This window comes from Rhodococcus sp. ACT016, from assembly GCF_050477185.1.
Classification (GTDB): Bacteria; Actinomycetota; Actinomycetes; order Mycobacteriales; family Mycobacteriaceae; genus Prescottella.
On sequence record NZ_JBEAET010000001.1, the window covers coordinates 3761725 to 3819395 of the forward strand.

General features: G+C 69.4%; 17 protein-coding genes and 2 pseudogenes (2 of these 19 only partly in view). 3 read left to right on the forward strand and 16 right to left on the reverse strand.

Going from position 1 to position 57671, the window contains the following annotated elements; translation table 11 throughout:
* The 5 genes from ACQ5DX_RS17415 to ACQ5DX_RS17435 form a co-directional block, all read right to left on the reverse strand.
* A protein-coding gene (locus tag ACQ5DX_RS17415) for a non-ribosomal peptide synthase/polyketide synthase (protein ID WP_430333760.1) crosses the window boundary here: on the reverse strand, positions 1–12106 show its 5' portion. The gene continues 3254 nt to the left of window position 1, outside the view; 12106 of the gene's 15360 nt are visible here — the first part of the coding sequence; the start codon lies at positions 12104–12106; the stop codon falls past the left edge of the window.
* A 105-nt stretch (positions 12107–12211) separates the two neighbouring features.
* Positions 12212–22918, reverse strand: a complete 10707-nt coding sequence (locus ACQ5DX_RS17420; RefSeq protein WP_430333761.1) for an amino acid adenylation domain-containing protein — start codon at positions 22916–22918, stop codon at positions 12212–12214.
* A 90-nt stretch (positions 22919–23008) separates the two neighbouring features.
* Positions 23009–43828: a non-ribosomal peptide synthase/polyketide synthase gene (locus tag ACQ5DX_RS17425; RefSeq protein WP_430333762.1), complete on the reverse strand. Its 20820-nt coding sequence runs from the start codon at positions 43826–43828 to the stop codon at positions 23009–23011.
* A 331-nt stretch (positions 43829–44159) separates the two neighbouring features.
* Complete coding sequence (locus ACQ5DX_RS17430; RefSeq protein WP_430335720.1) at positions 44160–44576, reverse strand: PPOX class F420-dependent oxidoreductase; 417 nt, start codon at positions 44574–44576, stop codon at positions 44160–44162.
* A gap of 63 nt (positions 44577–44639) precedes the next feature.
* Positions 44640–45395, reverse strand: coding sequence for a FadR/GntR family transcriptional regulator (locus tag ACQ5DX_RS17435; RefSeq protein WP_430333763.1), 756 nt, complete (start codon positions 45393–45395; stop codon positions 44640–44642).
* A 196-nt stretch (positions 45396–45591) separates the two neighbouring features.
* On the opposite strand from ACQ5DX_RS17435, the gene ACQ5DX_RS17440 reads away from it, so the two are divergent.
* Complete coding sequence (locus ACQ5DX_RS17440) at positions 45592–45969, forward strand: GNAT family N-acetyltransferase (RefSeq protein WP_430333764.1); 378 nt, start codon at positions 45592–45594, stop codon at positions 45967–45969.
* Positions 45970–45989: 20 nt separating this feature from the next.
* On the opposite strand, the gene ACQ5DX_RS17445 is transcribed toward ACQ5DX_RS17440, so the two are convergent.
* Both ACQ5DX_RS17445 and ACQ5DX_RS17450 read right to left on the reverse strand, forming a co-directional pair.
* Positions 45990–46736, reverse strand: coding sequence for a hypothetical protein (locus tag ACQ5DX_RS17445; RefSeq protein ID WP_430335818.1), 747 nt, complete (start codon positions 46734–46736; stop codon positions 45990–45992).
* 103 nt (positions 46737–46839) lie between these two features.
* Positions 46840–47409 (reverse strand): annotated as a pseudogene (locus ACQ5DX_RS17450) (MFS transporter); the annotation flags it as partial.
* Between the two features lie 12 nt (positions 47410–47421).
* Here ACQ5DX_RS17450 and ACQ5DX_RS17455 point away from each other — a divergent pair.
* Positions 47422–47688, forward strand: a pseudogene (locus ACQ5DX_RS17455) (TetR-like C-terminal domain-containing protein); the annotation flags it as partial.
* Positions 47689–47738: 50 nt separating this feature from the next.
* Here the strand turns inward: ACQ5DX_RS17455 and ACQ5DX_RS17460 are convergent.
* Complete coding sequence (locus tag ACQ5DX_RS17460; RefSeq protein WP_430333765.1) at positions 47739–48254, reverse strand: Lrp/AsnC family transcriptional regulator; 516 nt, start codon at positions 48252–48254, stop codon at positions 47739–47741.
* 155 nt (positions 48255–48409) lie between these two features.
* Between ACQ5DX_RS17460 and ACQ5DX_RS17465 the strand changes: the two genes are divergently transcribed.
* A complete protein-coding gene (locus tag ACQ5DX_RS17465) occupies positions 48410–51883 on the forward strand; it encodes an indolepyruvate ferredoxin oxidoreductase family protein (RefSeq protein ID WP_430333766.1) in 3474 nt (1157 codons plus the stop codon).
* A gap of 204 nt (positions 51884–52087) precedes the next feature.
* Here ACQ5DX_RS17465 and ACQ5DX_RS17470 read toward each other — a convergent pair whose 3' ends face one another.
* The 8 genes in view from ACQ5DX_RS17470 to ACQ5DX_RS17505 are tightly spaced (each overlapping or abutting the next) and all read right to left on the reverse strand, a layout consistent with a single transcriptional unit that may run on beyond the window.
* Positions 52088–52588 carry an amidohydrolase family protein gene (locus ACQ5DX_RS17470; protein ID WP_430333767.1) on the reverse strand — a complete coding sequence of 167 codons (501 nt, stop codon included), beginning with the start codon at positions 52586–52588 and terminating at the stop codon, positions 52088–52090.
* Entirely contained in the window at positions 52470–53666 is a 1197-nt protein-coding gene (locus ACQ5DX_RS17475) for an acetyl-CoA C-acetyltransferase (protein ID WP_430333768.1), read from the reverse strand. The genes ACQ5DX_RS17470 and ACQ5DX_RS17475 overlap by 119 nt, the downstream gene beginning before the upstream one ends.
* Positions 53659–54312, reverse strand: coding sequence for a CoA transferase subunit B (locus ACQ5DX_RS17480; protein WP_430333769.1), 654 nt, complete (start codon positions 54310–54312; stop codon positions 53659–53661). Before ACQ5DX_RS17480 ends, ACQ5DX_RS17475 begins: the two co-directional genes overlap by 8 nt.
* Positions 54309–55055 carry a CoA transferase subunit A gene (locus ACQ5DX_RS17485; protein WP_430333770.1) on the reverse strand — a complete coding sequence of 249 codons (747 nt, stop codon included), beginning with the start codon at positions 55053–55055 and terminating at the stop codon, positions 54309–54311. Before ACQ5DX_RS17485 ends, ACQ5DX_RS17480 begins: the two co-directional genes overlap by 4 nt.
* Positions 55056–55913: an HpcH/HpaI aldolase/citrate lyase family protein gene (locus ACQ5DX_RS17490; RefSeq protein ID WP_430333771.1), complete on the reverse strand. Its 858-nt coding sequence runs from the start codon at positions 55911–55913 to the stop codon at positions 55056–55058.
* On the reverse strand, positions 55910–56383 hold the full coding sequence (locus ACQ5DX_RS17495) for a MaoC family dehydratase (RefSeq protein WP_430333772.1): 474 nt from the start codon (positions 56381–56383) through the stop codon (positions 55910–55912). The genes ACQ5DX_RS17490 and ACQ5DX_RS17495 overlap by 4 nt, the downstream gene beginning before the upstream one ends.
* The gene (locus tag ACQ5DX_RS17500) at positions 56380–57549 is read right to left on the reverse strand and encodes an acyl-CoA dehydrogenase family protein (RefSeq protein ID WP_430333773.1); all 1170 of its coding nucleotides are present in this window, start codon (positions 57547–57549) and stop codon (positions 56380–56382) included. Before ACQ5DX_RS17500 ends, ACQ5DX_RS17495 begins: the two co-directional genes overlap by 4 nt.
* On the reverse strand, positions 57546–57671 hold the 3' portion of the coding sequence (locus tag ACQ5DX_RS17505) for an acetyl/propionyl/methylcrotonyl-CoA carboxylase subunit alpha (RefSeq protein WP_430333774.1). 1908 nt of this gene lie beyond the right edge of the window; the window shows 126 of its 2034 coding nt (coding positions 1909–2034); its start codon lies beyond the right edge, outside the window — the gene reads right to left on this strand; its stop codon occupies positions 57546–57548. The genes ACQ5DX_RS17500 and ACQ5DX_RS17505 overlap by 4 nt, the downstream gene beginning before the upstream one ends.

Sequence of the window (57671 nt, forward strand, 5' to 3'; positions counted from 1 at the left end):
CGGCACCCGACGCCACCGGCGGGCGGGGGCGGTCGGTCGGCAGGTCCAGCTGCTCCGGCAGCCCGGCGAGTTCGGCCCGCCAGAACGCGACCTGCCGCGAGATCGGCGACTCGGGATCGTCCTCGCTACCGAGGACGTCCCGCTGCCACAGCGCGTAGTCGGCGTACTGCACCGCGAGCGGCGCCCAGTCGGGTTCCCTGCCGTCGGTGCGCGACACGTACGCGGTCACCACGTCCCGCGTCAGTGGTCCGAGCGACCAGCCGTCGGCGCTGATGTGGTGGACGACGAACACGAGCACGTGTTCGCTCGCGGACAGCTCGAACAGGCGAACCCGCAGCGGTACCTCGGTGGCCACGTCGAATCCGACGGAGATCAGCTCGGCCACGGCCTGCATCGTGTCGGTGTCACCGAGCGCGACCGGGTCCAGGTCGAGGACCACCTGGTCCGGGGTGAGGATCTGCTGGTGGGCGATTCCGTCCTGAGAGGGGAAGATCGTCCGCAGCGCCTCGTGTCGACCGACGACGTCCCGGACCGCGGCCTGCAGCGCGCCCAGGTCCAGTTCCCCGGACAGTCGCACGGCGACGGGAATGTTGTTCACCGCGGACGCGGTGTCGAACTGGTTGAGGAACCACATCCGTTGCTGCGCCAGCGACAGAGGGATCCGTCGCGGGCGGGGTCGCGCCACCAGTGCGCGACGCGGGCGGCCGCGAACCGCCGAGTCGACCGCGGCCGCGAGCCCCTCCACCGTCGACGCCTCGAACACGACCCGGACCGGGACCCGGGCGCCGAGCGCCTCCCCCAGCCGCGACACCAACTGGGTTGCGACCAGCGAGTTGCCACCCAGATCGAAGAAGTCGTCGTCCAGTCCCACCGGGTCGGCGCCGAGAAGATCGGCGAAAACATCCGCGACCAGCCGCTCGGTCTCCGAGATCGGGGCGCGGAACTCCTTGGCGTCGAACGTCGGGGCGGGCAGCGCCTGGCGATCGATCTTGCCGTTGACGTTCAGCGGCAGTGCTTCGAGTTCGACGAACGCCGAGGGAACCATGTACGACGGAAGCGACTGCGCGAGAGCCGATTCGACGTTGTTCAGGTCGAGCACCGACGAACCGGACGCGACGACGTAGGCCACGAGCCGGTCGCCGACCTTCGCGTCGTTCCAGACCGCGACGGCGGCCTCCGCGATCGCATCGGACGCGCGTAGCGCGGCCTCGATCTCCCCGAGCTCGATACGGAACCCACGCACCTTGACCTGGAAGTCGGCGCGGCCGACGTAGTCGAGGGTGCCGTCGGTCCGCCACGCGACGACGTCACCCGTGCGGTACATCCCTTCGCCGGCGCCGCCGAAGGGGTTGGCGACGAAGCGATCCGCGGTGAGCGCCGGGCGGCCGATGTATCCGCGGGCCAGCTGGGCACCGGCGAGGTACAGCTCGCCGGGCACACCGAGCGGAACCGGCCGCAGCCTGTCGTCGAGCACCAGCAGGCGGGTGTTCCACTCCGGGCCGCCGATCGGAACCGCCGCACCGTCGGCCTCGTGGACCCGCTGCGCGGTCACGGACACGGCCGCCTCGGTGGGTCCGTACAGGTTGAACAGTGCCGCGGTCGATGCGGACGCGAACCGCGCTGCGGTGTCGACCGGCAGCACCTCGCCGATCGCGAGGACGCGGCGCAGCGACTCCGGGAGCCGGTCGCCGGACTCGACGAGCAGCGCCTGCAGCATCGACGGCACCACGTGCAGCGTCGTCACCTGCTCGCGGCGCATGAGCGCGTTCAGGTAGCCGGGGTCGCGGTGACCGTCCGCGTCGGCGACGACGAGGCGTCCGCCGGAGGTCGGGGCCGACCAGAACTCCCACACCGACAGGTCGAACGTCGCGGCCGTCTTGAGGAGCACGGCATCCGTCGCGTCGAGCCCGTACTCCGCACGCTTCCATTCGAGCTGGTTGACGATCGCGCCGTGCGTGACGGCGACGCCCTTCGGCCGCCCGGTCGAGCCGGACGTGAAGATCACGTACGCGGTGTTCGTTGCCCGCAGTGGTGCGATGCGCTCCGCCGCGGTGATCGGACCCGTCGCGAGGTGTGCGCCCACGGCGGAGTCGACGTGCACCACGGGTACGGCTCCGGCGTCGAATCCGTCGCGAACGGTCGACAGGACACAGACGGGCTCGGCCGTGTCGAGGATGTAGGCGATGCGGTCCGCGGGGTGATCCGGGTCGATCGGCACGTACGCGCCGCCGGCCTTCGTGACCGCGAACATGCCCACGATCAGGTCGATCGAGCGTCGCATCGCCAGTGCCACACGGGATTCCGGTCCGACACCGATCTCGATCAGGCGACGGGCGAGCTGGTTGACCCGCGCGTCGAACGCCGCGTAGGTGAGCCACTCGTCCCGGGCGACGACGGCCGGGGCCTCCGGACGCCGAGCGACCTGGGCGTCGAAGAGGTCGACGAGGGTGGCGGTCGCATCGACGGTGTGGGCGGTGTCGTTCCACCGTTCGAGCACGGTGGTGCGCTCGTCGGCGGCGATCATCTCGAGGTCGCCGACCGGGGTCGACGCGTCCGCCGCGACGGCACGCAGGATCCGCGCGTACATCTGCGCGAAGCGCTGTGCGGTGTCCTCGGTGAAGAGGTCGGTGGCGTACGTGAACTGCACGGCGAAGTCCGCCGGGTTCCCGTCGGCGTCGGTGTTGTCGACGATCGTCACGTGCAGGTCGAACTTCGCCAGTTCGGTCTCGACGTCGACCGGTTCCACCGCGAGTCCGGGAAGCTCGAGGGTCCCGATCCGCATGTTCTGGAAGGAGAATCCGACCTGGAACAGTGGATGCCGGGACGCCGAGCGGACCGGATTGAGTACCTCGACGAGCCGCTCGAACGGCAGGTCGTCGTGCGCGTAGGCGTCGAGGTCGGTGCTGCGCACCCGCGCCAACAGGTCCGTGAAGGACTCCGCCGGATCCACCTGCACCCGCAGGGCGAGGGTGTTTACGAACATGCCGACCAGATCGTCGAGCGCGGCCTCGCCACGACCGGCGATCGGCGTGCCGACGACGATGTCCTGCGAACGGGACAGCCGCGCGAGCAGCACCGCCAGCGCGGCATGCATCACCATGAACGAGCTGGCGCCGTGGGTCCGACCGAGTTCGACCAGACTCCGGTGCGTGCCGGCGTCCACGTCGGCGCCGACGTTGGCGCCCGCGTACGACTGCTGCGCCGGTCGCGCATGGTCGGTCGGCAGGTCCAGTTGGTCGGGAATGCCGGCCAGCTGCGCGCGCCAGTAGTCGATCTGCTTGGCGATCATCGAAGCGGGATCACCCTCGTCACCGAGTGAGTCGTGTTGCCACAGGGCGTAATCCGCGTACTGAACGGCCAGCGGCCCCCACATCGGAGAGGTCTTGGCCGAGCGCGCGGTGTAGGCAGTCATGACGTCGCGAATGAGCGGGCCCATCGACACACCGTCGGACGAGATGTGATGCACCACGACCGCCAGTACGTACTCAGTCGGCGACAGCTCGTACAACCGGACCCGCAGCGGCGCCTCGGACGTGACGTCGAACTGTGTCGAGGCGATCGAGAGCACCCGATCGCGCACGTCGTCGACGCGCACCTGTTCCGGACCGAGATCCCAGTCCGCGAGCGCTTCCTCGACCGGCAGGACGAGCTGGTAGCCGACGCCGCCGTCCTCGGGGTACCGGGTGCGCAGCGACTCGTGCCGCGCGACCACGTCCATGACCGCGCCGCGCAACGCCTCCACGTCCAGCTCGCCCGACAGGCGCACTGCGATCGGGATGTTGTTCACCGCAGATTCGGGCTCGAGACGGTTGAGGAACCACATCCGTCGCTGCGCCAGCGACAGCGGGATCCGCTCGGGACGTGGCCGCGGGGCCAGCGCCTGGCGCGAGTCGCCGGTCACCGAACGCAGCCGTGCGGCAAGCGCTTCCACCGTCGACGCCTCGAACAGCTCACGCACCGGCACTCGGATACCGAGTGCGGCGCCCAGCCGCGACACCAGCTGGGTCGCGATCAGGGAGTTGCCACCGAGGTCGAAGAAGTCGTCGTCGAGGCCCGCCTGGTCGACGCCGAGCACGTCGCAGAACGCGCCCGCGACAAGCTTTTCCGCATCGCTCGCGGGCGCCCGGAATGCGCGGGCCTCGAAGACCGGCGCGGGAAGCGCCTGCCGGTCCAGCTTGCCCACCGCGGTCAGCGGGATCTCGTCGAGCACGATGACCGACGCCGGAACCATGTACGACGGCAACAGCGACGCGACGTGCCGTGTGATCGCGTCGGCGTCCACGGTGTCGTCGGCCAGGACGTACGAGACCAGCGCCGTCTGGCCCGACGGCATCCGGTGGCCCACCGAGGTCGCGAAGGAGACGGCCGGGTGGTCGGTCAGCGCCGAGTCGATCTCGCCGAGTTCGATCCGGAAGCCGCGGACCTTGACCTGGAAGTCGGACCGGCCGACGTACTCGATCGCCAGGTCGGTGACATCCCCCGCCGACGCGGTCCAGCGGACGACGTCGCCGGTGCGGTACATCCGCCGCCCCGCGTCGCCGAACGGGTCGGCGACGAAGCGGTCCGCCGTCAGGCCGGGACGACCGTGGTAGCCCCGCGCGAGCGCGTCGCCCGACAGATACAGCTCACCCGCGACGCCGACCGGAACGGGCTGGAGCCGGGCGTCGAGGATCATCGCGCTCACTCCGGCGACCGGTCCGCCGATCGTGATCGGCTTGCCGGCGAACAGCTCGCCGCGCGTCGAGACGATCGTGGTCTCGGTGGGGCCGTACGCGTTGAAGAAAGTGCGCTCGGGCGCCCAGTGCCCGACGAGTTCCGTGGAGGAGGCGTCACCACCGACCGACACCAGGCGCAGGTCGTCGAGCCCGGTCTGGTTCATCGATCCCAGCACGGCCGGGGTGATGATCGCGACCGTGACCCGGTGCTGCTCGAGGTAGGCGTTCAGTTCCTCACCGCCGAGGATCGACGGCGGCACCACAACGAGTTCCGCGCCCGCGGCGCCCGCGACCGCCCACTCGAAGACGGACGGATCGAAACTAGGCGAGCAGATGTGGAGCACGCGGTCCGTCGGCTGCACTGCATAGAGCTCGAGGGTCTCGTCGATCAGGCCCGACAGACCTCGGTGCGTCACGACGACGCCCTTCGGCTTGCCGGTCGATCCCGACGTGTAGATCACGTAGGCGGCATGATCGAGGCGCAACGACCGGATGCGGTCGTCGTCCGTGACCGGAGCCGTGGATCGTCCGGCGTCGGCCGCAGCGCGCTCGAGGTTCGCGAGCGTCGACCACGCGACGGCGGTCGGCAGTCCGCCGATCTGGTCCGCGTCCGCGATGCCCAGCGCCGCAGCGGAATCGGTCACCATGTGCTCGATGCGGTCTGACGGATAGGTGGGGTCGACAGGGACGAACGCCGCGCCGGCCTTGGCGACCGCCCACACGCACAGCACCATCTCCGTCGAGCGCGGGAACGACAGCGCCACGACGCTTTCCGGTCCCACGCCCCGGTCGATCAGTTCCCGCGCGAGTGCGCTCGAGCGCTCGTCGAGTTCCCGGTAGGTCAGCGTCGACTCGCCGCACGTGACGGCGGGCGCATCGGGACGGCTCTCGACCATGCGACCGAGGATGGCGGTGAGGGTCTCGACACGAGGCACCGCGCCGCCGACGACCCGTGTGAGAGTCGCAGATTCGGCGTCACTGAGCAGGGGCGCGTCCCCGACGGGCGCGGCCGGGTCGGCGACCAGGGAGCGGAGCACCCACACGAACCGGTCACCGAACGTCCGGACGCTCGCCTCGTCGAAGAGGTCGGTCGCGTAGGTGATCGCCACCGACAGCCCGGCACGACCGGAGTCTGCGTCCACCGCGTCGGCGACCGTGACCTGGAGGTCGAACTTGGCGACCGCGACGTCGATCTCCACGCCCGACACGGTCAGGTCCGGCAGTTCGAGCGACGGTGCGGCGATACCGCTCTGGAAGGCGAGCGCCACCTGGAAGAGCGGGTGCCGCGCCTGCGAGCGCTCGGGGTCGAGGATCTCGACGAGGCGCTCGAACGGCAGGTCCGTGTGCTCGAACGCGGCGAGGTCCGTCGAACGGACCTGCGTGAGCAGATCGGCGAACGACTTCCCGCCGTCGACCTCGGTGCGCAGGACGAGGGTGTTGACGAACATGCCGACCAGATCGTCGAGCGCGGCCTCGCCGCGGCCGGCGACGGGGGTGCCGATCGCGATGTCGGAGGTACCGCTCAGCCGCGCGAGCAGCACGGCCAGCGCGGCGTGCACCACCATGAACGGAGTCGCCCCATGGGCGCGCGCCACGTCGTCGACGGCGGCCCGCAGGTCGGCGCCGATGGAGAACTGGTGCGCCGCACCGCTGTTGGAGGCGATCACCGGTCGCGGCCGGTCGGACGGCAGGTCCAGCTGATCCGGCAGACCTGCCAGACGCCCGGTCCAGTACGAGACCTGCGCTGCGATCAGCGATTCCGGATCGTCCTCGCTACCGAGGACACCGCGCTGCCACAGCGCGTAGTCCGCGTACTGCACGTCGAGCGGCGACCAGGTCGGCGCCCGGCCCGCCGAGCGCGCGGCGTAGGCGACCATCACGTCACGGGTCAGGGGCCTCATCGAGACGCCGTCCGCAGCGATGTGATGGAGCACCAGGACCAGGACGTGCTCGGTCGGCGACAGCGCGAACAGCCGTGCGCGGACAGGCAACTCGGTGGTGAGGTCGAAGCCCCGCGAGGCCCATCCCTCGATCCGTCCGGCCAGTGCGTCGGCCCGGACGGGCTCGACGTCGAGTTCGACGTCCACCTCGGCCGTCGACAGGACCGACTGGTAGCCGACGCCGTCGGCGTCCGGGAAGACCGTGCGCAGCGACTCGTGCCGGGCGAGGACGTCGGCGACGGACGCCCGCAGCGCTGCGACGTCCAGTGCGCCGGAGAGTCGGATCGCGACCGGAATGTTGTTGACCGCCGATTCGGGATCGAGGCGGCCCAGGAACCACATGCGCTGCTGCGCCAGCGACAGCGGAATCCTCGCCGGGCGCTCCTGCGGAACGAGCGGCGCACGTCCGGACGGCCCGAGATTCGTGACGAAGGCAGCGAGGGCTTCGACGGTCGACGCCTCGAACAGCGCCCGCACCGGCACCTGCGCATCCAACGCCGCACCCAGACGCGACACCACCTGCGTCGCCACCAACGAGTTGCCGCCCAGCGCGAAGAAGTCGTCGTCGCGACCCACCCGCTCGACATCGAGAACGTCCGCGAACACCCCCGCGACGATCTCCTCCACCGGCGACGTCGGCGCCCGGAACTCCCGAACCTCGAACACCGGCTCCGGCAACGCCTTCCGATCCAACTTGCCCGACGCATTCAACGGGAACTCGCCGAGCACCACGAACACCGACGGCACCATGTACGACGCCAACGACGACGCCAACGACGCCTTCACCTCGCCGGTGTCCAGATCGTGATCGGCGACCACGTAGGCCACCAACTGATCGTTCCTGACCAGCACCACCGACTGCGAGATCTCCGGCACCGCGAGCAACGCAGTCTCGATCTCGCCCAGCTCGATCCGCAGACCCCGCAGCTTCACCTGGAAGTCGGTGCGCCCGATGTACTCCAGCTCGCCCGAGCCGTTCCACGTGACGAGGTCACCCGTGCGATACATCCGCTCGCCCGGACCACCGAACGGGTTGGCCACGAACCGGTCCGCCGTCAGGTCGCTGCGTCCGACGTACCCGCGCGCCAACTGCACACCCGCCAGATACAACTCACCGGGAACACCGGCGGGGACGGGATGCAGGCGTCCGTCCAGCACGAACACCTGTGTGTTCCATACCGGCGCACCGATCGGCACCGATGCCGTGTCCGCCGAGGTGACCTCGTGGAACGTCACGTCCACCGCGGCCTCGGTCGGACCGTACAGATTGTGCAGTCGCGCACCCGCAATCGCCCGCAGCCGCTCCGCCGTCTGCGCCGGCAACGCCTCACCCGACGCGAACACCAGACGAAGCGAATCCACCCGAGCCGCGGCGGGTTCGGCCACGAACACCGCCAGCATCGACGGCACGAAATGCGCCGTCGTCACCGACTGCTCCACCATCACCCGTGCCAGATACGACGGATCCCGATGCCCATCCGGCAACGCCACCACCAGACGCGCACCGACCTGCAACGGCCAGAAGAACTCCCACACCGACACATCGAACGTGAACGGCGTCTTCTGCAGCACCGTGTCATCAGCCGACAGCCCGTACTCGGCCTGCATCCACACCAGGCGATTCACGATCGCCGCATGCGACACCGCCACACCCTTCGGCCGACCCGTCGAGCCCGACGTGAAGATCACATACGCGACACTCGAACCACGCAGCGGCTGGGCCCGATCCGCATCCGAGACCGGAGCATCCGAGAACGCGGACACGTCCACCTCGTCGAGATTCACGACGGAGACAGACCTCTCCCCCGCGACCTCGAAGCCGTCCCGCGCCGTCGACAACACCAGCGCCGGCGCCGCCGTGTCCAGGATGTAGCCGTTGCGCTCGGTCGGCTGATCCGGATCGATCGGCACGTACCCACCGCCGGCCGCGACCACCGCATACATGCCCACCAGCAGATCCACCGACCGACGCATCGCCAGACCCACCAGAGAATCCGGACCCACACCCTCGGCGATCAGCATCCGCGCCGTCCGGTGCACCCGAGAAGCGAACTCCCCGTACGACAGCGACTCGCCCTCGAACACCACCGCCACCACATCCGGCGACCGCAGCACCTGCGCCTCGAACAGATCCACCAACGTCGCGTCCGGGACGGCGCGCTCGGTGTCGTTCCAGCGCCCCAGCACCGCCGCACGCTCGGGTCCGTCCAGGAGCGCGATGTCCCCGATCACGGTCGACGGGTCGGCGGTGGCGGCCTCGAGCAGGCGCACGAATCGTGCACCGAACGCGGCCATGGTCGGCTCGTCGAACAGGTCGGTCGCGTAGGTCAGCGCCACGGAGTACTCGGACGCATCGGCGTCGGGAGACTCGAGGAAGGTCACCTGCAGGTCGAACTTCGCAGTGGCGCTGTCGAACTCGACCTCGGCGAGCGTCAGATCACCGAGCGTGAATTCGGAGCTTCCGAAGTTCTGGAAGCTGAGCATCACCTGGAACAGCGGATGCCGCGCCTGCGACCGCGCCGGGTCGAGGATCTCCACCAATCGCTCGAACGGCAGATCGGCATGACCGAAGGCCGCCAGATCGGCGCCTCGGACCTGCGTGAGCAGATCGTCGAACGAGGCACCGGGTTGCACGTCGGTGCGTAGCACCAGCGTGTTCACGAACATGCCGATCACGTCGTCGAGCACCTGCTCGCCGCGGCCCGCCACCGGTGTGCCGATCGCGATGTCCGACGTTCCGCTCAGCCGCGCCAGCAGCGCCGACAGCGCCGCGTGCACCACCATGAACGGCGTGATGCCACGGTCTCGTGCGAGCCCGTCGATCGCCGCCGACAGTTCCGCCGTCAGGGGGAACCGATGCGTCGCACCATGGTTCGAGGCGACGGCCGGTCGGGGTCGATCGGCCGGAAGATCGAGTTGGTCGGGCAGCCCGGCGAGGGCCCGCTTCCAGTGGTCGACCTGCGTCGACAGCACCGACGCCGGATCGTCCTCCGCGCCGAGGACGTCCCGCTGCCACAGCGTGAAGTCCGGGTACTGCACGGCGAGTGGTTCCCACCCCGGCACCTGCCCCGCCGAGCGGGCGGCGTACGCCGTCATCACGTCACGGGTGAGGGGACCGATCGAGAAGCCGTCGGCCGCGATGTGGTGCACCACGAACACCAGGACGTGCTCCGTCGGCGAGATCGCGAACAGCCTTGCATGCATCGGAATCTCGCGGGCGAGATCGAATCCGGCGCACACCATCTCGCCGACCCGGCCGTGAACGGCGTCGGCGGAGATGTCCTCCACCGGAAGCAGTTCACCGAGCTCGCTCGCGCTCTGCACGACCTGGTAGCCGACGCCGTCGATGTCCGGGAAGACGGTCCGCAGCGACTCGTGTCGGTCGACGACGTCACCGACCGCGGACTGCAGTGCCGGGACGTCGAGCGCACCCGACAGCCGGATCGCTACCGGGATGTTGTTGACGGTCGAGTCCGGTTCGAAGCGGTTGAGGAACCACATCCGCTGCTGCGCGAGCGACAGCGGAATCCGGTCCGGCCGCGGGCCGGCCACCAGTGCCTTGCGCGCGTCTCCTCCCGCCATCGCTGCGACGTGCGCCGCGAGTGCTTCGACGGTGGAGGCTTCGAACACCGCCCGGACGGCGATCTGCGCGTCGACGGCGGCTGACAGGCGCGACACGACCTGGGTCGCGATGAGCGAGTTGCCGCCCAGTTCGAAGAAGTCGTCGTCGCGGCCGATCTGCGGGACGTCGAGGATCTCGGCGAACACCGATGCGACCAGTTCCTCGGTCGCGGTGGCGGGGGCCCGGAATTCCTTGGCCTCGAACACCGGCGCCGGCAGAGCCTGACGGTCCAGCTTGCCGACCGGCGTCAGCGGGATCTCGCCGAGCACCATGACGGTGGCGGGCACCATGTGCCGTGGCAGCGAACGGCCGACGAACTCGATCAGCGCCGCGGTGTCGATGTCGGCACCGGCGACAGGATGGACGTACGCGACGAGAACCTTGCTCCCAGTCCCGGATTCGTGCGCGACGGTGGCCGCGAAGTCGACGTCGTCGTGTGCCGCGAGCGCCGCGTCGATTTCGCCCAACTCGATGCGGAATCCTCGGATCTTCACCTGGAAGTCCGAGCGCCCCACGTACTCGATCTGCTGGTTGGCGTTCCACCGCACCACGTCGCCCGTGCGATACATGCGCTGTCCCGGTTCCCCGAAGGGGCACGCGACGAACCGCTCGGCGGTGAGGGCGAATCGCCCGTGGTAGCCGCGGGCGACACCCGGCCCCCATGCGTACAACTCGCCGGCCACGCCGACCGGGACGGGACGCAGGCGGTCGTCGAGCACGACCAGCGACATGCCCTGCGTGGCGGCGCCGATCGTGACCGGCTCGCCGGGAGTGAGCGGATCCGAGATCGCCGTCATGATCGTGGTCTCGGTGGGTCCGTAGCCGTTGAAGAAGCGGCGACCCGGCGCGGCCCAGCGGGCCACGAGATCGGAAGGGCACGCCTCGCCACCGACGACCACGTCGCAGAAGGTGTCGAGTCCCGTCGGATCGACGGACGCGAGCGCGGCCGGCGTCACGAAGCCGTGGGTGACGCGTTGTGTCGCAATGAGTTCGGCCAGGTCCTCGCCGCCGTAGACCGTGGGCGGCGCGATCACCATCGTCGAGCCGGCGCCGATCGCGAGCAGCAGTTCCAGCACCGATGCGTCGAAACTCGGGGACGCGAAGTGCAGCGTCCGCGACTGCGGCGTGATCCCGTAGCGTCGGACCTGCTCGGCACAGAAGTCGCCCAGCCCGGCCTGGGTGACGACGACGCCCTTGGGTTTGCCGGTGGAACCGGAGGTGTAGATGACGTACGCCGGATCGGCGTCCGCCAGTGCCCGGGTGCGGTCGGCGAACGTGATCGGATCGGCGGAACGGTCGGCGAGGACGCGGTCGAAGTCGTCGCCCAGGACGAGCCAATCGACGGTGTCCGGCAGCGATTCCCGCGCCTCGGCGGTCGTCAGACCCACCACGACACCGGAATCGGTCACCATGTGCGCAACCCGGTCGGCCGGGTAGTTCGGGTCGACGGGCACGAATGCGGCGCCGGACTTCGCGACGCCCCAGACCGACGACACCGATTCGATCGACCGGGGCACGGCGACGGCGACGAGGTCGCCCGGCCCGATGCCCCGCTCGATGAGGACGCGAGCGAGTCGTGAGGACCAGGCGTCGAGGTCCGCGTAGGAGCGTGAACGGTCGCCGAAGATCAGCGCGGTGGCCGACGGGTCTCGCTCCACGGCGGCCGCCAGCAGCTGCGGCAGCGTCGTCGCGCGGGAGCGACCGCGGCGGGCCGGCCGTTCCCTGCGCTCGGGCCGCGGACGCCGGGTCCGCTTGCCCTCGCTACCGCCCCGGCCGCCCACTGCCTCCGCGCTGTCCGTGCCCTGCAGCTCCCGACTCTGCTCGCTCATGCGTTCCGAACACCCCGGGTACCGCTCGTCGGCATTTCACAACGCACCACAGTGACTCTTTCCCTCACACCTACATCGCCGGGCAAACAAACCATCATTATCGCCTCACGCCGACCACGCCTCCGCGTCGGCAACGACCCGTCGGACGTCCGGCGCCGGTCCCGACGGCTCCCCGCAGGTGAGTACCAGCACCTCGAGATCCTCGAGCTCCTCCCCGTCCAGGCCCTGCGCGCGAGCCCCCGACATGAAGGCGTGGGTCACCCATTCGTCGGCCAGAACGTCGGTGGCGTTACCGTCCGGTATCTCGGTGACGACCGTCACCGCGCCCGACGTCGACGCCAGCAGCAGTTCGGTGACCGACCACACACTCGTCAGCGGTTCGGCGCAGGCGGTCCGCGACTCGTAGGTGATGCCGTAGCGTTCGCGATCCCGTTCGGCGAGAGCCACGACGTGACCGTGGGTGAGGACGAGGGCGCCGTCGGCGGCGATGACGGCGGGATCCTCGGGTGCGAGGCGCCGGATCCGTTCCGTGTAGGTGACCGGCCGGCCCGACTGCTCCTCGATGCGCGAGCGGTCGGTGTCGAGCACGATCCACTCGATGGTGTCCGAGAGCGCACCGACCTGAGCGGAGGTGGTGATGCCGACCTTCGCCGGCAGGTCCCACGATGCCGCGTCCGAGCCCGTCGCGACGGGATCCGTCAGGGTGAGTGCCGCGCCGGATTCGAGCACCGCCCACGCGGCGACCACGGCGTCGACGGACCGCGGCAGCACCACCGGAACCTGGTGGCCCGGACCGACGCCTTCCGCGATCAGGACCCGCGCCAGACGCGACGCCTGTTGCGCGAGTTCGGCGTAGGTGGTCTCCTGCCCGTCGTCGGAAACCGCGGGAGCCTCGGGATCGGCCTCGACGACCGCGGCGAGAACCTGCGGCACCGTCGTGTCGGCGGGTGTCACGGCGCCGGCGGGTTCGACGATCACCGGCACGGAGGCCGCGCCGCCCAGAAGCTGCGCACGCTCCGCGTCCGATGCGATCTCGATGTCCCCGACCACCGTGCGAGCGTCCGCCGCGACCGCTTCGAGAACGCGCACGAACCGCTGTCCGAGGAGTTGCGCGGTCGACTCGTCGAACAGGTCGGTGGCGTACGTCAGCAGCATCTCGAGTTCGCCGGACGGCATCGGGATCAGCGTGAACTGCAGGTCGAATTTCGCCGCCGGTTCGACCCCGGGGACCGCGTCGACCGTCAGGCCGGGCAACGCGAGACCGGCCTGCTGCTGGTTCTGGAACGACAACACGGTCTGGAACAGCGGGTGCCGGGCCGTCGAGCGTGCGGGTGCGACGGCCTCGACCACGCGCTCGAACGGCACGTCCGCGTTCCCGAACGCGGACAGGTCCGTCTCCCGCGCCCGTGCGACGACCTCCGCGAACGTCATCGACGACGACAGCTCGGTGCGCAGCGCGAGGGTGTTGACGAACATGCCGACCAGATCGTCGAGCGCGGCCTCGCCGCGGCCCGCGATCGGGGTGCCGACCGTGACGTCCCACGTTCCGCCGAGCCGGGCCAGCAGCACCGCCAACGCGCCGTGCGTGACCATGAACAGCGAGGACCCTTCCGCCCGCGCCAGCGATTCGAGCGCGGCGTGGAGTTCGGTCGGGATGGTGAGACGGATCTCCGCGCCCCGCATGGACTGCACCGCCGGCCGCGGGCGGTCCGTCGGGAGTTCGAGCAGATCGGGTGCACCGGACAGCGCGCGGGTCCAGAAGTCGAGCTGCGCGGCGGCCACGGTGCCCGGATCGTCGGCCGAACCCAGGACGTCGCGCTGCCACAGGCTGAAGTCCGCGTACTGCACGGCCAGCGGAGCCCACTGCGGAGCCTCGCCGTGACTACGGGCCGCGTAGGCCGTCATCAGGTCCCGCGCCATCGGCGCCATGGACACGCCGTCGGCGCTGATGTGGTGGACGACGAACGCGAACACGTGGACCTCGTCCGAGAGCCGGAACAGTCCGGCACGCAACGGAACTCCGCTCGTCACGTCGAAGCCGTGTCCGAGCAGGCCCGTCACCTGCGTGCGCAAGGCGCGCTCGTCTGCGACAGCCACCGGCGTCAGATCGATCGCCACACGATCGACGGGAAGGATCACCTGGTGCGGGCCGTCCCCGTCCTCCGGGTAGTACGTGCGCAGCGCTTCGTGCCGAACCAGCACGTCGCGCAGCGCGGTGGCCAACGCCTCGGCGTCGAGGTGCCCGGTCAGTTGCAGCGCGAGCGGAATATTGTACGTGGTCGATTCGGGTTCGAGGCGGTTCAGGAACCACATGCGCTGCTGTGCGAGCGACAGCGGAACACGCTCGGGTCGAGGCTCTACCGTCAACGGCTTCCGCGCTCCCCCGCCGGCGAGCACCTGCACCTGCGCGGCGAGGGCTTCGACGGTCGACGCCTCGAACAGCGCCCGCACCGGCACCTGCGCATCCAACGCCGCACCCAGACGCGACACCACCTGCGTCGCCACCAACGAGTTGCCGCCCAGCGCGAAGAAGTCGTCGTCGCGACCCACCCGCTCGACATCGAGAACGTCCGCGAACACCCCCGCGACGATCTCCTCCACCGGCGACGTCGGCGCCCGGAACTCCCGAACCTCGAACACCGGCTCCGGCAACGCCTTCCGATCCAACTTGCCCGACGCATTCAACGGGAACTCGCCGAGCACCACGAACACCGACGGCACCATGTACGACGCCAACGACGACGCCAACGACGCCTTCACCTCGCCGGTGTCCAGATCGTGATCGGCGACCACGTAGGCCACCAACTGATCGTTCCTGACCAGCACCACCGACTGCGAGATCTCCGGCACCGCGAGCAACGCAGTCTCGATCTCGCCCAGCTCGATCCGCAGACCCCGCAGCTTCACCTGGAAGTCGGTGCGCCCGATGTACTCCAGCTCGCCCGAGCCGTTCCACGTGACGAGGTCACCCGTGCGATACATCCGCTCGCCCGGACCACCGAACGGGTTGGCCACGAACCGGTCCGCCGTCAGGTCGCTGCGTCCGACGTACCCGCGCGCCAACTGCACACCCGCCAGATACAACTCACCGGGAACACCGGCGGGGACGGGATGCAGGCGTCCGTCCAGCACGAACACCTGTGTGTTCCATACCGGCGCACCGATCGGCACCGATGCCGTGTCCGCCGAGGTGACCTCGTGGAACGTCACGTCCACCGCGGCCTCGGTCGGACCGTACAGATTGTGCAGTCGCGCACCCGCAATCGCCCGCAGCCGCTCCGCCGTCTGCGCCGGCAACGCCTCACCCGACGCGAACACCAGACGAAGCGAATCCACCCGAGCCGCGGCGGGTTCGGCCACGAACACCGCCAGCATCGACGGCACGAAATGCGCCGTCGTCACCGACTGCTCCACCATCACCCGTGCCAGATACGACGGATCCCGATGCCCATCCGGCAACGCCACCACCAGACGCGCACCGACCTGCAACGGCCAGAAGAACTCCCACACCGACACATCGAACGTGAACGGCGTCTTCTGCAGCACCGTGTCATCAGCCGACAGCCCGTACTCGGCCTGCATCCACACCAGGCGATTCACGATCGCCGCATGCGACACCGCCACACCCTTCGGCCGACCCGTCGAGCCCGACGTGAAGATCACATACGCCACACTCGAACCACGCAGCGGCTGGGCCCGATCCGCATCCGAGACCGGAGCATCCGAGAACGCGGACACGTCCACCTCGTCGAGATTCACGACGGAGACAGACCTCTCCCCCGCGACCTCGAAGCCGTCCCGCGCCGTCGACAACACCAGCGCCGGCGCCGCCGTGTCCAGGATGTAGCCGTTGCGCTCGGTCGGCTGATCCGGATCGATCGGCACGTACCCGCCGCCGGCAGCCAGCACCGCGTACATGCCCACCAGCAGATCCAGCGAACGCCGCATACCCAGGCCGACGAGCGAATCCGGACCCACACCCTCGCCGATCAACCAGCGCGCCGTCCGATGCACCCGCGCCGCGAACTCCGCATAGGTCAGCGAGTCGCCCTCGAACACCAACGCCGTCGCATCCGGCGTCCTCGCCGCCTGCGCCTCGAACAGCTCCACCAACGTCGCGTCCGGTACCACACGATCGGTCGCGTTCCAGCCGTCGAGCACCTGCGAGCGTTCCGCGCGGTCCAGCAACTCCACGTCGCCGACCACCACGGACGGATCCGCCGTCACCGATTCGAGCATCCGCACGAACCGCTCACCGAACGAACGCACCGTCGAAGCGTCGAACAGATCGGTCGCATAGGTGACATCGATCGTCAGCCCGGCGGTCGACTCGACGACCGTCACCTGGAGATCGAACTTTGCGGTGGCCGAGTCGAAGTCGACCTCGGACACATCCAGGCCACCGAGCTCGAACTCGGTGAGCCCCAGGTTCTGGTAGGTCAGCATCACCTGGAACAGCGGGTGCCGCGCCTGCGACCGCGCCGGATCCAGTACCTCGACCAGCCGCTCGAACGGCACGTCTGCGTGGCCGAAGGCATCCAGGTCGGTGGTACGCACCTGTGCGAGCACATCGCCGAACGACGCACCCGACTGCACATCGGTGCGCAACACCAGGGTGTTCACGAACATGCCGACGACGTCGTCGAGCACCTGCTCACCGCGGCCCGCCACTGGTGTGCCGATCGCGATGTCCGACGTTCCGCTCAGCCGCGCCAGCAGCACCGACAGCGCCGCATGCACCACCATGAACGTGGTCGCACCGCCCTCGCGCGCCAGATCCTCGATCGCGGCACGCAACTCCGCGGGCACGACGACAGTGTGGCGCACACCGCGGTAGGTCGACGTAGCCGGTCGCGGGCGGTCGGACGGCAGATCCAGTTGGTCGGGCAGACCGGCGAGGTTCGACGTCCAGTAGGCCACCTGCTGCGCGAGCAGGGACGCCGGATCGTCCTCGGCGCCGAGGACCTCACGCTGCCACAGCGTGTAGTCGGCGTACTGCACGGCCAGCGGCGTCCATGCCGCGACGTGGCCGTTCGCCCGCGCCGCGTACGCCGTCATCACGTCACGGGTCAGCGGACCCATCGAGAAGCCGTCGGCCGCAATGTGATGCACCACCAGGACCAGGACGTGCTCGGTGGGCATCACGGCGAACAGCCGCACCCGCACCGGGATGTCCGTGGTGAGGTCGAACCCGGCGGTGACCAACTCCTCGATGCGCGCCGGCAATTCGATCTCCGCGACCGGCTCTGCCGACACCACGGTCGCAACATCGGACACCGGCCGGATCGCCTGGTAGCCGACGCCGTCGACCTCGGGGAACACGGTACGCAGCGACTCGTGCCGGTCGAGGACGTCACCGATTGCCGCCGAGAGGGATTCGACGTCGAGGTCGCCGGAGAGCCGGATGGCGAGCGGGATGTTGTTCACCGCTGACTCGGGCTCGAAGCGGTTCAGGAACCACATCCGCTGCTGCGCGAGCGACAGCGGGATCCGATCCGGACGCGGTTGCGCCACGAGCGCCTTCGCCCCGCCTGCGGACGATTCCGAGACCCGGGCCGCGAGGGCTTCCACCGTCGAGGCGTCGAACAGCACCCGAACCGGGACCGTGGTGTCGAGCGCCGTGCCGAGCCGCGCCGCCACCTGCGTCGCCAGCAGCGAGTTGCCGCCGAGCGCGAAGAAGTCGTCGTCCAGACCCACCCGCGCAGTGCCGAGGACATCGGCGAACACCGACGCCACCGCCTGTTCGACGGGCGTGGTGGGCACCCGGAACGTGGCCGCCTCGAACTCCGGTTCCGGCAACGCCTTCCGGTCGAGCTTGCCGCTGCCGGTGAGCGGGAGGCGGTCGAGCACCAGCACCGCCACCGGCACCATGTACGACGTGAGCGAACGGCCCGCGAACTCCTTCAGCTCGGCGGCGTCGATCGATCGGCCGTCGGCGGCGACGACGTAGGCCACCAACTGCTCGCGCACCACCAGGACGGCCGCCTGGGCCACCGCCTCGTGTGCGGACAGGACCGACTCGATCTCGCCGAGTTCGATGCGGAAGCCGCGCAGCTTCACCTGGTCGTCGGCGCGGCCGACGTACTCGATCACTCGATCGGCACTCGCGCGGACGACGTCACCGGTGCGGTACAGGCGAGAACCGGCCTCGCCGAACGGGTTCGCCACGAACCGCTCCGCGGTGAGCGCCGGGCGTCCGAGGTAGCCACGGGCCACACCGGCACCGGCGAGGTACAGCTCGCCGGGCACGCCCGCGGGGACGGGCCGCAACCGCGAGTCCAGCACATAGGCAGCGGCGCCGCGAATCGCCCGACCGATCGTGACCGGCTCCCCCGGCACGAGGGCTTCGGAGATGTTGGACGCCACGGTCGCCTCGGTGGGTCCGTACGCGTTGAACATCCTCCGGCCCGGGGCCCAGCGGGCCACCAGATCGGCCGAACACGCCTCGCCACCGACCACGACCACACCCAGCGCGTCCAGACCCGCCGGATCCACCGACGCCAACGCGGCGGGCGTGACGAAGGCGTGCGTGACCTGCTGCGTCCGCAGAAGTTCGGCGAGTTCGTGACCGCCGTAGATCGACGTCGGCGCCACCACCATCGTGGCCCCGGCACCGAACGCCATCAGCAACTCGAGAATCGACGCATCGAAACTCGGCGACGCGAAATGCAGAGTCCGCGAACCAGACTCGATGCCGTACCGCTCCACCTGCTCGGCCGCGAACGCCGCCAGGCCGGTGTGCGTGACCACCACGCCCTTCGGCACCCCCGTCGAACCCGACGTGTAGATGACGTACGCGGGATCGGTGACGCGCAGCGGTCGGACACGGTCCGCGTCCGTCACCGCCGTCGCCGGCAACGCCGCCACGGCGACTGCGGTCGTCGGGTCGCCGAGCACGACCCACGGCACCGCCGCGGGCAACGCGTCGGCGTGCTCGGTGAGCGTGACGCCGAGGACCGCGCGCGAATCCGACACCATGTGCGCCACGCGGTCGGCCGGGTAGTTCGGGTCGACCGGCACGAACGCGGCGCCGGTCTTCGCGACTGCCCACACGGCGACGACCGAGTCGATCGAGCGGGTGAGCGCGATCGCGATCACGTCCTCCGGTCCGGCGCCACGGGCGATCAGGGCCCGCGCGAGCCGCGACGAACGCTCGTCGAGTTCGCGGTACGTCACCGACTCGTCGCCGCGGATGAGTGCCACCTTCGCCGGATCCGACGAGGCGGCGGCCGCGAGGATCTGCGGCAGCAGCGCCGGTTCCGAGCCGGTGCCGTCGGTCGCGGCGGTCAGCGCGGACGCCTCGGCCGCGTCGAGGAGGTCGATGTCGCCGACGACCACATCGGTGTCCGCGGCAACCGCCGCCAGCACGAGCACGAAGCGGTCGGCGAACGAGCGCATCGTCGCCTCGTCGAACAGGTCGGTGGCGTACGTGAGGTCGACATCCAGGCCGGACGCCCCGGCCTCCGCCTCCGCGAGGGTGACCGCGAGATCGAACTTGGCGACGGCGGCGTCGAAGTCGACACCCGACACGGTCAGGTCACCCAACGTGAGTTCGGTGCGGTCCATGTTCTGGAACGACAACACCACCTGGAACAGCGGGTGCCGCGCCTGGGAACGCGTGGGGCCCAGGACCTCCACGAGGCGCTCGAACGGGACGTCGGCGTGCGCGAACGCCTCGAGGTCGGTCGACCGGATCCGGGCGAGCAGGTCCGCGAACGAGTCGCCGGACCCGACGTCGGCGCGCAGGACGAGCGTGTTGACGAACATGCCGATCAGGTCGTCCAGCGCGGCCTCACCGCGGCCGGCGACCGGGGTGCCGATCGCGATGTCGGAGGTGCCGCTGAGCCGAGCGAGCAGCACCGACAGCGCCGCGTGGACCACCATGAACGTGGTCGCACCGCGTTCGCGTGCGACGGCGTCGAGCCGGGCGGACAGCTCGGCGTCGATCGAGAACCGGTACGACGCACCGGCATTCGTCGCGACTGCCGGACGCGGGCGATCCGCGGGCAGGTCGATGCGATCGGGCAGGTCCGCGAGCGCGCCGCGCCAGTAGTCGACCTGTCGGGTGATGAGCGACGAGGGGTCGTCCTCGCTGCCGAGGACCCCGCGCTGCCACAGCGCGTAGTCGGCGTACTGCACCGCGAGCGGCGTCCACGTCGGCGCGGCACCGGCCGACCGGGCGGCGTATGCGGTGACGATGTCGCGGGTGAGCGGTCCCATCGAGAAGCCGTCGGCGCTGATGTGGTGGACGACGACCACCAGGACGTGCTCGGTAGGCGAGACCGCGAGCAGACGCACCCGCAGCGGCACCTCGGCGGTGACGTCGAAGCCGCGCGAGATCGTCTCGGCGACAGCGGCGGCGACGTCGGACTCGGCCACCGGGGCCGCGTCGAGATCCACCGCGGCCGCGTCGGCCGGCAGGACCACCTGGTGCGCCGCGCCGTCGCGCTCGGGGAAGACGGTGCGCAGTGCTTCGTGACGTTCGACGACGTCGGCGACCGCCCCGCGCAGCGCGTCGACGTCCAACGCGCCCGACAGACGGATCGCGACGACGATGTTGTTCACCGCGGACTCGGTGTCGAACCGGTTGAGGAACCACATCCGCTGCTGCGCGAGCGACAGCGGGACCGTCTCGGGGCGGGCCTGCGGCACCAACGGCGCACGGGTGTCCCCACCCGCGGCGACGAGGGAATCGACCAGCGCCGCCAGCTGCGCGACGGTCGGTGCGTCGAAGAAGTCGCGGACGTCGATCCGGATGCCGAGGTCGGCGCTGACACGGGCCAGGACGCGGGTTGCGCTGAGCGAGTTGCCCCCGAGCGCGAAGTAGTCGTCGTCGACGCCGATACGGTCGGTGCCGAGGACCTCCGCGAAGGTCGCCGCGAGCATCTCCTCGGTGGGGGTGCTCGGGGCCCGGTACTCGCGGGCGAGCGACGAGAAGTCCGGCGCGGGCAGGGCCTTGCGGTCGAGCTTGCCGCTGGCGTTCAGCGGGAACTCGGCCAACGCGACGAACAGCGACGGAATCATGTACTCCGGCAACCGGGCACCGACCGCCGCCGCGAGCTCGTCCCGGTCGACCGGCGTACCGCCGTCGGTGACGACGTACGCCACCAGGTGGTCGCCGAGATCGGGATCCGAGTGCACGATCACGACGGACTGCGACACCGCCTCGTGCCCCAGCAACGCCGACTCGATCTCGCCGAGCTCGATGCGCAGACCGCGCAGCTTCACCTGGAAGTCGGTGCGGCCCACGTACTCCAGCTCGCCCGAGGCACCGATCTTCACGAGGTCACCGGTGCGGTACATGCGGTCACCGGGGGCGCCGTACGGGTCGGCGACGAACCGGTCGGCCGTCAGGTCGGGCCGCTGCAGGTAGCCGCGCGCGAGCTGGACGCCCGCGAGGTACAGCTCGCCCTCGGCGCCGACCGGCGTGCGACGCAGGCCCTCGTCGAGGACGTACAGGTCGGTGTCCGCGACGGCGCGACCGATCGGCACCATCGCGGCGTCGGCGGACGTCGCCTCGTGGTAGGTGACGTCGACGGCGGCCTCGGTGGGGCCGTACAGGTTGTGCAGCGCGGCGCCCGAGATCGCCCGGAACCGCGCGGCGGTCTGCGGCGGCAGGGCCTCACCGGACGCGAACACGTTGCGCAGGGTGGGGACGGTGGTCGCGGTCGGCAGTGCCGGATCCCCCGTCGCTCCGCTCGCCAGGGACGCCACGAACACCGACAGCATCGACGGCACGAAGTGCGCGACGGTCACGCCGCGAGCGACCATGATCCGCGCGAGGTACGCCGGGTCGCGGTGCCCGTCCGGGGCGGCGATCACCAGGCGCGCACCGGCCTGCAACGGCCAGAAGAATTCCCACACCGACACGTCGAACGTGAACGGCGTCTTCTGCAGCACCACGTCGTCCGCGGTCATCGGGTACATGTGCTGCCGCCACCGCAGGTTCGCGACGATCGCGCCGTGCCCCACGGCCACGCCCTTGGGGCGGCCGGTCGACCCGGACGTGAAGATCACGTACGCGAGGTTGTCCTCCGACAGCGGCGCGAGGCGGTCGTCGTCGGTCACCGGGTCGGCCGACAGTCCGTCGACGTCCAGGGTGTCGATCGACAGGACCTGGGCAGAGGTGGACGCGGTGTCGACCGTCAGTCCGTCCCGGGTGGTCGTGAGGATCACGGTCGGGCGCGCGATGTCGAGCACGTAGCCGAGGCGGTCGGCCGGGTGGTCGGGGTCGAGCGGGACGTACGCACCGCCGGCCTTGACGATCGCGTACATGCCGACCAGGAGGTCGAAAGAACGGCGGATGCCCAGGCCCACCAGCGAGTCCGGGCCGACGCCGAGCGAGATCAGGTGCCGGGCAAGACGGTTGGCGCGGGCGTCGAACTCGGCGTACGTCAGGCTCTCGCCGTCGAACTCGAGCGCGACCGCGTCTGGGGCGGCGGCGACCTGACGGTCGAAGAGCGACGCGAGCGTGTCGGCGGTCGGTGCGGGCGCGGACGCACCGTCGCCGAGGACGGCGGCGGCGTCCGCGAACAGACCCTCGAGCACTCCCGGCAGCCCCCCGTGCTCGGCCGACTCGAGCAGGCCCGGAACGAGGTTGGACAACACGACCGGCACCAGCGAGTCGATGCCGAGCACCCCACCCATCGCGGCGTCGAGGGTCTCGATCTCGACCTTCAACTGCGCGTAGGTGACGGTGGTGTCGCCGAGCACGAGGGCGACCCGTTCGGGCTCGACCGAGGTCACCCCGGCGAGCAGCCGCGGCAGATCCTCCACCGTCATCGCGCCGGCTCCAGCATTGTTCGCCGCCATGTGTTTTCGTCCTCCCGACATCTACCTCGAATTCGCCCACCTGATTCGGGGGAGCCGATCGATCGGCTCCCCCGGCTCATCCGAACGCGGTCACACGATTCCGCCCTCGGCGATTGCGGAGGCGTCGGCGATCAACGTCGCGATCGCCGCGCCGTAGCCGTCCGCACCCAGCGCCGGGAGAATTCCCGGCAGCAGGCCCGACAGCGCCACGGTCATGAGCGCCTCGGCCTTGAGGGCGCCGCCCGTCGCGGTGGCGGTCGCGTCGAGCTTGGCGTGCAGTTCACCGAACGTGACGTCGGTGCCACCGTGCGAGACGGCCACCGTGTCCGGCGCGACCCGTGCGGCGCCCGCCACCAGTTCGGGCAGGTCGTCGACCGTCAATTCCTTCTTCGGTGCGAGCGCCTCCCGCTCCGCGTCGGTGGTGACGTCGATCGCCCGCAGCACGATCGCCGGGTCGTCGGTCACCGCGTCGAGGATCCGCACGAACCGCTCCCCGAACGCGGCCACCGTGTCCCGGTCGAACAGATCGGTCGCGTACGTGAACATCGCCCGCACACCGGTGAGGGCACCGTCGGCGTCGAACTGCTCCACCGCGGTGAGCTGCAGGTCGAACTTGGCCTGGTCGCCGCCCAGATCGAGCGCCGACACCTCCAGGCCCGGCAGCGCGAAGGTGCCGGTGTCCATGTTCTGGAACGTCAGCATCACCTGGAACAGCGGTGTGTACGCGCTCGACCGCCGGACCCCGGCCGCGTCGACCACCTGCTCGAACGGCACGTCGGCGTTGCCGAACGCCGCGAGATCCTGCGTCCGGGCGTGCGCCAACAGGTCCCCGAACGACGACGACGGCTCGACGCGGGTCCGCAGCGCCAGCGTGTTCACGAACATGCCGATCAGGTCGTCGAGCGCGGCCTCACCGCGACCGGCGACCGGTGTGCCGATGGTGACGTCGTTCGAACCACCGAGCCGCGACAGCAGCACCGCGAGCGCCGCGTGGAACACCATGAACGTCGTCGCACCCTGCTCGCGGGCCGTGTTCTCCACGCGCGCCGCGAGTTCCGCGTCGATGTCGATGTCGACGGAGGCACCGGCCATCGACGGCCGGGCCGGACGCGGACGATCGGTCGGCAGCGCCGACAGCTCGGGCGCGTTCTTCAGCGCGTCCGCCCAGTACGCGATCTGGCGCGCCACCACCGACTCCGGGTCGGACTCGGTGCCGAGCACCTCCCGCTGCCACAGGCTGAAGTCGGCGTACTGCACCGTCAGCGGCTGCCACTGCGGCACACCGCCGTCGACCCGCGTCACGTACGCGAGCATGACGTCCCGGATCAGCGGCCCCATCGAGAAGCCGTCGGCGCTGACGTGGTGTGCCACGAACGCGAGCATGTGCTCGTCGTTTCCGATCGCGTACAGCGCGGCGCGGACCGGCACCTCGGTCGTGACATCGAATCCGCGGCCGACGAACTCGGTGAGCCGATCGACGATCTCGGCCTCGGTGACCGCGATCGAATCCAACCGCGGCACGGCCTGATCGACCGGAACCACCTGCTGGACCGGCCCGTTCACGCTGTCCGGGTACATCGTGCGCAGCACCTCGTGCCGCCCGATCACGTCGGCGACCGCGTCCCGCAGGACATCGACGTCGAGCGCACCGGACAGCCGGACCGCCACCGGGATGTTGTACGCGGCCGACGCCGGATCGACCTGGTTCAGCGTCCACATCCGCTGCTGGGCGAGCGACAGCGGAACCAGGTCGGGGCGCGGCCGGGCCGTGAGCGGGGCGCGGGCCCCGCGGCCGACGAGCGGCGTGACGGCGGCAACCACCCCGGCCACCGTGGAGTCCTCGAACACCACGCGCACCGGCACCTGGGTGTCGAGGGCCGCACCGAGCCGCGCCACGAGCTGCGTCGCGACCAGCGAGTTGCCACCGAGCTCGAAGAAGTCGTCGTCCACGCCGACGCGCTCCACCCCGAGCACGTCCGCGAACGCTCCCGCGACGATCTCCTCGAGCGGAGTGGTCGCCGCCCGGAACTCCCGCGCCTCGAACACCGGCGCCGGGAGTGCCTTGCGGTCGAGCTTGCCGTTCGCATTGAGCGGCAACGCCTCCAGCACCACGAACGCCGACGGCACCATGTACGACGGCAGTGTCCGCGCCAGCTCCACCCGCACCTGCTCGGTATCGAGCGCGTCGGGAGCGTCGGCGGCCGGCACCACGTAGGCGACCAGACGATCGCCGGTGCGGTCGTCGCTGTGTGCGGTGACCGCGGCCGCCGCCACGGCCGTCAGGTCGCGCAGCGCGGCCTCGATCTCGCCGAGCTCGATGCGGAAGCCGCGCACCTTCACCTGGAAGTCGGCGCGCTCGACGTACTCGAGCTCACCCGCTGTGACATACCCCGTCGCTTCGCTCGCCCGGATTGTCCACCGCACCACGTCACCGGTGCGGTACATCCGCTCGCCGCTCGACCACGGGTTGGCGACGAACCGGTCGGCCGTGAGATCGGCGCGGCCGAAGTAGCCGCGCGCCAACTGGGCACCGGCCAGGTACAGCTCGCCGGTCACGCCCGCCGGCACCGGGTTCAGCCGCGAATCGAGCACGTACACCTGGGTGTTCCACTCGGGCACACCGATCGGGACGACGGCGGTGTCGTCGGCCGTCACCTCGTGGTGGGTCACCGACACCGCGGCCTCGGTGGGGCCGTACAGGTTGTGCAACGTCGCGGTACTCCGCTCCCGGAACGTCTGCGCCGTGGTGGCGGGCAGGGCCTCACCGATCGCGAAGACGTGACGCAGCGACGACGGCAGCGCACCGGTGGTCAGCAACATCGACAGCATCGACGGGACGACGTGGAACGCGGTCACCTGCTCGTCGTGCAGGACCTGCAGCAGGTAGCCGGGGTCGCGGTGGCCGTCCGGTGCCGCGATCACAAGGCGTCCACCGCTCGTGGGCATCGACCAGAACTCCCACACCGACAGGTCGAACGTGGCAGCGGTCTTGAGCAGTGCCGCGTCCGATACGCCCAGGTCGTATTCGTCACGCATCCAGCGCAACTGGTTGACGATCGCGCCATGCGGGACGGCGACGCCCTTGGGTCGGCCCGTCGAACCGGACGTGAAGATCACGTACGCGGTGTTCTCGGGTCGCAGCGGTCGCAGTCGCTCGGCGTCCGTGATCGGCGCACCCGACAACGCCCCGAGGTCGAGCGTGTCGATCTCGAGCACCGGCCACTGATCAGCCGTGAAACCAGCCTGCGAAGTGGTGAGGACACAGACCGGCTCCGCCGCGTCCAGGATGTACCCGGTCCGCTCGGCGGGCTGGTCCGGGTCCACGGGGAGGTAGGCGCCGCCGGTCTTGGCGACCGCGTACATGGCGACCAGCAGGTCGACCGATCGGCGAATCGCCAGGGCCACGGACGATTCCGGTCCCACACCCAGCCCGACGAGGTGGCGTGCGAGACGGTTCACGCGCGCGTCGAGCTCGAAATACGTGAGGCGCTCGTCGCCCGACACCAGCGCGACGGCGTCCGGGGTGGCCGCGACCTGAGCGTCGAACAGATCGACCAGCGTCGCCGACTCGACGTGCCGATCGGTCGCGTTGCGTCCGGCCAGCAACTCGGCCCGCTCGTCGACGCCGAGCAGATCGACGTCGCCCACGGGCACCGCCGGCTTGACGACGACGGTGCTGAGCAGCCGGGCGAATCGGTCCGCGAAGGACTGGACGGTCGGCTCGTCGAACAGATCGGCGGCATACGTCATGGACGCCTTCATGCCGACCGGATCACCGCTGTCGTCGTAGTGGTCCTCGACGATCAGGTGCAGATCGAACTGCGCCACACCGGATTCCACCTCGGCCGCGTCCACCGTGAGCCCCGGGAGTTCGAAGGTGCCGCGGTCGTGGTTCTGGAACGAGAAGCCCACCTGGAACAGCGGGTGCCGCGCGGTGGACCGCGTCGGGTTGAGCACCTCGACCAGTCGCTCGAACGGGACGTCCGCATTCGCGAACGCCTGCAGGTCACCCTCGCGGACCGCGGCGAGGGTATCGGCGAACGAGCGGTCGCCGTCGATCCGCGTGCGGAACACGAGCGTGTTGACGAACATGCCGACGAGATCGTCGAGCAATGCCTCGCCACGGCCCGCGATCGGGGTTCCCACGGCGATGTCGTCGCTGCCCGACAGCCGCGACAGCAGCACCGCGAAGGCCGAGTGCACCGCCATGAACAGCGTCGCGTTCTGCCCGCGTGCCAGATCGCGCAGCCCACGGTGCGTCGCGGCGTCGATCTCGAACTCGACCAGCCCACCACGGAACGACTGCACCGCCGGACGCGGGTGATCGGCCGGCAGGTTCAGCTGGTCCGGCAGATCGGCGAGCGTGTCCGCCCAGTACGAGAGCTGTTGCGCCGACAGCGATGCCGGATCGTTCTCGTCGCCCAGGACCTCGCGCTGCCACAGTGCGTAGTCGGCGTACTGCACGGTCAGCGGCGCCCAGCCCGGGGCGTGCCCGGTGGCCCGCGCGGCATACGCGGTCATCACGTCCCGTGTCAGCGGCGCGAGGGACACACCGTCCGCGCTGATGTGGTGGACGACCATCCCGAGCACGAACTCGCCGACGCCGGTGCGGTACAACTCCACCCCGATCGGGACGTCCGCCGTCACGTCGAAGCGGGTCGCCGCGAGCGCACGCAGTCGGTCGGCCACCTCGGCAGGCTCGACGTCGATCGCCTCGAGTTCGACCACGGCACGGTCGGCGGGCAGGATCACCTGCTCGGGGCCGTCGTCAGTGGCCGGGAACACCGTGCGCAGCGACTCGTGCCGGGCCGTCACGTCGGCGATGGCCCGCTCGAGGGCCGCGACGTCGAGATCGCCGGACAGTCGCAGTGCCATCGGGATGTTGTACGCGGTGGATTCGGTGTCGAAGCGGTTGAGGAACCACATCCGCTGCTGCGCGAGCGACAGCGGGATCCGCTCCGGCCGGGTCCGCGCGACCAGTGCCTGACGGCCACCGCCGGCGTGTACCGACAGTCGCGCCGCGAGCGCCTCCACGGTCGACGCCTCGAACAGGTCGCGGACGGGGACCCGCGCATCTAGCGCGGCGCCGAGTCGCGAGACCACCTGCGTCGCGATCAGCGAGTTGCCGCCGAGCGCGAAGAAGTCGTCGCCGCGACCCACCCGGTCGAGATCGAGGACCTCGGCGAACACGCCCGCGACAATCTCCTCCACCGGCGTCGCCGGCGCTCGGAACTCGCGAGCCTCGAACACCGGCTCCGGCAACGCCTTCCGGTCCAGCTTGCCCGACGCATTGAGCGGGAACTCGCCGAGGACCACGAACGTCGACGGCACCATGTACGACGCCAGCGACCGCGACAGCTCCGCCTTCACGGAGTCGACGTCCAACGAACCGCCGGCCACCACATAGGCGACCAGCTGATCGTTCTTCACGAGCACCACCGACTGCGTGATCCGCGGCAGCGCCAGCAGTGCGGTCTCGATCTCGCCGAGTTCGATCCGCAGACCCCGCAGCTTCACCTGGAAGTCGGTGCGGCCCAGGTACTCGAGCTCGCCGACCGTGACATCCCCCGTCGCTGCGCTCGCCCCGGCAGTCCACTTGACCAGGTCACCGGTGCGGTACATCCGCTCGCCGGTGGCGCCGAAGGGGTTCGCCACGAACCGGTCCGCCGTCAGGTCGCCGCGGCCGAAGTAGCCGCGCGCCAACTGGGCGCCGGCCAGGTACAACTCACCCGCGACCCCGGCCGGCACCGGACGCAGTCGCGCGTCGAGCACGTAGGCCCGGCTGTTCCACACCGGCGATCCCATTGCGACGCTCGCGCCCACGGTGCCCGCGACCGGGCGCGCCGTGGCGTGCACCGCGAACTCCGTCGGGCCGTAGAGGTTGTACAGCGCCGCACCGTTCACTGCGGTGAAGGCGTCGGCCGCAGCAGTCGGGAACGCCTCGCCGGCGACCAGCACCGCACGCAGCGTCCCGCAGTCGCCCTCCGCCAGTTGCGCGGTGAACGCCGACAGCATCGACGGCACGAACGACGTCGTCGTCACCGACTGCTCCTCGATCACCCGCTTCAGGTACTCCGGATCGCGATGTCCGTCCGGGGACGCGATCACGAGGCGACCGCCGACCGCGAGCGTGCCGAACAACTCCCACAGCGACACGTCGAAGGTGAACGGGGTCTTCTGCAGGACCACGTCGTCGGCGCCCAGGTCGTACTCGGCGCAAAGCCAGCGGACCTGGTTGACGATCGCGGCATGCTCGACGGCCACACCCTTCGGTCGCCCGGTCGAACCCGACGTGAAGATCACGTATGCCGCGTTGCCGGGACGCAACGGCGAGCGCCGGTCCGGGTCGGTGACGGGTGCGTCCGAGAACGCCGACACATCGACGGCGTCGAGGTTCACCACCGGGCCCGTCTCGGGCAGATCCACGGCGTCGCGCGACGTCGACAGCAGCAGAACCGGATTCGCCGTCGCCAGGATGTAGCCGTTGCGTTCCGCCGGCTGATCCGGATCGATCGGCACGTAGCCGCCACCGGCGGCCAGCACCGCGTACATGCCCACCAGCAGATCCAGCGACCGGCGCATTCCCAGGCCGACCAGCGAATCCGGGCCCACACCCTCCGAGATCAGGAACCGGGCCGTGCGATGCGCCCGGGACGCGAACTCGGCGTAGGTCAGCGACTGCCCCTCGAACACCAGCGCCGTCGCGTCCGGAGAACGCAGCACCTGCGCCTCGAACACGTCCACCAGCGTCGATCCCTCGACCGCATGCGCGGTCGCATTCCAGCCCTCGAGGACCAGCGACCGCTCCGCACCGTCGAGCAACTCGACGTCCCCGACGACCGCCGCCGGATCCGACGTCACCGACTCGAGGAGGCGGACGAACCTGTCGCCGAACGCCCGCATGGTCGACTCGTCGAAGAGGTCGGTCGCGTAGGTGAGTTCGACCGAGTACCCGTGCTCGGAAGGCTCGACGGTCACCTGCAGATCGAACTTCGCGATCGCGGCGTCGAAGTCGACGACAGCGACGTTCAGACCGGCCAGCTCGAGCGACGCGCGGTCCAGGTTCTGGAACGCCAGCATCACCTGGAACAGCGGGTGCCGCGCCTGCGACCGGTCCGGGTCGAGGATCTCGACGAGCCGCTCGAACGGCAGGTCGGCGTGCTCGAAGGCTGCAAGATCGGTGGCGCGGACCTGACCCAGCAGGTCGGCGAACGATTGACCACCGTCGACCTCGGCCCGCAGGACCAGCGTGCCGACGAACATGCCGATCAGGTCGTCGAGTGCGGCCTCGCCGCGGCCCGCGACCGGCGTGCCGATCGCGATGTCGGAGGTTCCGCTCAGTCGCGCCAGCAGAGCCGACAGTGCCGCGTGGACCACCATGAACGGCGTCGCGCCGTGTGCGCGCGCCATCGACCCGATCGCGGAATGCAGCTCGGGGTCGATCGAGAATCGGTACGACGCACCATGATTCGACGCGATCATCGGACGCGGACGATCCGACGGCAGATCCAGCTGCTCCGGCAGACCGGAAAGCCGCTCGGTCCAGTACGAGACCTGCTTCGAGATCAGCGAGTCCGGATCGTCTTCGGCGCCGAGGACGTCACGCTGCCACAACGCGTAGTCGGCGTACTGCACCGCGAGCGGCGACCAGCCCGGAAGCTCGCCCGCCGACCGCGCCGCGTAGGCGACCATCACGTCCCGGGTCAGCGGTGCCATCGAGAAGCCGTCGGACGCGATGTGGTGCACCACGAGGACGAGCACGTGCTGGTCGGCCGCGAGCCGGAACAGCCCGGCACGCAGCGGAACATCCTTCGTCAGGTCGAATCCGCCCGACGCCAGCGCCTCGATCCGCGCAGCGAGGTCGGTCTCGGTCGCCGACTCGGCGACGATCTCGATCGCGGCCTGCTCGGTCGGCAGGATCGTCTGGGTTCCCACACCGTCGACGTCCGGGAAGACCGTACGCAGCGACTCGTGCCGGGCCACGACGTCACGCAGCGCGGCGCCGAGTGCATCGACGTCCAACGCGCCCGTCAACCGGATCGCCATCGGGATGTTGTTCACGGCCGAATCGGGCTCGAACCGGTTCAGGAACCACATCCGTTGCTGCGCAAGCGACAACGGCAGCCGGTCCGGGCGCGGCCCGGCAGTGAGCGCCTTGCGTGCGCCCGCCCCGGCCAACTGCTGGACCTTCGCCGCGAGTGCCGCCACCGTTGATGCCTCGAACACGACGCGCACCGGCACCTGCGCATCGAGCGCCGCACCCAACCGGGCGACCGCCTGCGTCGCCACCAGCGAGTTGCCACCGAGCGCAAAGAAGTCGTCGTCCGAACCGACTCGGTCCACGCCGAGGAGATCCGCGAAGACACCGGCGACGATCTCCTCCACGGGCGTCGTCGGTGCCCGGAACTCACGGGCCTCGAACACCGGCTCCGGCAGCGCCCGCCGATCCAGCTTGCCCGACGCGTTGAGCGGGAACCGGTCGAGGACGACGAAGGTTGCCGGCACCATGTACGACGGCAGCGACCGCGCCAGCTCTGCCTTCACCACGGCAAGATCCAGCGATCCGTCGGCCACCACGTACGCGACCAGCTGATCGGCCTTGACCGACACCGCCGACTGCGTGATCCGCGGCAACGCCAGCAGCGCCGTCTCGATCTCGCCCAACTCGATCCGCAGACCCCGCAATTTCACCTGGAAGTCCGTGCGACCGATGTACTCCAACCGACCAGAGCTGTTCCACCGCACCAGGTCACCCGTGCGGTACATCCGGTCGCCACCGGTGGAGAACGGGTTCGCGACGAAGCGGTCGGCGGTCAGATCGGCCCGCGACACGTAGCCGCGCGCCAACTGCACGCCCGCCAGGTACAGCTCGCCCGGGACCCCCACCGGGACCGGACGCAACCGCGCATCCAGAACGTGAGCCCGGGTGTTCCACACCGGCGCGCCGATGGGGACGGTCCCGAACGTCTCGTCCGATGCGGCGACGTTGTAGCGCGTCGCCTGCACGGTCGTCTCGGTCGGGCCGTACAGGTTGTGGACCGATGCACCGCACACCCGGCGCAGACGCTCCACGGTGGCCGACGTCAGCGCCTCGCCGCCGCAGAACACACGCCGCAACGACACCGCCCGGTCGGGATCGAGATGCTCGACCACCACGTCCAGCACCGACGGCACGAACTGCACGACGGAGACGGACTGTTCCCCGATCGCGCGCGCCATCTCGACCGGATCGCGGTGCGCGTCCCGCGAGGCGACCACGATGCTCGCACCGACCTGCAACGGCCAGAACAACTCCCACACCGAGGCATCGAACGTGAACGTCGTCTTGAGCAACACCCGGTCCGCCGGGCCGAGCCCGTACTCGCCCTGCATCCACTGCAACTGATTCACGACCGCGCGGTGACTCACCGCCACACCCTTGGGGCGGCCCGTCGAACCCGACGTGAAGATCACGTACGCCGGATTGTCGGCGTGGAGGGGCGACACCCGCTCACCGGCGGCGATCGGACGGTCCGAGTAGCCGGACACGTCGACCTCGTCCAGATCCACCACCCGCACGCCCGAGGGCACAGCGGCGCGATCGGCCGACGTCGACAGCACCAGAACAGGGTTCGCCGTCTCGAGGATGTAGGTGTTGCGCTCGACCGGCTGATCGGGATCCACCGGCACATACCCGGCTCCCGCGGCCAGCACGGCGTGGACCGCGACGAGTTGCTCCACCGAACGCGCCGTCGCCACCGCCACGAGCGACTCCGGTCCGACGCCCTCGGAGATCAGGAATCGCGCCAAACCGCGCACCCGAGAGGCGAACTCGCCGTACGTGACGGTCTCGCCCGCGGAAACGACCGCCGGCGCACCCGGCGTCGCCGCGACCTGGGAATCGAACAGGTCGACCAGCGTCGCACCGCCGACGGCGTGGTCCGTCGCCGTCCAGGTGTCGAGAAGCGTCGACCGCTCCGCGGCGCCCAGCAACTCGACGTCACCGACCACCCGGGCCGGATCCCCCGTCGCCGATTCGAGCACCCGGACGAACCGATCGGCGAACACTCGCGCCGACGACTCGTCGAACAGGTCGGTCGCGTACGTCAACTCGATCGTGAGGCCACCGGCGGTGCCGTTGGCATCGGTCGCTTCCATGACGGTGACCTGGAGGTCGAACTTCGAGAAGACGTCGTCGAACTCGACCTCGGAGACCGTGACTCCCGGCAGTTCGAGGCTCGTGCGGCCGAGGTTCTGGAACGCCAGCATCACCTGGAACAGCGGGTTCCGCGCCTGCGAACGCGTCGGCGCGAGCACGTCGACCAGCCGCTCGAACGGCACGTCCGCGTGGGCGAAGGCCGCGAGGTCGTGTTCGCGGATTCGAGTGAGGAGATCCGCGAACGACTCTCCGCCGTCCACCTCGGCACGCAGCACCAGCGTGTTGACGAACATGCCGACGACGTCGTCCAACGCAGCCTCGCCACGACCGGCGACGGGCGTTCCGATGGCAATGTCCGACGTTCCGCTCAACCGGGCCAGCAGCACCGACAGCGCCGCGTGCACCACCATGAACGGGGTCATGTTCGCACGCTGAGCGAGCGCGACGACTGCTTGGTGTGTCTGCGCGGCGACCGCGAAGCGATGGGTCGCGCCACGGCCGGACGCGATCGCAGGTCGCGGACGATCGGTCGGCAGGTCGATCTGCTCGGGCAGGCCGGCGAGCCGGTCCGTCCAGTACGAGACCTGCTGGGACAGCAGCGAATCCGGATCGTCCTCCGAGCCGAGGACCTTCCGCTGCCACAGCGAGTAGTCCGCGTACTGCACCGGAAGCGGCGCCCACGCCGGGATGCCGCCCTCGCAGCGCGCGGTGTAGGAGACCATCACGTCGCGGGTCAACGGCCCCATCGAGAAGCCGTCGGCCGCGATGTGGTGCACGACCAGAGCCAGCACGTGTTCGGTGGGGCTCAGCTCGTACAGTGCCGCCCGCAGGGGAACGTCGCGAGTGACGTCGAACGTCGATCGTGCGAGGTCGCCGAGGGCGAAGATCAGTTCTTCCGTGGTGACCGCGATCGGATCGAGTGCGATCGAGACCTGCGACGCCGGACGGATCACCTGGCTTCCGACACCGTCGATCTCGGGGTACACGGTGCGCAGCGACTCGTGACGTGCGATCACGTCGGCCACGGCCGCCCGCATCGCGGTGCGGTCCAACAGCCCCGACAGCCGGACGGCGACGGGGATGTTGTTCCCGGCCGAATCGGTGTCGAAGCGGTTGAGGAACCACATGCGCTGCTGCGCGTACGACAGCGGCACGACGTCCGGCCGGGGCCGGGCTACGAGGCGCGGGCGGCCACCGGCACCGGCGACCTGCTCGATCCACGCCGCGAGGGTGCGCACCGTGGACGCCTCGAACAGCGTACGGACCGGCACGGACGTGTCCAGTGCCTCGCCGACCCGGGCGACGACGCGCGTCGCGATCAGCGAGTTGCCGCCGAGTTCGAAGAAGTCGTCGTCGCGTCCCACCTGGGCGACGCCGAGCAGGTCCGCGTACACATCGGCGACGACTGCCTCGATCCGCGTCTGCGGCGCCTGGAACTCACGGGTCTCGAACTCGGGTTCCGGCAGCGCCTGGCGGTCGAGCTTGCCGCTGCCGCTGATCGGCAGTTCGTCGAGGACGACGACGGCGGCCGGGACCATGTACGACGGCAGAGCGCGTCCCACGGCATCCTTCACGGCGGCCGGGTCGATCGAGGCATCCTCTGCGGCAACGAGATACGCGACGAGCTGGTCACGCTGGACGACGACCACGGCGTGCGCGACGGTGCCCTGTCGGTGCAGGACGGCCTCGATCTCGCCGAGTTCGATGCGGAAGCCGCGCAGCTTCACCTGGTCGTCGGCGCGGCCGACGTACTCGATCACCCGATCGGCACTCGTCCGCACGACGTCACCGGTGCGGTACAGGCGAGAACCCGCCTCGCCGAACGGGTTCGCCACGAACCGTTCCGCGGTGAGCGCGGCGCGACCGTGGTAGCCGCGGGCCAGTCCGGGGCCCTCGAGGTACAGCTCACCCACGACACCGGCCGGAACCGGGTGCAGGCGGTCGTCGAGCACGTAGGTGTTGGCCCCGCGGATCGCGCGACCGATCGTGACCGGCTCCCCCGGAACCAGCGCATCGGAGATGTTGGACGCCACGGTCGCCTCGGTCGGGCCGTACGCGTTGAACATCCGCCTGCCGCCGGTCGCCCACCGGGCCACCAGATCGGCCGAACACGCCTCGCCACCGACCACGACCACACCCAGCGCGTCCAGACCCGCCGGATCCACCGACGCCAGCGCGGCCGGCGTCACGAACGCGTGCGTCACGCGTCGGGCGGCCAACAGGTCCGTGAGCTCCTGGCCGCCGTAGATCGACGTCGGCGCGATCACCATCGCGGCCCCGGCACCGAACGCCATCAACAGCTCGAGAATCGACGCGTCGAAACTCGGCGACGCGAAATGCAGAGTCCGCGAACCAGACTCGATGCCGTACCGCTCCAACTGCTCGGCCGCGAACGCCGCCAGGCCGGTGTGCGTGACCACCACGCCCTTCGGCACACCCGTCGAACCCGACGTGTAGATGACGTACGCGGGATGGGTCGGCGCGAGCGGGCCCACACGATCGGTGTCCGACAGCCGGACCGGCGACTGCTCGTCCACTGCGGCGGACACCGCTGCGTCGTCGAGGACCAGCCACGGAATGCCGTCCGGCAGGCTCGCAGCGTGCTCGGACGTGGTCACGCCCAGCACCGCACCCGAGTCCGAAACCATGTGTGCCACACGGTCACCCGGGTAGTTCGGGTCGACCGGCACGAACGCCGCACCGGACTTGGCGACCGCCCACACCGCCGTCACGGACGCGACGGACCGGGTCAGGGCCACCGCGATGACGTCCTCGGGGCCGGCGCCGCGCGACACCAGCAGCCGCGCCAGGCGCGTGGACCGCTCGTCGAGTTCGCGATAGGTGACGTCCTCGGTCTCGGCCATCAGTGCCACCGCATCGGGGTCGGCGTCCGCCGCCGCGGCCAGCAAATCCGCCAGCAGCATCGGCTCGGGAGCGGCGGGGCCGACCGGACCGGTCAGCTGCGCGGCCTCATCGGTGGCGAGCAGCTCGATGTCACCGACGACGACATCGGGCGAGCCGACCACGGCCTCGAGCACCCGCAGGAAACGCGCGGTGAAAGCGCGGACGGTCGACTCGTCGAACAGATCCGTCGCGTAGGTGAATTCGCCCGTCATGCCCTCGGCGAGTCCGTCCTCGCCGATGGTCTCGCGGAACGTGAACTGCAGGTCGAACTTCGCGACCGCGGCATCGAGGTCGATCTTGTCGATCGTGAGGCCGTGCAGGTCGAGGTGGGTCGCGCCGAGGTTCTCGAACGAGAGCATGACCTGGACCAGCGGATGCCGGGCCGCCGACCGTGCCGGATTGAGGATCTCGACGAGCCGCTCGAACGGGATGTCCGAGTGCGCGAACGCCCCCAGCGCGATGTCCCGGGCGTGCGCGAGAACCTCGGTGAACCGGGCAGTCTGCTCGACGTCGGTCCGCAGGACCAGGGTGTTGACGAACATGCCGACGAGGTTGTCGAGGGCCTGCTCCCCGCGTCCGGCGACCGGGGTACCGATCGCGATGTCCCGGGTGCCCGCCAGCCGCGACAGCAGCACCGAGAGCGCCGCGTGAACGATCATGAACAGCGACGCGCCCTGCGTGTGCGCCAGGTCGACGAGGGCCCGGTGGATGTGCGGGGAGATCTCGAACTCGACGTGCGCGCCGCGGAACGACTGCTGCGCCGGCCGGGGCCGGTCGGCGGGCAGGTCGAGTTGGTCGGCGAGGCCGTCGAGGTGCTCGGTCCAGTAACGGGCCTGGCTCGAGATCACCGAATTCGGGTCGTCCTCGGAGCCGAGGATCTCGCGCTGCCACAGCGAGTAGTCCGCGTACTGCACCGGCAGCGGGACCCATGCGGGCTGATCCCACTGGGTCCGGGCGGCGTAGGCCGTCATGATGTCGCGCGCCATCGGGCCCATCGACCAACCGTCCGCGCTGATGTGGTGCACCACGATCGCCAGCACGTGTTCGGTGGGATCGAGACGGAACAGTTCGGCCCGCACCGGGGCCTCGGTCGTGACGTCGAAACCGCGTCCCGCCAGCCCGAGCGTTGCGTGCCGGAGCCCTTCCCGGGAGACGTCGCGGGGTAACAGGTTCGGCACGCTCTGGACGGCGTCGAGCACCACCTGGTGCGGTCCGTCCGGCGAATCGGGGAACACCGTGCGCAGCGACTCGTGCCGGTCAAGGACGTCCATGATCGCGACCTGGAGACCGCTGACGTCCAGGACACCGGACAACCGGAGCGCGAAAGCCAGGTTGTACGTGGGCGATTCGGGATCGAGTCGGTTGAGGAACCACATCCGCTGCTGCGCGAGCGAGAGCGGGACGCGAGCCGGTCGGGGCGCCGCGACAAGTTCCTTGCGGGCACCCGCGCCGGCGTGCTGCTCGACGCGGGCCGCGAGCGCGGCGACCGTCGAGACCTCGAACAGCACCCGCACCGGGATCCGGGTGTCCAACGCGGTACCGAGCCGCGACATCACCTGCGTCGCGATCAGCGAGTTGCCGCCGAGCGCAAAGAAGTCGTCGTCGAGCCCGACCCGGTCGACCCCGAGGACGTCGGCGAACACGTCGGCGACGATCTCTTCGATCGGTGTCGTCGGCGCCCGGAACTCGCGGGCCTCGAACACCGGGGCGGGCAGGGCCGCGCGGTCCAGCTTGCCCACCGGCGTGAGCGGCACCTCGTCGAGCACGATGATCGACGCGGGCACCATGTACGACGGCAGCAGCGACGCCACGTGGTCCGATACCGCTGCGACGCCGACGCCGTCCGCGGCCGAGATGTACGAGACGAGCGCGATCTGGTCCGATGGCAGGCGGTGGCCGACCGTGGCCGCGAAGGACACGTCGGGGTGGTCGGTGAGGGCCGCGTCGATCTCTCCGAGTTCGATGCGGAATCCGCGCACCTTGACCTGGAAGTCGGAGCGGCCGACGTACTCGATGGCGAGCTGCGAGGCACCCTCCGCCGCTGCGCTCGCTCCGGCCGTCCAGCGGACGACGTCGCCGGTGCGGTACATCCGCTCGCCGGGAGCACCGAACGGGCTCGCGACGAACCGGTCCGCGGTGAGCCCGGGACGGTCGACGTATCCACGGGCGAGCGCGCCGCCGGTCAGGTACAGCTCACCGGCGACGCCCGCCGGGACGGGCCGCAGCCGCGTGTCGAGGATCAGGGCGCCGACGCCGGGCACCGGGCTACCGATGGTGATCGGTCGTCCGTCGAACAGTTCGGCGCGGGTGGAGACGATCGTGGTCTCGGTGGGTCCGTAAGCGTTGAAGAACTGCCGGCCCGGGGCCCACCGGCCCACCAGTTCAGCGGTCGACGCGTCGCCGCCGACAGAGACGACGCGCAGGTCGTCCAGTCCGTGCGGGTTGATCGACCCGAGCACGGCCGGGGTGATGACCGCGTGCGTCACTCGCTGCTCGGCGAGCAGCGAATGCAGTTCCGTGCCACCGAGAATCGTCGGAGGAACCACTACCAGCTCGGCACCTGCGGACGCCGCGAGCGCCCACTCGAGCACCGACGGGTCGAAGCTGGGCGAACAGACGTGGAGCACCCGGTCGCCCGAGCCGACGCGGTAGAGCTCCCGTGTCCGGTCCACCAGCCCGGCGAGGCCGCGGTGCGTGACCGCGACGCCCTTGGGCCGACCGGTCGACCCGGACGTGTAGATCACGTACGCGACGTGGTCGAGGCCCAGTGCCGACGTGCGGTCGGCGTCCCGGACCGGGTCCGACGCGCGACCGCGCGCCGCCGACTCGAGAGCGTCGAGCGCGTGCCACCGCGTCGCCTGCGGGAGGTCCGCCAGATCGGCTGCGGACGTGATGCCCAGCACCGCACCCGAATCCGACAGCATGTGCGCGATCCGGTCGTCCGGGTAGGTCGGGTCGACGGGCACGTACGCGGCACCGGTCTTGGCGACCGCCCACACCGCGAGCACCATCTCCCATGACCGCGGGAATCCAAGCGCCACAACTGATTCGGGTCCGACACCGGTGGCGGCCAATTCCCGCGCCAGTCGACTCGATCGTTCCTCGAGTTCGCGGTAGCTCAGCACCGTGCCCTCGCACCCGACCGCGGCCGCGTCGGGATCGACCGCCACACCCGCGGTGAGGATGTCGACCAGGAGACGTTCCTGCTCGACCGGGTCACCCTGGACGCCGGTGAGCGTGTCGATCTCACCGGGACCGAGAATCTCGACGTCGCCGACCCGCACCGCGGAGTCCGCGACGACGGCGTCGAGGATGCGCACGAAGCGGTGCGCGAACGACGCGACGGTCGACTCGTCGAACAGATCGGTGGCGTACTCGAAGACCGCTGCGACCGCGGCCGGGGCGCCGGAGTCGTCGAAGGCTTCCGAGATCTGCAGCTGGAGATCGAACTTCGAGATCGGCACGTCCAGCTCGGCGGCGCCGGCGCGGACTCCCGCGAAGCTCAGATCGCGGACACCGGTCACCTCGGCCGACAGCATGGCCTGGAACAGCGGGTGGCGCGCGGGCGAGCGCGTCGGCTCGAGCGCCTCGACCAGCCACTCGAACGGGACGTCCGCGTTGCCGTACGCCTCGAGGTCGGTCTCCTTGACCGCGGCCAGCAGATCCGCGAAGGAGATCGCCGGGTCCACCTGCGCTCGGAGCACGAGCGTGTTGACGAACATGCCGATCAGGCCGTCGAGCGCCTCGTCGCCGCGGCCCGCGACAGGCGTGCCGATCGCGATGTCCGACGTTCCGCTGAGCCGGGACAGCAGCACCGCGTACGCCGCGTGCACGACCATGAACAGCGTGGCGCCGTGCTCACGCGCGACGCCCTGCAGGCGCGCGTGCGTCTCGGCCGGGATGTCGAACCGGAGCTTGGCACCGGCGTTGGACGCGACCGCGGGGCGAGGACGATCGGCCGGCAGGTCGAGTTGATCCGGAAGCCCGGCGAGCGCGCGGGTCCAATAGGCGATCTGCTGTCCGGCAATCGAATTCGGATCGGACTCGGAGCCGAGCATCTCGTGCTGCCACACCGCGTAGTCGGCGTACTGCACGGGCAGCGGCGCCCACGCCGGGGCCGCCCCCTCGGCGCGTGCGGCGTAGGCGATCATCAGGTCGCGGGCAAGCGGGCCGAACGACGAGCCGTCGGCCGCGATGTGGTGGAGCACCATCGCGACCACGTACTCGCTGTCCGACAGCCGCAGCAGCTCGATCCGGAACGGTGGCTCGGTCGTCACGTCGAAGCCGCGCGACGCGAGCCGGAGCAGGGTCGAGTCGAGGTCGGCCTGCATGGTGGCGACCGGTTCCAGCGAGCGGACGACGTCCGCCGCGGGAAGCACGACCTGCTGGGCGACGCCGTCGACCTCGGGGTAGATCGTGCGCAGCGACTCGTGGCGCTCGATCACGTCGCCGAAGGCCGCCGCGAACGCCCCAGGGTCGACGGTGCCCGACAACCGGACGGCGAACGGCAGGTTGTACACCGCCGTCGTGGGGTCGAAACGGTTGAGGAACCACATCCGCTGCTGCGCGAGCGACAGCGGGACCTGCTCGGGACGCGGCACCGAGCCCAGCGTGGGCGTTCCGGTGCCGCGCACCGCGGTGGCCCCGGCGCGGGCGGCGAGGGCCGCGACGGTGGACGCCTCGAACAGTTCACGCACACCGAGCCGGACGTCGAGGGCCGCACCGACCCGCGTCACGACCTGCGTCGCGACGAGGGAGTTGCCGCCGAGCTCGAAGAAGTCGTCGTCCAGTCCCACCTTCTCGATGCCGAGGACCTCGGCGTAGACCGCGGCGACGGTCTTCTCGGCGTCGCTGCGCGGAGCCCGGAATTCCTTGTTGCTCAGGAACATCGGCTCCGGGAGGGCCTTGCGGTCGAGCTTGCCGCTGGTGTTGAGGGGGAAGGCGTCGAGCACCGTCACCGACGCCGGCACCATGTACGCCGGCAGCGAGCGGCCGGCGAACTCGGCCAGTTCCGCCGGGACGATCGTGCGTCCCGGCGCGGGCACCACGTACGCGACCAACTGGTCGCCGGTCGCGGTCGGGACGACGAGCACCACGGTCTGCGACACGTCGTCGTGCGCCAGCAGCACCGTCTCGATCTCGCCCAACTCGATGCGCTGGCCGCGGAACTTCACCTGGAAGTCGGTGCGGCCGATGTAGTCGAGGGTGCCGTCCGTCCGCCAGCGCACGAGGTCGCCGGTGCGGTACATGCGCTCACCGGCGACGCCGATGCCGTCGATGCCGCCGAACGGATTGGCCACGAAGCGATCCGACGTGATGTCGGGCCGGCCGACGTAGCCGCGGGCCAACTGATCGCCCGCGAGGTACAGCTCACCCGGCCGCCCGATGGGCGCCGGCCGCAGCCGGTGGTCGAGGACGTACGCACGGGTGTTCCACTCGGCCACACCGATCGGCACCGTGGTGGTGTCCTGCGGACCGGACTCGTAGTAGGTCACCGACACCGCGGCCTCGGTGGGGCCGTACAGGTTGTACAGGCCGGCGCCGCACAGCTTCCGGAAGTCGGCGGCGGTCTCGGGCGGCAGCGCCTCACCGATGACGAAGACGTCCCGCAACGAATCACACGATCCGGCAGGCGCATTCGCGACGAACACCGTCAGCATCGACGGCACGAAGTCGGTGACGGTGACCGCGTGCTCGGCGATCTTGTTCGCCACGTACACGGGGTCGCGGTGCCCGTCCGGGGTGGCGACGACCATGGACGCGCCGACGCGCAGCGGCATGAAGAAGCCCCACAGCGACACGTCGAACGTGGTCGCGGTCTTCTGCAGGTAGACGTCCGACTCGGCCATCGGATACTCGTGGAGCATCCACTCGAGCTGGTTGTCGATCGCGGCGTGCGAGACGGCGACGCCCTTGGGCCGGCCGGTCGAACCCGACGTGTAGATCACGTACGCCGTGTTCTCCGGGCGCAGCGGCGCGAGCCGATCGGCGTCCGTCACCGGCCGGGTGTCGAGGCCCGGGTAGTCGAGCGTGTCGATCTCGATCGTGACGGTCCCGGCGGGCAGATCGACCTGGTCGCGGGCGGTGGTCAGGACACACGCCGGCCGCGCCGACTCGAGGATGTACGACGTGCGATCGACGGGATGGTCCGGGTCGATCGGCACCCACGCGCCGCCGGCCTTGACGATCGCGTTAAGACCGACGATCAGATCCAGCGATCGTCGAATAGACAGGCCGACAAGGGATTCCGGACCCACGCCGCTGTCGATCAGGAGGTGTGCGAGCCCGGCGGCGCGGGCATCGAGCTCTGCGTAGCTGAGCGAGGTGCCCTCGTACACGATCGCGGTCGCGTCCGGGGTACGCGCCACCTGCTGGTCGAACGCCTCCGCGAGGTGGCGGCGGGCGACGCGATGGTCGGTCCGGACCCAGTCGTTCAGGACGACCCGCCGCTCGAGGTCGGTGCCGAGCGGGATCTCCCACACGGGCTGATCGGACCCCGACGCGGCGTACCGGTCGAGGAACTCGACGAAGCGATCGTGGTTGCGCCGGGCCTCGTCGTCGCCGTACAGGTTGGGGTTCGACTCGAAGTCGACGTGCGTCGACGTGCCCGCGATGCCCTGGTAGACGTTGACCCCGAGGTCCTCGATCAGACCGGTCGAGAGGATGTGCTGCTCGCCGACCATGTCGCCGAACCGGAGTTCGGTGTGGAACATCATGATGTTCACCCACGGACCGAAGAACGACGCCTGACCCGCCGCGCCGGTGACGTCACGGCGGATGTCCTCGTGACGGTAGCGCTGGTGACGCAGGGCACCCGAGACCTCGGTGGCGACCCGGCCCAGCAGGTCCGAGACCGTGGTGTCCGGGGAGACCGTCAGACGCAGCGGCACGACGTTCGAGGTCATACCACCGGAGCGCCGCAGGACCGCCGTCGTGCGTCCCGTGACCGGCAGGCTCAGGACGACGTCCTCGCGACCGGTCATCTGGGCGAGGTACGCCGCGAACGCCGCGATCACGACGGTCGCGGTCGTGGTGTCCTCGCGCTCGAGGAAGGCGTCCATCCGCGCCGCGGTTCCCACCGACAGGGCGGCGCTGTCGATGCGGCTCAGCGCTGCGGGCGGTGCCGCGCGACCGGCGAGACTCGTCGTCTCGTCGATCCCGGTCAGCCGTTCGAGCCAGTACTCACGGTCGGACACGAAACGGGTCGAGGCACGGTAGGTGCGGTCGGCGTCGTACACCTTCTCGAGCGGCGACGACTTGCCGGGCGAAGGCTCCGACCCGTTCGTCTCGGCCGTGTACCACTCGGCCACCCGGTTGACGAAGGTCGTCGCGCCGAAGCCGTCCAACACGACGTGGTGCGCGCGGTTGTACCAGAAGTAGACGTCGTCCTCGACCTGCAGCACCGCCGCGACGACCAGGCGGTCGCGGAGCAGATCGACCGGCGCGCTGTAGTCGGCACGCATCCATGCGAGAGCCGCCGCCCGCGGGTCGGGTTCGCCGCGCAGGTCGACGTACACGGGTGTGTCGTCGAGCGAGGCGTCCACGACCTGGTGGGGCTCGGTGTCGATCTCGAGCAACCGGACGTACGCCGACCCGGTCTCCCCCGCAGCACGGCTCGTGGCCCGATGCAGGCGGGCGATGTCGAGGTCGCCGTGCAGTTCGACGTACTGGGCGATGTTGGCCGGCACCGTCGGGTCGACGTGCTGCGCGAGCCACATCCCGAGCTGTGCCGGGGAGAGCGGGAACGGCTGCGCCCCCTGAGCCTGCGTGTCCCCCCCGAACGAGTTGTCACTCTCCAGTCCACCGACGCCTAGCGAGTCCAAACCCTGAGCCTTTCTACCCACCGTCACACGCCCCCGCGCACGCATCGAAGGATCGACCCGCGGCGGACACCGAGCACACCTGTCCAGCCGAGCCCGACACAGGACCGGAATATCCACCGGAACGGCCCGCACTCGGGTGTATATCTGCTGATCGGACCTGGTTCGTTACAGCAGGCAGCACCGGCACATGCCGGTCACCGAGTTGAGAGGAGAGTCGGCCAACCACCAGGAAAGTGATCGAACACACTCGCCGCGCCCCGGCCCGTCCGAGGGGGTCACGTGCGACGGTCGATCACCGGATTTCCTGAGTTGAGCACCCCTCGCAATCTACAGGGTCGTCCCGCCAGAACCCATTTGCGGCCGCTCCGGCAGGCCCTCAAGCGGTGACGTCGAGCGCCGCGATCACCTTGGTCGGACGCACCCTCACGACCAGCTCACCGGGGACACCGTTGCGGCGACCGAACTCCTCGGCCCGGTCGTCGCCCATGTACCGGCGGCCGAGCTCGGTGGCCACCCGCCGCAGGTCGTCGGGGTCCGTCGAGATCACCGCGTCGCCCTGGATCTGGACGAACGCGTACGGCGGTTCCTCCAGGTCGACGCACATCACCACACGGGGATCGCGCGCAAGATATCTTCCCTTCGCCGTCGACGCACCGGTGTTGAACACCACATCGTCGCCGTCGACCAGGAACCAGACCGGAGCCACCAGTGGCCGGCCATCTCCGGAGAGGTAGCCGAGCTTGCCCGTCCGGGTCCCGTGTGTGAGGAACTCCCGGACCTTCTCGTCACGCAGACTGCTCACAGACCGCACAGTACGCGCATTGCCGAGCACCTGCCGGGCTCGCCGCAGCCGGGGTCAGGAGAGGATCTCGACCAGCGTCGTCGCGGAGTCGCCCACCATGTACTTCTCGATCCCGTCCAGGTTCTTCTGCCAGAAGCTCTGGGCCTCGACCGCGTCGCCACTGCGCAGCAGCGCCAGCAGTTTCGTGTAGGCGCGCTGCGCGGCGCGGGCAGCGGGACGGTCGTGCTCGTCGCCGTGCGAGGCGATGAACAGCGAGTTGTGAGCGTCGATGATGTGCGCGAGCATCCCGGCGAGGACCGAGAGGGTCTCGTTACCGGCCAGGTCGACCAGGCTCTGGTGCAGCTGGACGTCGTGGTGCGCGAACGCGGCCGCGTCACCGACCATGTCCGCGCCCTGCGCGATCGACTCCGCGAGCGTGTCCAGCGCATCGGCGTGACCGGGCCCGGCGAGCACGCCGACCGCCGACACCTCGAGCGATGCGCGGGCACGGTAGACGTCGACCAGCGGCGTTCCCTTGTACTGGAGCAGCAGTCCGGTGTACCGGGCGGCGACCGACGGGTCCGGCGCCATCACCCGCGCGCCGCCACGGGCCCCACGGAGCACCGTGATGATCGACTCGGATTCGAGGATCCGGAAGGCCTCGCGCAGTGTGGGACGGGACACCCCGAACTGTTCCATCAGGACCGACTCGTTCGGCAGCGGGTCACCCGCACCGAGCTCGCCGGTGATGATTCGGCGGCGCAGGTTCGCGGCCACCAGCTCACCAGCCTTGGGCACCCGCACCACAGTCGACTTCGATCCGACCGTCACGTTGTCCCTCTCCTCCGCTCCGGTCCCGACGATGGCCCGGACTCGTACCGATGAAGGGTACAAGGGTTTAGTTGTTTCCTCCCCTTCCGACGGACCATTCCGTCGGTGGCAGCCATCACCCACGAGCGGAAGCGATGTTACCGACCGGTAGTGGGCGGCTGTCAGGCCGGGCCGAAAGCACGGTCGGGGCAGCTCGATGGCGTCGGGGTCGCGACAGACCTGCCCCGGCCGCCGACGTCGGCCGTGGCAGGATCCACCGGGTGCCCGACGACGCGATCGCCCTCACCTGGTCGGCTATTTGCGGCAGCTCGAGGACCGCGTGACGGAGGCCGCGCCCGCCCGGGCGCGGATCGGCCGGGTGTGCGTCGCCCGGTCGGCGCGCAGCGCGGGTGTGGCATCGCAGCTCATGCAGGCCGCCGTGGCGAGCGCCGGGGCGCGCGAGCAGGTGCTCGACGCCCAGGCGCACCTCGAGCACTGGTACGCGCGGTTCGGCTTCACGGCCGCGTCGGACGTCTTCCTCGAGGGCGACATCCCGCACGTCACGATGGTCCGCCCCGCGCCCGGGATCGGCTGAACCCGAGCGATACGAACGCATCAACTGTTACGCGTGCGTACGGCCGTCGTCGCGTACGGTCCCGCGCGCCACGCCGCAATCGAGGCGACCACGGCGGCAAGGATGAAGCTGACGAAGAGCCACCGCGCGGCACTCGCGGTATGCCCCGGGTCGCCGAACCCCGTGGCATTCACCACCATTCCGGCCAATGCCGAACCGAACGCCGTTGCAGTGAGTTGCACGATCGTCACCGACGCGCCCGCACGTTCCTGGTCCTCGCCACCGGACAGTTGCAGAACGGAGGTGAGTAGATGCGGCCACGCCATACCCACACCCCAGCCGAGAAGAACCAAACCGACCACCACCGCGATCACGATCCACAGCGCACCCGAGCGAACAGGACCGACGAAGGCGAGAACCTCCAACCCGGCGACCGAGAAGAGCGGAGCCATACGGATGACCAGCGCTCGTCGCGCTGTCGCGCCGCTGAGCGCCAATGACCCTGCCGTCCATCCCGCCGCCATAGCGGCACCGACACAACCTGCTTCGAGCGGTTGCAAGCCCTGCAGATGCTGACCGAAGTAGGGCGCGAAAACCTCGACCGTGCTCGCGATGACCAACGCAGCCATCGTGACGTACACGGCACGCAGTCGCCGATCGGATCCGAACGTGGCCGCCGGCATCACCCGCACCGAGGTGCGGGATTCGTGGCGAAGCCACCAATACACCAACGCCAGGGCAGCGACGAGACCGATCGCATTGACGAGCAACAGCGTCGATGCGCTCACGCTCGAGATGGTCAATACCGCGCAACCCACCAACGCGACACTCCCCACGGAATACGGGAGACCGCACGACCTTCGAACTCGACGGGCAACTGCGAAGCCCCCAAGCAGCGAACGCGACCAGCGCCGGCACCAGGGCCAAGAACGCTGCACGCCAGGCCTCCAGCTGCGCGGCAACCCCACCGAATGCCGGTCCGACCAGCGTTGCCACTCCCCACATCGCCGACACCAGAGCCATCGCGCGCGGCCACAGAGGCTGGTCCAGGACCACACGCACCACCGAGTAACAGAGCGCGAAGAGCACCCCGCCGCCAAGGCCCTGGACAGCCCTGCCGCCAAGCAGCGTCAGCATGTTCGGCGCCAGTCCGCACACAACCGTGCCGAGGGTGAGCGTGAGAGCGGCAAGCCGGTATGCAGACCGAGGGCCACGTCGCGCGAGCACGGTCGGCGCCGCGATGGAGCCGAGGACGGAGGCGAACACGAAAATAGTTGTGGCCCATGCGTACAGCCGCATGCCTCCGATGTCACCGACAACGGTAGGCATGATGGTGGTTGCGAGGTAGACGTTGACCGCGTGCAGCACGACTCCGCCGGCAAGCGTGATGGCGACAGGACCGTTCTCTCTGCCGAGGAGATCACCCCAACTTCCCGATTTCGAGGCCACTCGCGATGACATGCGCGCCGAGCGGTCGCGCAGGTGCTGGACACCGCCATAGGTCGCGGTGACCTACGCGCCGACACAGATCGAGCACTCACGCTCGACCTCCTCGCCTCCCTCGTGCATTACCGCGTCCTGTTCGGACACGCCTCCACCAGCGACGAAGACGTCGAACTCGCCGTTCACGCGCTACTGCGGGGCATCGCAGCAGACTATCCACGCCTCGTCGAGATCAGTCGAGCAAAGCCCGGCGACCCCCAGATGCACCACTTGCACGCGACCGCCCCGAACCACTAGCGAGGGTCCCGGATCGGGACGATGACACGCTCGCTCATTTCCGGACGAGGTCAATCGGCTCTCTTCTTCGGCGTAGCAGCCGAACGGCCCCATCCGGTGTCCTTCGCGATGTCGGCCAGCGGCGGTACGGCCCGGTGCGGCAGCGGCGTGGTCAGCGTGAGGGCGGTGTTCGAATGCACCACCCCGGCGAAACCGACGATGCGCTCGATCAGCCTCTGCAGATCCGGCTGGGTGGCCGTCGCAACGCGGACGAGCAGGTCTTCGCGCCCCGTAATCGCGTGAACTTCAAGAACCTGCGGGATGGCCACGAGTTCCTCGACGATGTTCGTCAGACCACCCTGCTCGGTCTCGAGGGCAATGAACGCCTGCACGACGAGGCCGGCTCTGGCGAGGTCGAGAACCGGCCTGTAGCCGGCGACGAGACCGGCTTCTTCCAGGCGTCTGATACGCGATTGCACAGTGTTGCGCGAGATTCCGAGCGTTGCCGCGAGCTCGACGACACCGGTCCGTGCGTCGCGTTCGAGCGCTTGTAGCAGTTCGACATCCAGTTGATCGATGTTGAGCATTTGCATCACCTCATGACATGACAGGCATCACATTCTGAACGATCCGGTCAGTTGTTGACCGAACAGTTGACCGGACCGTACCTCACAACCAGGATCATCTGCGCCGACATACATACTTCCGCCTGGTCAGGTGGACTTCTGAACGGTGTGTGCAGATGACTACCCTCAAGGTCTCCGAGCCGACGCGCTCCGATTTCGATCTCGCCAGCCGGTACCGGACATCTTCCGGTCCCGTACTCATGACCGGAGTTCAGGCGATCCCGCGGCTGCTGGTGGAGCAGCACAAGCGCGACCTGCGCGCCGGAAAGCGCGTCGCTACTTTCGTTTCCGGCTATCAGGGCAGCCCGCTCGCCGCCCTCGACAAGATGCTCGCCGGGATCCCCGAGCTCGAATCCGAGCACGACGTCCGGCTGGTTCCGGGTATGAACGAGGAGCTGGCCGCGACGTCCGTGTGGGGCAGTCAGCTCGAGCTGCCCGCGGGGCAGCGGACGCACGACGGGATCGTCGGTGTCTGGTACGGCAAGGGACCCGGTCTGGATCGGGCCAGCGACGCGCTGCGACACGCCGCGATGTACGGTGCACATCCCGAGGGAGGCGCACTGGCGCTGGTCGGTGATGATCCCGCGGCCAAATCGTCCTCGGTCCCCGCCGCCAGCGAACGGTCGCTGGCAGCACTGTCGATGCCGATCCTGTTCCCGCGCAACGCGGAAGAGATCATCACGTTCGGACTCCACGCGATTGCATTGTCACGGGCCTCGGGATGCTGGCCGGCGATGAAACTTGTCGCCGACGTCGCAGACGGGCTGTGGACCCTGGATCGCGACTTCTCGGACCTCGACATCGTCGTGCCGGCGATCGAGTGGGAGGGTCGACCGTGGACCTACCGGCAGCGGGTCCTCGCGGCTCCTCCGGACAGCGTCCTGGCCGAGGCCGACCTGTACGGCCCGCGATGGGCGATGGTCGAAGCGTTCAACGCCGCCAACGACATCGACCGCATCGAGGTCGACACGCCGAACGCCTGGTTGGGCATCGTCGCGGTCGGCACGGCGTACGACTCGGTCCGCCAGGCGTTGACCGAACTCGGTCTCACCGAGGCCGACCTCCAGAACGCCGGAATCCGGATTCTGCGTGTCGGTATGCCGTACCCGCTGGGCGCCGAGAAGGTTCGGCGCCTCGCCGCAGGAGTCGAGACGGTTCTCGTCGTCGAGGACAAGACCGCGTTCGTCGAATCCCAGGTCAAGGAAGTCCTCTTCGGATCCGGAACCGCTCCGCAGGTGCTGGGCAAGCGAGATGGCCGCGGCGGCTTGCTGATTCCGCCGGACGGCGAGCTGACCGCAGCTCGGCTGCGCGCTCCGCTGCGCAAGGTACTCGACGGGCGCGTTGCGACCGTCGCACCGCCCCCGCCTCCTCTCGCGCTGACGGTGCTGCCCACCAAGCGCACCGCCTACTTCTGCTCCGGCTGCCCCCACAACCGTTCCACCGCAGTCCCGGAGGGCTCGCTGGCGGGCGGCGGCATCGGCTGCCACACCTTGGTCACGATGTCCTCGCGCACCGATTCGCAGGTCACCGGATTGACCCAGATGGGCGGCGAGGGCGCTCAGTGGATCGGTCAGGCTCCGTACACCGATGTCGAACACATCTTCCAGAACGTCGGCGACGGAACGTATTTCCATTCCGGACAGCTCGCCGTGCAGGCGTGTGTGGCCGCCGGGGTCAACATCACCTACAAGATCCTGTACAACTCCGCGGTCGCCATGACCGGCGCTCAGGACGCCGAGGCGGGGCTCACCGTCCCGGAGCTGACCCACAAACTCGCCGCCGAGGGCGTCACCAAGATCATCGTGTGCGCCGAGGACCCGTCCCGCCACGCGAAGGCGTCACTCGCCACCGGCGTGCTGCTGTGGGACCGCGACCGCCTGGACGAGGCTCAACGCATCCTGCGCAGCACCAAAGGCGTGACGGTCCTGATCTACGACCAGCAATGCGCGGCCGAGGCACGGCGCAAGCGCAAGCGCGGAACCCTCCCGGCACGTCGCACCCGCGTGATCATCAACGAGGCGGTCTGCGAGGGCTGCGGCGACTGCGGCGTCAAATCCAACTGCCTGTCCGTCCAACCCGTCGACACCGAGTTCGGTCGCAAGACGCGCATCGACCAGACGACGTGTAACACCGACTACACCTGCCTGGACGGCGAATGCCCGTCGTTCGTCACGGTCGAGTTGCCCGACGACGCCGGTGCCCGGCCCCGCAAGGAGATCCCCGTTCCGCCGCCCGTGCTCGAGCCGGAACAGCCGAGCCTCACCGGCACCCACAACGTGTTCCTCGCAGGCATCGGCGGCACCGGCATCGTCACGGTCAACCAGATCCTGGGAATGGCCGCATTGCGCGCCGGGCTTCACGTGGAGGGGCTGGATCAGACCGGACTGAGCCAGAAGGCCGGTCCGGTGACCTCCCATCTGCGGATCAGCGCGGATCCTCACGCCTCCTCCAACCGGATCAGCCCGTCCGCCGCCGACTGCGTCCTCGCCTTCGACCTGCTCACGGCCACCGACGCCAAGTACGCCGGATTCGGTGACCCCGAAAGCACACTCACAGTGGCGTCCACCAGCAGGACCGCGACCGGCGACATGGTCTACGACGCCGCGGTCGCCTACCCCACGGACGACGACCTCCTCGCACGGGTCGGATCCCACGCCAAGGACCTGATCTCGTTCGACGCACTGGCCTCCGCCGAGACACTCTTCGGCCACACGGCCGCGGCCAACTTCCTTCTCGTCGGCGCCGCGTACCAGGCCGGCGCACTTCCCATTCCCGCCGATTCGATCGAAGAGGCCATCGCTATCAACGGTGTGGCCGTGCGCGACAACCAGGCAGCCTTCCGATGGGGTCGAGTGGCGGTCGCGAACCGCACCGCGTTCGACGCAGTGGCTACCGCCGGCACCCGCAGCATGCGCAGCGACACCGCAGTACCGACGCACCTCCTGGCCGAGACCACGATGACGGGAACGGTGCGCGACCTGGTCGACCGTCGAGCCGCCCAACTGGTGGCGCATTCGGGAGAGCGCGCCGCCGCTCACTACATCCGCTGCGTCGAGTCGGTGTGGCTACGCGAGCGCGCTGTCACCGACCGTGCGGAGTTGTCCGAGGCGGTGGCCACCAACCTGCACAACCTCATGGCGTACAAGGACGAGTACGAAGTAGCGCGGATGCTCACCGATCCGGCCTTCCTCGAAACGGTTCGGGCCGAGGTGCCAGGAGCCACGAATCTCACCTACAAGCTCCACCCGCCCGCACTTCGGGCACTCGGACGCACCCAGAAGATCGGCGTCGGCCCGCGAAGCCACAAGGCGCTGGCAGTGCTCGCGAAGGGCAAGTTCCTGCGTGGCACGCCGCTCGACCCGTTCGGCTACACACATGTCCGCAGGCTCGAACGTCGGTTGGTGCACCACTACGAAACCATGCTGCACACCCTGCTCGACACCCTGAGCGCCGAGTCCTACGACACAGCAGTCGCCGCAGCGTGCTCAGCAGAAGTCGTCCGCGGGTACGAGGACGTGAAACTCCGAAACATCGACCGCTACCGCAGCAAGCTCAGCGAGCTGGGTGTCGACACCACGCTGATTTCGTGAACACATGCTGAGAGTGGGCTGACGGCGATGATCGCTGTCCACTCCGCCGCGGTGGAAGCCGGCTCTCGACGTCTTCACCATCACGTTCGGGGCCGGAGCACCCCGAGCGACGCCTGAACCTTTGTGCCAGAACCGGATCCATCGTTATGCAGATAGACCTGAGGTCCCGCCCGGTGATCGGGCGGGACCTCAGGTCGCTGGGGGCTATGCGCTGTGGACGAGTGTGCCGCGCAGGTAGACGGACTGCGCGACGGTCTTGTGGATCTGGTGAAGGTCGACGTCGAAGAGATCCTGTGACAGGAACAGGAAGTCGGCTGACTTTCCGATCTCGATGCTGCCTGTCGCGTCGCCGAGGCCGAGTGCTTCAGCAGGCCAGCGGGTGAAGCTGATGACCGCTTCTTCCAACGACAGTGCCTGGCCCGGGTTCAGTTCTTCGCTACCGCCGGGCACTTGACGAGTAACCAGAGTTTCGATACCAGTCCATGTTTGGGGAGTCTGGTCGGCCACGGGCCAGTCTGATCCTGCAGACACGTTGACGCCGTTGTCCAGGAGTCGGTGCAGGTGCGGATGTTGTGTGACGACCGGCTCACCGCACCCGAAGGATGAGCGCGTCGCCCTGTCCGCCGCCGCCGCACAGCGCGGCCGCGCCGACGCCGCCGCCGCGACGCTGCAGCTCGAGCGCCAGGTGCAGCGCGATGCGGGCACCGGACATGCCCAGCGGATGCCCGATCGCGATCGCGCCACCGTTGACGTTGACCCTCGCCGGATCGATCCCCAGCTCCCGGGTCGAGGCGATACCGACCGCGGCGAACGCCTCGTTGATCTCCACCACGTCCAACTCCGCGGGATCGATACCCTCCCGCTCACACGCGCGGGCGATCGCACGGGCCGGCTGCGACTGCAGCGTCGAGTCCGGGCCCGCGACCACACCGTGCGCACCGATCTCGGCGATCCACTCGAGACCCAACGCCTCGGCCTTGGCCCTGCTCATCACCACGACCGCCGCGGCACCGTCGGAAATCTGCGACGCGGTACCGGCGGTGATCGAACCGTCCTTCGCGAACGCCGGACGCAGCTTGCCCAGCGACTCGACGGTCGTGTCCGCCCGCACACCCTCGTCGGCGGCGACCACGATCGGCTCACCGCGGCGCTGCGGGATCGTCACCGGCACCACCTCGTCCGCGAACAGGCCGTCCTTCCACGCACGCGCCGCGTTCTGGTGCGACGCCGCGGCGAACGCGTCCTGCGCCTCCCGGGAGATGCGCTGATCGTCGTCGGCGTTGCGCTGCTCGGTCAGGTTGCCCATCGGCTGATCGGTGAAGATGTCGTGCAGCCCGTCGAACGCCATGTGATCGCGCAGCGTGACGTCGCCGTACTTGAAACCCTCACGGCTGCGCTCGAGCAGATGCGGTGCCCGCGACATCGACTCCTGACCGCCCGCGACGACCACCTCGAACTCGCCCGCCCGGATCAACTGGTCCGCCAGCGCGATCGCGTCGATACCCGACAGGCACACCTTGTTCACGGTCAACGCCGGCACGCTCATCGGGATACCCGCGGCGACCGCGGCCTGACGGGCCGGCATCTGCCCCGCACCGGCCGTGAGGACCTGACCCATGATCACGTACTCGACCTGCTCCGGCGCGACGCCCGCCTTCGCGAGCGCACCCTTGATCGCGACACCGCCGAGGTCGGAACCCGAAAGATCCTTCAAAGCTCCGAGCAGTCGCCCCACCGGGGTCCGCGCCCCGGCAACGATGACAGAGGTTGGTGCACTAGACAATTACTTGCTCCTCCAAGTCGACGACCAGTTCGGCACCGGTCGCGGCCGTGATCTCCTCCACGGTGACGTCGGGCGCGAGTTCACGCAGCACCAGTCCACCGTCGGTGACATCGATGACGCCCAGGTTGGTGATGATGCGCTGCACCACCGCCTTACCGGTCAACGGCAGCGAGCACTGCTCGACGATCTTCGCGCCGCCATCACGATCGGTGTGTTCCATCACCACGATCACCCGCCGGGCACCGTGCACCAGATCCATCGCCCCGCCCATACCCTTGACCATCTTGCCCGGCACCATCCAGTTCGCGAGATCCCCGCCTCGCGAGACCTGCATGCCACCGAGAACCGCGGTATCGATGTGCCCACCACGAATCATGCCGAACGACAACGCCGAATCGAAGAACGCCGCACCCGGGTTCACCGTCACCGTCTCCTTACCCGCGTTGATCAGGTCGGGATCGACCGCATCCTCGCTCGGGTAAGGGCCGGTGCCCAAAATGCCGTTCTCCGAATGCAGCACCACCTTCACACCCTCGGGCAGGTAGTTCGGGATCAGGGTCGGCAGCCCGATCCCCAGGTTCACGTACTCGCCGTCGATCATCTCGGCCGCCGCCCGCGCGGCCATCTGCTCCCGTGACCAGCTCATGCCGACACCGTCCGCTTCTCGATTCGCTTGTCCTGAACACCCGTGTGCACCACACGCTGGACGAACACACCCGGCAGATGCACCTGCGCCGGGTCCAGCTCGCCCGGCTCGACCAGCCGCTCCACCTGCGCGATCGTCACCCGCCCGGCCATCGCGGCCAACGGGTTGAAGTTCATCGCGGTCTTGTTGAACACCAGATTGCCCTCGGTGTCCCCGATCTCGGCGTGCACCAACGCGAAGTCCGCGACGATCGACTCCTCCAGCACATACGTCGTGCCGCCGAACTCGCGGGTCTCCTTCGGCGGCGACGCGACCGCGACCGACCCGTCCGGGTTGTAACGCCACGGCAGACCACCCTCGGAGACCGGGGTACCGACACCGGCCGGCGTGTAGAACGCCGGGATCCCGGCCCCACCCGCCCGCATCCGCTCCGCGAGCGTGCCCTGCGGCGTCAGCTCCACCTCGAGCTCACCCGACAGGTACTGCCGCGCGAACTCCCGATTCTCACCCACATACGACGCCGTCACCCGGCGGATCTGACCGGCCGACAACAGGATTCCCAAACCCCAGTCGTCGACACCACAGTTGTTGGAGAACACCTCGAGACCGGTCACACCCCGCCCGGCCAACGCGCCGATCAACTCAGTCGGAATACCGCACAGACCGAAACCACCGACCGCGAGCGACGACCCGCCGACGATGTCCGCGACGGCCTCCGCCGCCGAATTCCAGAGCTTGCTCATCTACTCACGCTCCTCGCTGTGGGCGCCGCTGCGCCGCACGATCTCCTCGGCATGGCGCAGCACCGGCGAATCCACCATGCGACCTTCGAACGCGAACACACCGCGCTCCCGGGTCGCCGCAGCGAGAACTCGCTCGGCCCAACCCAACTGCTCCGCGGTGGGTGTATATGCCCGCCGAATGACGTCGACCTGACTCGGGTGGATCGCGACCTTGGCGTCGAACCCGACCGCGACGGCGTCCTCGCATTCCTCGCCGAGACCGTCCAGGTTCGGGATGTCGAGGAACACCGAATCGAGTGCGAACCTGCCGTGCGCCTTCGCAGCGAGCAGAACGGTCGACCGAACGTGCCGGGCGACGTCCCGATAGCTGCTGTCGGCCCGTCGACTCGAGGTTCCGCCGAGCGCCGCGACGAGGTCCTCGGCGCCCCACATGACACCGACGACGTTCTCGGCCACCGTAACTCGGTCGATACCCAGCGCGCCGAGCGGCGACTCGACGAGCGCGATCACCGACAGCGGCGCGAGGTCGAGAACCTGATCGACGGACTCGCACTTGGGCAACATCACCGCGGTGTAGGGCGTGCGGTCGAGCGCGGCGCAGTCGAGCGCGTAGTCATCGGTGCCGTGCGCGTTCACCCGCACCACCGTCCGGTCCGGATCCAGCGGAACGTCGACCAGCGCCCGGCGCGCCGCCTCCTTGTCCGCCGGGGCGACGCCGTCCTCGAGATCGAGGATGACGACGTCGGCGGCGGCCGCGGCCTTCGCGAACCGTTCGGGCCGGTCGGCCGGACAGAACAGCCAAGCCGGTCCGGGAAGCGTTCCCGCCCAATTGCTGTCGGTGTTCGGCGCGGCGCTCATGCCGGCTTCTTCCGCACCAGGGTCTTACGGACCGCGGTCGCGACGACGTCGCCGTGCTGGTTGCGGCCGGTGTGCTCGAAGGTCACGATGCCCTCCCCCGGCCGACTCCGGGACTCGCGCAGGTCCGTCACGACGGTCTCGGCGTAGAGCGTGTCACCGTGGAACAGGGGCTTGGGGAACGCGATCTCGGAGAAGCCGAGGTTCGCGACGATGGTCCCCTGCGTCAGTTGCGCCACCGACAGACCGACGAGCGTGGACAGCGTGAACATCGAGTTCACCAGGCGCTCCCCGAACTGTGTCTCGGCGGCGAACGCGGCGTCGAGATGCAGTGCCTGCGTGTTCATGGTGAGCGTCGTGAACAGCACGTTGTCGGCCTCGGTGATGGTGCGCCCCGGTCGGTGCGCGTAGACCACGTCGGTCTCGAACTCCTCGAACCACAGTCCGCGCTGGACGATCTTCCGCGTCGTCACCGCTGCACCCCCAGTTCCCGCGCGATCAGCATCAACTGGACCTCGGTGGTGCCCTCGCCGATCTCGAGGATCTTGCTGTCGCGGTAGTGGCGGGCCACCGGGTACTCGTTCATGAAACCGTATCCACCGAAGATCTGGGTGGCATCGCGCGCATTGTCCATCGCAGCCTCGCTGGCAACGAGCTTCGCGATGGACGCCTGCTTCTTGAACGGCTTGCCCGACAACATGAGCGCGGCCGCGTCGTAGTACGCGGTGCGAGCGGTGTGGGCACGTGCCTCCATGCGCGCGATCTTGAACTCGATGGCCTGGTTGGCGCCGATGGGGCGGCCGAACGCCTCGCGTTCCTTCGCGTAGCGGACGGATTCGTCGACGCAGCCCTGCGCGGCACCGACCGACAGCGCCGCGATCGCGATCCGGCCCTCGTCGAGGATGCGCAGGAAGTTGGCGTAGCCGCGTCCGCGTTCACCGAGAAGGTTCTCTTCGGGCACCCGCACGTCCTGGAAGGTCAGCGGATGGGTGTCGGAGGCGTTCCAGCCGACCTTGTTGTAGGCCGGTTCGGCGGTGAAACCGGGGGTGGACGTCGGCACGAGGATCGTCGAGATCTCCTTCGAGCCGTTCTCCTTGAGCCCGGTGACGGCGGTGACGGTGACGAGCTTGGTGATGTCGGTGCCGGAGTTGGTGATGAACTGCTTGTTGCCATTAATAGTCCACTGCTGATCCTCCAGTTTCGCGGTGGTGCGGGTGCCGCCGGCGTCGCTGCCGGCGCCGGGCTCGGTGAGCCCGAACGCGGCCAGCGACTTGCCACTGGTGAGCTGCGGCAGCCACTCCTGCTTCTGCGCCTCGTTGCCGAAGCGATAGACCGGCATCGCACCGAGCGAGACGCCGGCCTCGAGGGTGATCGCGACCGACTGGTCGACCTTGCCAAGTTCCTCGAGCGCGAGACACAGCGCGAAGTAGTCGCCGCCCATGCCGCCGTACTCCTCGGGGAACGGCAGCCCGAACAGGCCCATGTCGGCCATACCGTCGACGACGGCGTACGGGAAGGTGTGGTTGGCATCGTGTTCGGCGGAGACCGGCGCCACAACGTTCTGCGCGAAGTCCCGGACGGTCTTTGCGAGCTGCTGGTACTCGTCGGGCAGCGATCCGGTGGAGAGATAGTCGGTCATGACGCGACATCCTTCGTTGCGAGTTCGGGAGACTGTTCGGATTCGGTTGCGGGAGTGACCCGCGCGAGCGGTTGATCGACCTTGACCTGGTCACCGGCGGCGACGAGTACCTCGACGACACC

Bases quoted from the DNA above. Each gene is read 5' to 3' on its own strand.
- ACQ5DX_RS17440 (WP_430333764.1), top strand. From the start codon at position 45,592: ATGGCGTCGGGGTCGCGACAGACCTGCCCCGGCCGCCGACGTCGGCCG.
- ACQ5DX_RS17485 (WP_430333770.1), bottom strand. From the start codon at position 55,055: ATGAGCAAGCTCTGGAATTCGGCGGCGGAGGCCGTCGCGGACATCGTC.
- ACQ5DX_RS17500 (WP_430333773.1), bottom strand. From the start codon at position 57,549: ATGACCGACTATCTCTCCACCGGATCGCTGCCCGACGAGTACCAGCAG.
- ACQ5DX_RS17420 (WP_430333761.1), bottom strand. From the start codon at position 22,918: ATGGCGGCGAACAATGCTGGAGCCGGCGCGATGACGGTGGAGGATCTG.
- ACQ5DX_RS17490 (WP_430333771.1), bottom strand. From the start codon at position 55,913: ATGAGCGCCGCGCCGAACACCGACAGCAATTGGGCGGGAACGCTTCCC.
- ACQ5DX_RS17425 (WP_430333762.1), bottom strand. From the start codon at position 43,828: ATGCGTGCGCGGGGGCGTGTGACGGTGGGTAGAAAGGCTCAGGGTTTG.
- ACQ5DX_RS17480 (WP_430333769.1), bottom strand. From the start codon at position 54,312: ATGAGCTGGTCACGGGAGCAGATGGCCGCGCGGGCGGCGGCCGAGATG.
- ACQ5DX_RS17460 (WP_430333765.1), bottom strand. From the start codon at position 48,254: ATGCTCAACATCGATCAACTGGATGTCGAACTGCTACAAGCGCTCGAA.
- ACQ5DX_RS17465 (WP_430333766.1), top strand. From the start codon at position 48,410: ATGACTACCCTCAAGGTCTCCGAGCCGACGCGCTCCGATTTCGATCTC.